Genomic DNA, 57671 nt, shown 5'->3' on the forward strand with positions numbered 1-57671 from the left:
AGAGCGGTCGGCGCGGTGCCATGCACAACTTGCAGCCGGTCTTGCCCTAACGTGTCGGCATTTCGGCGAATGCGGTCCGCGCGATCCTCGCGGGGCTCGATCGTGGTTGCGGTCAGGGTCGGGTCGCACATCAGCCACTCGATGCTGATCGAGCCGGTGCCGCCGCCGATATCCCAAAGATGCTCGCCGCGCTTGGGGGCCAACGCCGACAGGGTCAGCGCCCGCACGGGGCGTTTGGTGATCTGGCCATCATTCTCGAAGATATCATCCGGCTTACCCGAGGCCTTGGGCAGCGCCTGTCCTTCACCCGCAACTTCAAGCCCAACGCAGACTGGATGGTCGAACCCGCCCAGCAGGGCTTCGGTCAGCGACACGCTGCGCGACCGTTCGCGGGGGCCGCCAAGGGCTTCCATGACATGCAATTGCGTATCGGCAAACCCAGTTTCGTTCAGATATGTCGCAAGCTCGGCCACCGCAGCGCCGTTGCGCAGCAGCAGGATGGCGCGCAATCCTGGCGAAAGATGCGGGCGCAGACGGGTCAGCGGGGCGGCGTGCAGACCGAATGTCTGCGTACTTTCCAACGGCCAGCCCAGACGCGCGGCGGCGAGCGAGAACGTGGACTGACCCGGATGGGCTGTCCATTCTCCGGCGTCGAAGTTGCGCGCGATTACCGAGCCCGCGCCGAACCAGAACGGATCGCCCGAGGCCAGAACAACCGTTGGGCGTCCGCGAAACCCGGTCAGGATCGGCAGGCCGTCGGAAAAGGGCACAGGCCAATCTACGCGCTCCGCGCCTGTGTTGGGGATCAGAGACAGATGGCGTGGCGGGCCCATGATGATTTCGGCACGTTCCAGCACTTGACGACTTGCGGGTGACAGGCCATCCAGTCCATCTTCGCCCAAGCCCAAAACGCTTAGCCACGGAGCTTCATGCATGACCAACCTCCTGATCCTTGGTGGCACGACCGAGGCCAATGCACTGGCCAAATCTTTGGCCGATCAGGGCATCCCGGCGACCTATTCCTATGCCGGACGAGTGGACAATCCAAGACCGCAGCCCCTGCCGGTGCGTGTTGGAGGGTTCGGCGGCGTTGAAGGCCTGGCCCGTTACCTGACGGACCACGCGATCACTCATGTAGTCGATGCCACCCATCCCTTTGCCGCGCAAATGAGCACAAACGCCATTTCCGCGTGTCGCGAGGCCGGGGTGACCATGGCCGCTTTGACGCGCCCGGCATGGCGCGCGCAGGACGGAGATCGCTGGCAGCACGTTTCTGATATAGGCGCGGCGGTTACCGCCTTGAGCGGTCCTAAACGGCGCGTTTTTCTGGCTGTTGGACGCCTGCACCTTGAAGATTTCGCGGCTCAGCCCCAACATCATTTTTTGCTGAGGCTGGTGGATAAACCGGATGCACTGCCGCTGCCCGATTGCGAGGCGATCGTGTCGCGCGGACCTTTCACCGAAGCAGGGGACCGGGCGCTGATGCAGCAGCACGGCATTGAACTGGTTGTGTCCAAGAACTCTGGCGGTACCGGTGCACGCGCCAAGCTGGATGCCGCGCGCGCGATGGGCGTACCGGTGCTGATGATCGACAGACCGACCCTTCCGCAAAGGACCGAATTGTCGAACGTGACGCAGGTTCTGGACTGGTTGGCTCATTCCGGAGTGAACCTCGGGGTATAGACGATCGGCGCACTGTCACGGTTGATGACGCGCGTCAGGGATGACCCGACAATGACGACGGTTTGCATGTCAGCCATGTCAGGTGTCGCCTCGGCCAGTGTCGAAATCCGGATCGCCTCATCCGCGCGCGATACGGCGCGCGCGAACAGGATAAGGCGCTCGGGCTCGCATTCTTCGCGCAGGATTTCCAGTGTTTTTACAAAGCCTTCCGGGCGCGACTTTGATCGCGGGTTATAAAACGCCATCGCGAAATCCGCCCGCGCCGCAAGTCGAAGACGTTTTTCAACCAGCGACCAGGGTTTCAGATTATCGCTGAGGTTGATGGCGCAAAAATCATGACCCAGAGGCGCCCCGGCCCGCGCGGATGCGGCTAGCATCGCGGTTATGCCGGGAAGGACGTCTATGGGAATGTTACGCCACTCGGCGGGACCAATCTCTAGGGCTTCGAACACAGCTGCCGCCATTGCGAACACACCGGGATCGCCCGAGGATACCACGACCACCCGTTTCCCCTCAGCCGCCATCTGCAATGCGTGTTGGGATCGGTCGATCTCGACCCGATTGTCGCTGGCGTGCAGCGTCAGGCCGGGGCGTTCCGCCACGCGCGCGACATAGGGGATGTACCCGACTACGTCTGTGGCATCCGTCAACGCAGTTGAAACCTCGGGGGTTACGAGATCTTCGTTACCAGGCCCCAGGCCCGCAATCTTGACCCAACCACTCATGGCCGCCGTCCTTGACCATGCACGATGATGATCGAGAAATAGGGCGTCACCTTTTCGCATGCCTCGGACAGTTTCGTCACCACCTGGTTCGGCATCTGTGCAAACTCGACGATCCAGGCACGGTCATACAGACCAGCTGTTTTTAGCGCGCGCTTCACCTTGTCGATATTGCGTCCGATTTTCATGACAACCAAAGCGTCAGTCTGTGCCATGCGAATTGCCAGATCTTCTTCGGGCAGGGTGCCGACCAGTACCGTCAGCACATCATCGCCCCAGGTGATCGGATCACCCGTTGCCGTCCACGCGCCAGACATGCCTGTGATGGCTGGCACGACCTCTACATCAGCCTGATCGCGCAAGCGGCTGTAAAGATGCATGAAAGATCCATAGAAAAACGGATCGCCCTCGCACAAAACCACCACGTCCTCGCCCTGATCCGACAGAGCTTTCAGGTGCGCGGCGCAGTCTTTGTAAAAGGCCGAGAGCAATTCGTTATAGCGCGGATCATCCAGCGGAATTTCCGTAGTGACAGGGTATTCCATGGGAAACTCAACTGCGCTGTCCGGGATCATCCCATTGACGATCTTGCGTGCCTGACCGCTGCGACCAGGCTTGCGAAAAAACGCCACGTGGCGCGCATTGCGCAGCAGCCGGTCGGCCCGCACGCTCATCAGGTCCGGATCGCCCGGGCCGAGACCCACGCCGTATATCTTACCGGCGCTCATTCGGTGCGGCTCGCAATTGCGTTGATCGCGGCGACGGTGATGGCGCTGCCGCCCAGACGGCCTTTGATAATGCAAGAGGGTACAGGCTGCGCCTCCCACAATGCGTCCTTGGATTCGACGGCACCGACAAAGCCCACCGGGCACCCGATGATGGCGGCCGGGCGTGGGCAATCGGGGTCTTCCAGCATATTCAGCAGGTGGAACAGGGCAGTCGGCGCATTGCCGATAGCGACCAGAGCGCCTTCCAGATGTGGACGCCACAGCTCCAGCGCGGCGGCAGAGCGGGTATTGCTCATCTCAGCGGCCAGTGGGCGCACGCGTTCGTCGTGCAGGGTGCAGATCACCGGATTGTCGGTGGGCAGGCGGAACCGGGTCACGCCTTCGCTGACCATCCGGGCGTCGCACAGGATTGGTGCGCCATTCTCCAACGCAGCCCGTGCGGCTGGCACGAAACCGGGCGAAAAATGTACGAATTCTTCCAGACCAACCATTCCGGCGGCGTGGATCATGCGAACCGCAACCTGTTCTTCATCAGCGTCAAAACGCTCCAGATCGGCCTCGGACCGGATCGTGGCAAAGCTTTGCTTATAGATCGCTGCGCCGTCGGTTTCGTATTCATAGGGCATCAGGAGAGGTCCATAGTCATAAGTGTTTCGGGTGTCAGCCCGCGTTGGGACGGCTCATCCCCCGCGCGACCGTTTTTGACAAGATCAAATCGTCCATCGTTGCCAACCAGTGTGACATTTGCCGGACCCATGCGCGCGCAGCCTTTGGCGCAACCGGATACATGCAAACTTCCTGGGATCTGGGCGGCCAAGACGCGGGCAACGTCGCGGGTTTCCACTTGTGCTTGCGGGCAGAACGGCGCGCCGGGGCAGGCGTCGGTCGTCATCAGCGGGTCGGCGCCATCTATGACAAAGTCCGGTGTGGGTATCGCCGCCCCGTCTTCCAGCAGGATCAGTCGCCACGGAGTGACGCGCAGGGCAGTGGCTCCGCTGTTTGTAACAAGGTCTAAGAGCTGCCGCGCAGGCAATTGCCCGAACGCGGCCCCGAAAAGCACACCCAGATCGCACTCGCCGGGTTGCGGCGGTGCGCCGATGTCACCTGGCGCGCTGCCTTGCCATTCCGCAGGCAAATCCTGCGTCGTGACCACCCGCGCCATGCGGCGCGCTTCCGGCGTGAAACGCTTAGAAAACCATTCGGCCAGAGCGATAAGGCGGCCAATTGCGTTGGTTTCTGTGACCCGGCAGCCAGTCTTGGCCCCACCGGCGCGCAGGATGAGGCCATCGGGGCTTGTTTCAATTCGGATATCGGCCGAATCCGCTGCCAGTAGGCGCTTGGGGCCGGTGTCGATGGCGAAACCGAATTTAGCAGGCAGGGTTGGCAATTCCTCCAGCCGGTCGATCAGTTCCTGGGCCAGCCGTGCGGTTCGGTCACCTGATCGGTACAGGGGCGACACCAGGATATTGCGGCGCACTTCAATACCGGGCTCAGCATCCAAAAGGTTCAGCGCGGCCAGCTCGGCCAGCAACGCTTGATGATCGTCTTCTTTTACCCCGCGCAGTTGTAAATTGGCGCGGTTGGTCAGGTCGATCGTGCCATTGCCAAATCGCTCGGCCAACTCACAAAGACCATGTGTTTGTTCGGCGCTCAAACGGGCCAAACGCGGGCGCACCCGAACCACCAGACCATCGCCGGACATCATCGGCCGATGCGCGCCGGGGCACCAACCCTGAACGATCGGGGCGCTCATCCCAGCCCCTCCAGATCGGCCCGGATTGAGTTGCGGCGGGTGTTCCAAAGGCCCGCGTCCAACAACGCGCGGAACCTGTCCTGCATCGCCTGATACGCGCGCGGATTGGCTTCTTGCAAAAACGCGTCGACCTCGGCGTCGCCCAAAGTGGCGTCGTGATAGAGGTCGAACAGATGCGGCGCGACCGTGCCAGACAGATGCGCGAAAGACGCCATGTGATCGAGCGTCGCCGCAATCTCGGCAGCGCCCCGGAAACCATGCCTTTGCATACCTGCGATCCAGTTCGGGTTGGCGGCACGGGCATGAACCACACGGCTGATTTCTTCAGGCAGCGTTCGGGCGCGCGGGTTATCCGGGTTGGTGTTGTCCAGGTGGTATAGCTGCGCAGTGCCACCGGTGACTGTCTTGGCGGCGGCGAAACCAGCCTCGTGCGTGGCATAGTCGTTGGCCAACAGAAGGTCGGTTTCGGTCAGATCCTGCAGGTGCACGAAACTGTCGGCATTCGTGACCCGTTGGGTAATGCCGTCCATGTCCTGTGTGATGTGTTCGCCTTCCAAAGCGAATGAGCTGGCCTCAAGCCATGCCTCACCTGCCTGCGCGCGGGCCTCATCCGTATAGATTTCGGACAGCTGGGTCATGTTGACGCCATAGCTGCCCGGGGCCGGGCCAAAGACGCGCGCTGCCGGGGCCTGTCCGGCATATGGGTTCCAGTCTGGCGCTTCGTCGCGTTCCGACAACGCGCGAACAGCTTGACCATAAAGTGCCGATAGTGTTGGGAACACATCGCGGAACAGGCCTGAGACGCGCAAGGTCACGTCCAGACGCGGGCGGCTTAGGTCGGTGATGGGCAGCACTTCGATGCCCGACACCCGCTCCGACCCTTTGTCCCAAACGGGTTTGACGCCTAGCAGGTGCAGCGCCATAGCGAATTCTTCGCCCGCCGTGCGCATTGTGGCTGAACCCCAGAGATCAACGATCAGGCCCTTGGGATAATCGCCCTCTTCTTGCAGGTGTCGCCGCACCAATTCTTCGGCCAGCTTGACGCCTTGGGTATAGGCCGCGCGAGTGGGCACTGAACGTGGATCGGTGGTGTAGAGGTTCCGCCCGGTTGGCAGCACGTCTGACCGTCCGCGATAGGGGGACCCGGACGGGCCTGCGTCGATCCGTTTGCCAGCCAGCGCGTCGATCAATGCCTGGCGTTCGGCATCGGCCGAAGGGGACGTGTCAAAATTGGCGGCGGCTTCGGGAACACGTCCAAAAATATGTAGTCCATCGCCGAACTGGCTTTCCTTGATGTCACACACAAAACGGTCGATGCGAGTGATCGCCTCGGCGATACAGGTTGCCTGATCGAGACCGAGATCGCTCTCTAACCCGATGGCTTGCGCCTCATCCCGGATATCTTCTTGCAGGCGGTCGCGACGTTTGGGGTCCAAGCCATCAGCGTTCGAGAATTCGTCCAGCAGCGATTCCAGCCGAACCATCCGATCCGGGGTACCGCTTTCCTTCATTGGCGGTGGGATATGGCCGAGCGTGACCGCCCCGATCCGGCGCTTGGCCTGCGCGGCCTCGCCAGGGTCGTTGACGATGAAGGGGTAGATGACAGGTAGATCGCCGATCAGTACCTCGGGCCAGCATTCGTTGGACAGCGCCACAGATTTGCCTGGCAGCCATTCCAGCGTACCGTGCGCGCCGATATGGATCAGCGCATCCGCACTAAGACCTTTGCGCAGCCAAAGGTAGAAGGCCACGTAGCTGTGGCGCGGGGTACGCGACAGGTCATGATAATCGTCATCACGTAACTCGGGCGTTCCGCGTTCAGGTTGCAACGCGACCAGCGCCTTGCCGCGGCGCAGGGCGGTGAAGTGGAACGCGCCATCTGCAAAGGCCGGATCATCTTCGGGCTTGCCCCAGACGGTTTCGAGGTCTGCGCGCAGTTGTTCTGGCAAGTCCGCCAGCGCAGTCAGATATTCGCCAAGCGACCACGCAATCCGCGCATCTAGCAGCGTAGCAGAAATCGGCTCTGCAGGCGCAGTGTCATACCCTTCGCCCTGCACGTCGGCCAGCATCGCCTCGGCTGATGCCAGTGCGTCGAGGCCTACCGCATGGGCCATCTGCCAATCTTTGCCGGGATAGGTGGACAGCACCAAGGCGGGCACCTGATCCCCTTTGGGCTTGTCGTTCAGGTTCAGCCAGCCGGTGACCCTGTCGATGATAGCCTCGATCCGTTCCGGCTCGGCCCGGTGGGCAAAACGTGAATACTCCAGATGCGGGTCACGCTTGCCCGGTTCCTTGAACGAGGCGATACCAGCCGAAATCCGCCCGTCCACTTCGGGCAGGACGACATGCATAGCCAGATCGGCGGGCGAAAGACCGCGTTCCGCCTCGGCCCAGGCTTTGCGGCGTGAGGTGGCGAGCGCAACCTGAAACACCGGCACATTGGCGGCATCCAGTGGCGAGGTGCCGGATGCGCCTTTGCCCGAGAACGAGGTTGCGTTGATGATGGCCGCCGGGTTCAGCGCCACGACATTTTCGCGCAGCCAATCGGCGGCCAGCGGGGCTTTCAGCGAGGGAGCGAACAGACCGACGGCCTCAAACCCGCGTGCGCGCAGGCTGCGGATCAGGGTTGCGACCGGGGCGGTGTCCGCCGAGGTAAGGTAAGCCCGGTAGAACGTTACCAAGATACGCTTTGCGTCGGTGGTGAACGCTTTATCTGCCGGGACTACGCCGCGATCCGGGCACCATGCACCGCACTCGGGCAGGGTCTTGGCCCCCATCACCGGTCCGGCATAGAGACCCGCCGCAAGCGCCATTTGAGCCAAGGCCGCTTGCGCCGCAACCTCACCGCCGGTGTCGCACAGATGCGCAAGCCGCCGCAGGGTCGAGACGGGCAAGGTGGAGTAGTCATCCAGACGCGTGTCCTCGCGCCCGTCGGCGGGTAGGACGGCCAGCGCGATGCCCTTGGCCTGTGCCAGCGCCAGAACTTGCTGCAATCCGTAGGACCAGTAAGGGACACCGCCGATCAGGCGGATCAGAATGCCCTTGGCGCCCTCGAGCGTTTGCTCGACATATGTGTCGACCGACAGCGGGTGTTTCAACGCTGTCAGATTGGCCAGCCGCATCGTCGGCATCCGCCCTTCGGCACCACCACCGCGATGCCATCCTGCCGCGAAAGCGCCAAGGTCGCTGTCCGAAAAGGACAGCACCACCAGATCCGCCGGGCTCTGGCCCAGATCGGTTGGGGTTTCGGTCTCTTCTAACCCGTGGCTTTCGCGGAAGACGACGTGCATGGCTTACTCGGCGGCCTCGGTCACACCCACGAGGATATCGCGGATGGCGGCCTCTTTGATGTCGTCATGCTCGGCAATGACCACCAGACGCGAGCGGCGCTCTTCGCCGGGCTCCCACGGGCGGTCGTACTGATGACGCACGCGGGCACCAACGGCCTGCACCAGCAGACGCATGGGTTTGCCCTGAACGGCGGCATAGCCTTTGACTCGCAGGATGTTCAGCTCATTGGCCAGACGTTCGATATTGGCCACCAGTGCAGTGGGGTCGGTCTGTTCGGGCAGGTCGACGATGATGCTTTCGAAATCGTCATGTTCGTGATCGTCATGGCCGTCATGGTGGCTGGGACGGGCGTCCATGTCATCCTCGGCCGCGGCTTCCAGCCCAAGTACGACGCGCACGTCCACGGCACCTTCGGCGACTTCGACAACGGGCAGGGGACGCGGGGTCTCGGCCGCGATGATCTCTTTGGCTTTGGCCACACCTTCGGGACCGGCCAGATCGGGTTTTGTCAGCAGGATGATGTCGGCGCACGAGATCTGGTCCTCAAACACCTCGGACAGAGGCGTTTCGTGGTCGATCGAGTCATCGGCCAGGCGCTGGGCGTCCACGGCTTCGACGTTAGGGGCGAAACGACCTGCAGCGACGGCCTCGGCATCGGCCAAAGCGATCACGCCATCGACGGTGATTTTCGAGCGGATATCGGGCCAGTCGAAGGCTTTTAGCAGCGGTTTGGGCAGGGCGAGGCCGGATGTTTCGATCAGGATGTGATCGGGGCGCGGCTCCAGCGCCATCAGTGCCTCGATGGTTGGGATGAAATCATCGGCCACGGTGCAGCAGATGCAGCCATTGGCAAGTTCCATGATGTTTTCTGCCGGGCAATCCGGAATGGCGCAGGATTTCAGGATATCGCCATCCACACCCACATCGCCAAACTCGTTGACGATAACGGCCAGGCGCTTGCCCTGCGGGTTCTGCATCAGGTGTTTGACAAGCGTGGTTTTGCCCGAGCCCAGAAAGCCGGTGATCACAGTGACGGGGAGTTTTTCAAGGTTGCTCATTTCAGGGCTCCAATCGGGGGAATGCGGGCCGCACAGTTTTTGCGGAAATGTTCGGGGCGTTCGCGCCATTTCACCAGACCGTCTTCAGCGGCCAGATACTTGGTGACGCCTTCAACGATGGTCTCGACATGGTCGGTCTCGTCGAGGTTTTCATAAACGAAGGTCCATCGGGACGGGCCGCCTCGCAAAACGATCGAGCATCCCTGATCACAGTTCGACAGACACTCTACCGGTTTCAAGTCGACGCCGTCAGGCAAGCCAGCCTGTTCAAGTGCTTTATGCAGCAAAGTGCCGGGTCGCTGGGCGTCATCTTCGATAGGTAACCCACGGCGGCATGTCGTGCAGACCAGCAACTCGACTGGTGCGGTCTCGGTCACGTCTCTCATCCCCCTCATCCTTTATACGGGGGACGGGGTTTCATGCGGGCCACGCGTCTGCACATGGACCCGACACCGGAACACCCCGCCCGGTTTCAACTTCGGGTGCTGGCAGGTCTCCCGGCTTGCGGATGTCAGAGCGTTTGCCCTGTCGGATGTCCCGCCTTCCCGGCCTATTGGGCCAGTGGCTTTGGGCACCCTCTCCGGTCACGGTCGCGGGGGCGGCTGTACTTGGCGATGACATCGCTGGCACATTCCCTTTTCATCCATCCGAGGATGGACACCAACGCATGCGACATGCGGCACGGGCAGGGGGCTTGTCAAGCACGACTGGGGTTTGAAAACCCGCTACGTCAGAAAAGCGACTTGCCGAAGTCAGTCAGCGGCATCCGATGCGATCCGATCACGCAGCGAGGCGCAATTCAGCCCGGCCGTCGCAGATGATTCAGCACTTCTCGGTTTGGCAATCAAGTAGTGCGGTTGTGTAAATGGAATCGCTGGACCCGCAATCGCAACATGCATCTGATACTGACCTTTAGGCGTCCGAAATTGCGAAAGCAGCGCAGAAAGCTAAATGCTTGAAATTAAATGGAGGCGAGTACCACTTGAATACCGCTGTGGCGATCCGTTTCATTTCGTATTAATTTCAAAGGCCTGGTCGATTTTGCTTGTTCCATTCCGTCGCATGAAATAGCCATGTGTTGCATCCGTTTGGGCGGGTAGGAATGGGGTAGGAATCTAGGGGTCGAGTTCGATTCCCGGTTCGAACAGAGGTCGCAAGTATTGCCAAAACGTGCCAGAGAGCTCGGATCTCTCGAAGTGAAACGGCTGACACGGCCCGGCGTACACGCAGTGGGCGGCGTGGCCGGGCTTGCATTGCAGGTAACCGGCACCGGCGCGCGATCCTGGGTCTTTCGCTACAGGCATAACGGTCGGCGACGGGAGGCCGGCCTTGGCCCTTACCCGGACGTGCCGCTGGCCAAAGCCCGTGAATACGCTCGCGAAGCGAGGGATATGCTCCGGCATGGCGCAGACCCAATTGCCGAGCGACAGGCCGCACAGCGCAGGCTTCTTACATTCGCAGAGGCGGTTGAACTGTATGACCAGGAGAAGGCGGTCGAATTTCGCAGCGGCCTGCACCGACAACAGTGGCGCGCCTCGCTCGATCGGCACGCAGTTCCCCTGCTCGGCGAAATAGCCGTGGCCGATATTACTCTTCAGGATGTGCTGGCGACACTCCGGCCAATCTGGATGACAAAAACAGAAACAGCTTCAAAGGTACGTCAGCGGATTGAGCGCGTTCTGGACTACACCACCGTCGCGGGACACAGAAGCGGCGAGAATCCGGCCCGTTGGCGCGGAAATCTTGACATGGTTTTACCCGCGCCGACGAAGCTGACCGGCGGTCAGCACTACTCCGCGCTGCAGCTTGATGATGCACCGCGATTGTATGCGGCCTTGCGCGCCCGTGAAGGAACCAGCGCAAGGGCGCTTGAGTTTCAGGCTTTAACTACATCCCGCACAGGAGCGGTTCGTTTTGCCACCTGGGACGAGTTCGATCTCGAGCGCGGTCTTTGGATTATTCAACCTGGGCGCCAGTCTTCGAAAATACCACCGTCCGGGCGGCCGCACAGGGTTCCGCTCACCGATAGTCTTATTTCCCTGCTTGACGAGCTGCCGCGCGAGCAGGGCAATCCGCTGGTGTTCTGGGCCCCGCGAGGAGGCGCATATTCAGATGCTGCCCTGGCAGCTGTCATGCGAAAAATCCACGCGGCAGATCTGAAATCGGGAAACCGGGGATACTTCGACGCTCAAAGCGACAAACCTGCAGTACCGCATGGACTGCGTTCGACCTTTCGAACATGGGTCGCCGAGCGGACCCGGTTCGATGGTGACATGGCCGAAATTGCGCTGGCCCACAAAGTCGGAAGCAAGGTTCAGCAGGCCTATGATCGATCCGACCAGGTCGAAAAACGCCGGGAAATGATGGGCGCGTGGGGATCGTTTCTTTGCTCGAAGGATTTAGCGCGCAAAAAGGTCAGACCGAGGAAGTGACGTGCCTGAAGTTGAACAACAGCTCGTGGAAGCCTTTAAGGCTCATTTGGATGTTGAGGGTGCGAACCTCGAAAAAATGGTGAACAACTTCCTGAACTTCCTGCGCTGGAAACCCTTTACGTTATATGACCGAAAAAAAGATCTGGAAGCGCTCGACCGTTTTATTCTCGGTTTGTCTCATCTCGACAAAAGAGTTTACGACAGTTTGAGTATCTCAGCGCGAAAAAGGCTGGATTCACGCCTTGGCCTCGGAGCTGACTACAGTGACGAGGGGATTCTGGATTTCATGCATAGGAGTGAAGAGCGACATGTTCGCCTCTTTATGGACCTTTTGGCGCATGCTTCAGAGCTGCGGACACTTGTTGCTGCAGCGCGAAAAGACATTGAGGTTTCTGAGCGAACGCGCCGAACGCTCAGCGTGATCAATGTGGACAGACTTCATATAGTGGCTCTGGCAGCGCCTCTTTGGGCGGCGCGAAACAGACAGGACTTGCCGGCCAAAGGCATCAAGGAAACTCGCGCGCTGGCAAGGTTCCTTGCAGTGCTTTTTGGTATTCTGGGGATCGATACGTCTCCGACGAAGGCATATGACTCGTGGCTGGAGCTGGACCACACTTCCCCCCTTCATCAGAATTGACACGGCGAACGGGTGCCGACTGCAAAACCGCTGCGTGCCAATTTGGATCCATCAATTCGATGGAGTTCAATCATGTATCTTTCAGATCGCCAGGTGGCGAAAAGATATGGCGTTTCAAGAGGAACGCCGTGGCGGTGGGCCAAATCCGATCCAAGTTTTCCCAGGCCCGTGGAACTAACGCCCGGCTGTACCCGCTGGCGGCTCGACGCGCTTGAACGCTGGGAGACTGCAAAGACGGAGGGACACGTCAATGCAAGGGGATAAGCGAAATCGAATTCTGGAGGCCGCGGAGAAAGCCCGGCGAGTCGAATGGGATCCAAGCACAGGAAACGTGGCTACTGGTCGTGCCACGCCGCCGGCTTCCAGCAGTTTGACATCAGGAACACCTCAGCAATCCGGCGGAGGCCTCAAGTTCCGTCATGCGGACATTCCGGTCGTCCGCAATGACAAGGGATTGCCTGTCTGGTGCCCCGCCACGGCGATTGCAATGTTGGAAAACCATTCGGACTGGCAGGGCTGCCTGCGCCACGATGCCTTTCTCCAATGCGATATGCTGTACCGCCCTGTGCCCGGGACCGACGAAATCCAAGATGTCGAAATCCGTGAAATCAGGGACACCGATATTGTTCAGGCTCAGGTTTGGTTCAACCGAAATGGTTTTCCGGATGCGGCGCGCAACACTGTCGCGGATGCCATTCAGGCGGCTGCCGGTGCAAATACTGTTGATCCGCTAAGAGACTGGCTGGCGAGTTTAGAATGGGATCGCCGTCCCAGGCTTTCATCGTGGCTAATGAACTATCTCGGCGCGGAGGAGAGCACGTACAATTTGGCAGTTGGACGGTGCTGGATGATTTCGGCGGTGGCTCGCGTGTTCTCTCCAGGCTGCAAGGCAGATGGCTGCATCGTGCTGGAGGGCGATCAGGGCAGCGGAAAAAGCTCAGTTCTGCGTGAGCTGGCAGGACCAAAGTTCTTTGGAGATTCTCTGCCTGACATTTCATCCAAGGACTCAAAGCAGTTCCTGCGTGGAAAGTGGATAATTGAGCTGGCCGAACTGGCAACACTGAACCGGGCCAGTTTCGAGGCAATCAAAGCGTTTATCTCGAGACAGATAGAGCAATACCGCCCGTCATACGGCCGTAAGGATATTGTTGAACCTCGCCGATGTGTTTTTGCCGGCACAACCAATCGAGATGACTATTTGCGAGATTCAACGGGGAACCGTCGGTTTTGGCCCGTGCGAACCGGGTCAATAGATGTCGAGGGCGTTCGAAGAGATCGTGACCAGCTTTGGGCGGAAGCGGTAAACGCATACCAATCCGGCGAAGCATGGTGGCTGTCGGCGGAGATTTCCAAACTGGCCTCTCTGGAGCAGTCCGAGCGCGGCGAGGATGATCCCTGGGTGGTAGAAGTTTCCCGGTACTGCGAAGGACGGGAATTTGTGGCCTGCAAACCCATTCTGGCGGAAGCGCTCGGGTTTCGCAGTGAGAATATGGGGCAGCGCGAAACAAAAAGGGTGGCGGGTATACTGAGGTCTCTTGGGTACCAGCGAGACGGCCAGTTCACTTCCGGACCGGATAAAGGCGCCACCAGATTTGTTCGGGTTGCTTAAACCTGGGAGCGATTGAGCAGTAGACGAAGCCAGGTTCTTTCACCGAGAGGACCTGGCAGTAGACGAGGTAGAGGAGGTAGACCAATATAGTGTTGGTATTCCGCGGCCGGCTAAGTGAATGAAATAAAACTGTTTTCAAAAGTTGGGTAAGAGCGGATCATGTCCGACTTGCTCTCTGAGCAAGTTCACGCGAATACATCTACTTCATCTACTGCTTAGCTTCTTGGCGAGCGCACCTTGGAGGGGGTGGTTTCAAAGTCTCCAGCCGGATACCCGCAGACCCGTCTCTATCCGCATTCGCAAATTTTTTTTCCGCGACCGGGCAGTTTTTTGCTGGCAGATATGTTCCGCAAATGCTGCGGGCAAACGTCAGCCGGAGTTAGAGAAGTTGTTTCGGCGTGCCCGAGAAATTGACTCCAATTCAATGGCTTAATCCGCTGACTTCACGGCTGACATCTTGGAAACTTCCGGTTCCATGGAAAACCGCTCTTCAGCCTTTCGATCAGATCATTTTTCCCGGCAAGGCAGGTATTGAACAGTTGCTACAAATCCACAACCTGTGATCGCCGGTCGTCCTTCAGCCAGTTGCAGAGCCTGTTGAGCGTGATGGCCCTTTGTTCGCTGTGCCGCTTTCGAGGTTCAAGTGAGCATTCCCAGACAGTTGCGACGCTGAAACCGTTTGAAAGGGCACGTTCTAAATTTTTTTGATCTCTTTCCCGGTTGCCGCTTAGCTTTTTTGCCCATTTACTGTCTGCATCATCTTTTACCCTTGCAGCGTTTTTGCAGCCGGGATGCTGGTGCCAAAAGCAACCATGTACGTACACCACAGCCTTGCGACTGACAAAGACAAGATCCGGCGATCCCATGGCGCGGCTTCCATGCAGCCGATACCGAAAGCCACGTGCAAAAAGTTCTTTTCGAACGATCATCTCGGGAACGGTGTTTTTGCTGCGAATCCGCGACATGTTTCTGGAACGGTCGGCGGAACTTTTGATGTCAGCCATCGATCTTATCCCTGGTCATTTCCAACCATCCTGGTAAGAAGTGTAATTCCAATCGTCAGGATAAAAAACAGGCATGGCGCGAGCTTACAAAGTAGTTGATCTCTTCGCAGGGCCTGGCGGTCTGGCCGAAGGATTTTCATCGGTCCTGGCAAAAGGAAAGCGCGTGTTCGACGTGGCGCTTTCTGTCGAAATGGAGGAAGCCGCGCACAAGACCTTGAGCCTGCGCTCGTTCACTCGCCAGTTCCCGCCTGGCACGTTGCCTGACGAATATTACCAGTTCGTGGCTGGAACGATATCTCAGGACGAACTTTTTGAAAAATACCCTGGAAAGTGGAGGAAGGCTAAGAAGGAAGCTCTGCACGCAACCCTCGGAACGCCGGAGGCCGCAAGCCTTATAAATCCTGCTATAGACAGGATCAAAAAGTCGGCCAGAGGGCGAACTGTTCTGATTGGCGGTCCTCCCTGTCAGGCATACTCACTGGTTGGCAGAGCTCGAAACGCGGGTAATTCAGAATACAATGCAGAAGACGACGGCAGACATTACCTTTACCGGGAATACATTGATATCCTGGATCGCCTTCGCCCGGCTGCATTTGTTATGGAAAATGTTAAGGGCATTCTGTCTTCCAAGGTTTCTGGCACAGGTATCTTCAAGCGCATTCTTGATGACTTGCAGAGCGTTGGCAGTGAGGAAGGCGGTTATCGGTTGCTGGCTTTGGTCCCAAACAGAAGCGGCAAAACCGCTTCAACTCTTGGTCCGAACCCGCATGATTTTATTGTTCGGGCTGAGCAGCACGCGATCCCGCAGGCACGGCATCGTGTCTTTGTCGTAGGTTTGAGGGCCGACATTGCAGACAGGCTGGACGATACAGACTACGAATCTGTGCTGAACTTTGAATGTCCGACTTCTGTCAGCACGGTGCTCAAGGGACTGCCGGAAGTTAGAAGTGGTTTGAGCCGAAAAGACTCTGCAGAGGACTGGCAGAAGACGGTTCTCGAGGCTGCAGAGTTCCTTTCTTCATTGCAGCTTCAGATTGGATCCGCGGCTGAAAGAAAAAAGTGGAAAAAGACAGTCGGAACCGTAGCAAAGTTTCACCAAAGAAAGAACAATCCGCTGTCGAGGAAGAGCGGAGAATACGAGCTGGCAATCGAGAGCGGGGATATGCCTGGTTCGCTCATGGAATTCCTGACTGATCCCAGGATGCCTCTGCTTTCGCAGCACGAGACACGAGGCCACATGAAGAGTGATCTCGCGCGTTACCTGTTCTGCTCAGTATTCTCGGACGTGTTTGGGCGGGCTCCCAAAGCTCCGGATTTCCCCGATGAACTGGCTCCGAACCATCGCAGCTGGAAGACTGGTAAATTCGCCGATCGGTTTCGGGTTCAAAACTGGGACGAACCGTCAAAGACAATAACAAGTCACATAGCCAAGGACGGGCACTATTACATCCATCCGGATCCAAAACAGTGCAGGAGCCTTACTGTGCGAGAGGCTGCACGATTGCAAACTTTTCCTGACAATTACCTGTTCCTCGGCAACAGAACTCAGCAGTACGTTCAGGTTGGAAATGCGGTTCCGCCATTTTTGGCCAAGCAAATTGCCGAGGCTCTGGTGGCACTGTTGCCATGAGGCAACGGCTTCAGTTCTCCGAGGCACTTGGTGCAAAGGTTTGAACCCAAAATTCGTGTCAATTTACTCCAGGCGCAAGAGAATATCACATTCAGGTTTTCCTTTGTATGCTTAAGTGTTTTATCTCTCGGTGCCGCTCTCGGCTGAAAAATCAATTTCTTTCAACTTCATTCTTCCCCTGAAAGAAAGATTGGTGGCCTCGGCAATTTCAATCAGAAGGGGATTGAATCTCAACTCGAGACATTGTCACTTGTGCCCGCCAGAATATAGGCAAGAGCAAAAGGATAAATGAAATTGGACGCGCAGGTTGAGACACTCGTCAAAAAGATCCTTGATGTACTACCCAGAGTGAATGATCTGGATGCAGCGGTAAAGTCTGTCACAGACGATCTCGAAGTGCTTCTCCCGGGGTATACGCTGGATCATGCCGAAGAATTGAGGCTGGCCCGTCTCGAAGTCGAAAAACAGTTTGAGGACATTGAAATCCTTCACCAGCGGTCGGCGATTCGTAAACGACCAGACTGGTACTTTGGTCCCAGACCAACAGATCTTCACTGGCCGGTCCTAAAGCAATTCCTGATAAGCAAAGGCTGGGATAAAGACGATGTCGACGGCATCGATCACGCCTCGAACGAAGTTGTGTCGCTACTGGACAATCCGCAGCAAGACCAATTCGATTGCCGTGGGCTCGTCGTTGGTCATGTGCAGTCCGGAAAAACTGCGAACATGACTGCAGTCATCGCGAAGGCGATTGACGCAGGATACAACACAATCATTGTTCTGGCGGGGCTGACAAACAAGTTGCGTTACCAGACCCAAATGAGGATGTACGGCGATCTCGTTAAACGGCGACCGCTGAACTGGCAAGTTCTCACGGCAAACAGCGAGGGGCTGGATTTTCGAGCACCCGCGCAGGGCGGATTCCTCTCACATACAGACAAATCTCAGCTGGCTGTTGTGAAGAAAAACGTTTCGCCGCTGGGGCAGCTGGAGATTGCAATCAATGAAACTTTGCCGGCGCATTTGCGGCGACTGAAGGTGCTCGTAATTGACGACGAATGCGATCAGGCCAGCGTTAATGCGGCCAGCCGCGAACTTGACATGACGGCGATTAATCAACGTATTCGAGGGCTGCTTACGAAGTTTCCTGCAGTCACTTACGTTGGATATACTGCCACCCCTTTTGCAAATGTACTCATCGATCCTTACCGGGTCGATGAACACAAAGGAGAGCGGCTTGATGACCTTTATCCGAGAGATTTCATTACTGCTCTGCCCTCGTCGGACAACTATTTCGGCACAGCGAAGCTGTTCGGCGTGCCGCCGGACGATGCTGATAATGAAACCCCGGAGGAACTAGGGCTAGATATGATCCGAGATGTGCCGGAGGAAGATCAGACGGCGCTTCAACCCGGCAGTGCGAAGGACAGGGAAGCTTTTTATCCCGCAATGACTCCAAGCCTGAAAAAGGCAATACTTTATTTTCTGGCGTGTTGCGCGGCCCGAAGGGCTCGCGGCGATACTGAAAAACACATGACCATGCTGGTGCATACTTCGGCATTTGTAGTGGCGCATCAACGAGTGGCCAACATTATCTCGGGCTGGGTGGAACAATGTGCGGAAGATATTCCAGACAGAAACTCAGAAATTGGAAAAGAGCTTGCAGCGGTCTGGGAAGAGGAGAATGGACGATTGCCTGCGGACATTACCGCGGCAGAGAGCATCTCCGTAACCGAAATTTTTGAATATTTGCCCGAGGTCCTTGAGGCAATCGAGTTTCCTGTAGAAAACGGGGCCAGCGACGACAGGATTAACTACGAGCAAAATGCAAAGACCTACATCGTTGTCGGTGGCTCGATCCTTGCCAGAGGCTTAACGCTGGAGGGATTAATGGTCAGCTACTTTCTGAGAACGGCCAATCAGTACGACACTCTCCTGCAAATGGGGCGCTGGTTCGGGTATCGCCCCAACTATGAGGACTTGCCGCGAATCTGGATGCCGGAAGACCTCAAGTTGCGCTTCCGTAACCTCGCCAGGGTCGAGATGGAAATCAGAAGCGATATCAATCGCTACAGTGCGCAGGACATGACGCCTATGGATATCGCTGTACGGATCCGGGCAATTCCTGGTATGGCAATAACCGGAGCCACCAAGACACGCTCGGCCAAGACTTGTGCCATTAGCTTCTGGGGCACTCACAGACAGACTTTCCGTTTCGAGCACAGGAGTATTTCAGTTCTCAAGCAGAACTGGCGGGCGGGGGCAGACCTTCTCGGCGCTGCATCCAGTCTCGGCCTAGAAAACAAGGATTGGCGACATCGTCTGTGGGAAGGCGTGCCAAGAAATCTGATCCTAAGTTTCTTTGAAAAATACCTTCCGCACAGTGATCACAGTGAACTGAAGGCCGACGTTTTACTGCCATTCCTGCGGCAGTCTGATGACCGACTAAAAAGCTGGAATGTAGGTATAGTGGAGTCGCAGATTGGTACGCCGTCAGAAGTCGGGCTGGGTCCGATCGGACAAGTAAAAACCGTGAATCGTGCGAAACTGGAAAACAGCGGATACTCGGCGGATATCAAGGCCCTTATGTCGAAAGCTGACATCAGGTTCGACTGCCCGGCCGACCTTGATGGGTCAGGTAGCTGGGATGATGTGAAAGACAGACGACTGGAAACCATTGGCCAGGTCCCGCTGCTGCTACTTTATGCGATTGACCGCAACTCTGAGCCGAAAAGAAAAAGTGACGTCCGTGAGCCCCTGAATGCACTGCACGACGTCCTTGGTTATGGGATCGTTTTCCCGGGATCGACCGCCGAGGGTGCAAGTTTCGTATCGGTGGAGCTCCAAACGATTTCCGCGGATGAGATTGAAGAAATAGAGGCAGAGGAGAAAGCACAGGTGGAGGCAGCTGGTGTCGAGTAAAGAAGATGAGCAAGCCGTTGACAAGGCATGGGCCATTCTGCGCGCGGGGTCCTCTGACTCGTCAGGCCTGGAAATAGCGACATTACCGGCCGGGGTATCGACGGCAGATGGTCCTGTGCGATTTGCTCTCGGCGGCAAAGGAGAAGCGCGTTTGCTACTCCCGCTGTCAGACAAGGAGTCAGGCAAGGAAGTAGTCGGAGCAGAAGCTCTGCAAATTTTGGTTTCCGTATACACTCAGGGGGGAAAGCAACAGCGCTTCCTTGATCTCACCTGCCGGGCTCATGAGCTGGAACGCGTGTTTACGGAATTGGGCAATGAAATCCTGTCCCGTGTTGCTGCTGGTGTGGGCTGCGAAGAAGCTGCCAAATCGACCATTGAAGAGTTCAGATCGCTGCTTGTAAGGCCGAACTCAACGCAGTCGTCTATCAGTCAAGTCGCAGGTCTGGTGGGGGAGTTGATTTTTTTGAACCGGTTGCTGGATCGAGAGTCATCAGCGTGGAAAAGCTGGCGCGGTCCGGCGGGCGACCGTCATGATTTCGCATCTGAATCGCACTCTCTTGAAGTGAAGACGTCCCTGAGCAAAGGGCGAACGACGATAAGTATCAATGGCTTCAACCAGCTTGAGAGACCGGCGGGAGGCAGTCTTCATCTGCTTCACTTTGAGCTGGAAGCGGTCATGGCGGGAATGCTTTCAGTCGAGGCACTCGGCAGTGCCGCACTTGGAAAGGCAAATGAGCCCGAAAAACTGCAGCAGCGCCTTTCAGCCCTTGGCTGCGAAGAAGTTCGGGATCCCGCATGGAACCACACTGCTTTCAGACTGGAGGCCGAAAACCTGTTCTGCATCGAAGAGGGTTTTCCGCGACTGGTGCCGTCAATGCTCGCAGCGGGTTCGCCACCAGCAGGAGTTTCCAGCGTCTCGTATTCCATTGATCTTTCAACCGCAGAGGAATTTCGAGTGGACCCGGCCGAAACGGCTAAGATCGAGGAGCTTTTCCTGTAATGCCTGTAACGCTAAGCCTGTACTCGGAACCTTACGGAAGCACAGGGAACATTGGGGAGAACTTCCTTCGATTGCTTGGTACGCCTTCTACAGATCCCCTACAGACGGTGATCCGTGAGGCGATTCAAAATATCGCGGACGCCGCTAAGCTAGGCCAGGGTCCCGGGGTTCGCATCAGACTGCGCCGTCTTAATGACGACCAGCGCAACTGCATGCGAAACAATGTACTGTACCACCTTCCTGACGAACTGAACTCTCGCAAGAAGTTCAATGACTTTCTCGAAAAGGAAGAGCAGGTTGTTCTAGAGATCTGTGACTTCGGAACCACGGGGCTTGGCGGACCAACAAGGGCGGACAGGATCCCACTGGGCGTGGAACAGAACGATTTTATTAACTTTCTGAGAAATATAGGCGCACCTCGCGATACCGATCACGGCGGCGGTACATACGGATTTGGCAAGGCGTCGCTTTATGCAGTAAGTCAGTGCCAAACTATCCTTGTAGATACACTAGTTGCGGAAGAGCACGGAGGTGAACGGCGAGTGATCGGATGCCACGTCGGCTCAAGACACGAGGTCGCCGAAGACGGTTACAAGAAGCAATTCACCGGCCGCCACTGGTGGGGCGTGGCCGACCCAGACGACGGCATTGCTGATCCTGCGCTGGGTTCTGATGCCAAAGTCTTGGCAGAAGCACTTGGCTTTCCGCCTCGTATGCCCGGGGAGTCCGGTACTTCCATCATGATGCTTGATTTCAATCCTGAGGGAGAAGACCTCTTTGCCGTCGGCCAAAGGATTGTCGAGGGTCTTCTCTATAGCTTTTGGCCTCGGATGATGAAGGACACGCCAGTCGGCATGCAGTTTTCCTGCAGCGTGGAAGTCGACGGTGTGGAGTTGGATATCCCGGACCCGGAGTTGTTTCCACCGCTTCATTTGTTTTGCCGCGCGATGCGCAAGGCGAGAGCGCGGTCTGGCGTCGGGGTTGAGAGGATTTTTTCTGAACGCCCTTCGAGAGATCTCGGGTGGCTTGCGATTGAGAAGGGGCTCAGGAGCGAAAGAAGGCCAATTGTGATTGAAGACAGCCTTTTCCGAAGGACCTCAAGGCATATAGCTCTAATGAGGCCCGTTCAGCTTGTGGTGAAGTATCTCGAAGGCATAGCATTGCCTGACGAGAATCTTGAATGGGCCGGTGTGTTTCTCGCTTCGGAGGAAAACGAAGTAGAACGCGCTTTCGCACTTTCGGAACCACCGGCACACGATGACTGGATACCAGGTAATTTGGAGAAGGGTCATGCCAAAACGTTCGTGAATGTCGCCCTTCGAAAGCTCGATGCTCGTGCAGCGGAAATTGGGCTGCCTTCCGCATCTGGCCGCAATCAGGAAAGCGACGCGCCACCTCTTGCAAAAGTGTCCGGTATGCTGGGCGCCGCTCTTGAGGGGGTTGACGGAGAAGGCGCTGGACGACCGAGAACTAACAATGGTGGAGGAGGTGCATCTAGGCCGCTTCGAGCGCGTGCAGCAAGGCCAGTATTTTTGAGGTTGGAAGAGCGGGACGGCATGAAAGTTGCAGTATTCTCCACTTCTGTGCAGCAGGATTTTGACTGCAGCGGAAGAAATCTAAAAGCGTCGGCTGCAGTGGCAATCGATGGCGCGGCGGTGCACCGGTTGGACCAGACTATCCTTAACCCGGAAGTAATTGAGATGAGGGCCGAAGATGGAAGCTGCGCCGAACTTGGCGATACGCTGATGATCGATGGCGCGAGCGGCACCTATGAAATTGTCGTGCGCATACCGGATGAGTGCGCAGTAACGGTAGATGCCGAAATCCAGGGTGGTGATGGCATATGAAGTCTCGTGTCGCATTTCCGTTTCTCACCTTGAGCGATCATGCAGTCGATGCGGGGCGATGGATGCTGCGGCTCAACGATAATGAGCAAGCTCCGGCTGGTGATTACCTTCCAGACTGGGACTACGCCTCCCGCATATATCTGCAGCGAACGGTTTCCGTGAATAAGGATTTGGCAGCCGCAGAACTTGCGATCCAGAAGAGCCATCTAGCCCTTTCGCTTTGTGTAAGGGCGGGTACCGGTGTCGGCCGCCTGCCCAGATCAGTTATTTCTCAGCAAGAGCATCCATTTGGCGATGACACAGATACCATCGTTCTCGACCTTGAAATTCTTGGCCATGAGCTCTCGTCCGTGCTCGATCTGAGGACCGAGATCGTGATTGAAAATGTTCCCACGGATCTAGGCACCCTCTCGCCGTCAAAACCGTACGAACGAGTCTGGCATGAAACGCTCCGTGTTCGTCTCGAAGGTGAGGAGCCCAGGTTTCCAATTGAAGTGGCTGATTTCGGAAACTTGCTTTCTGGAAGCATTGCCGTATCCGCGCCTTGGTATGTCCACTGGTCGCCGGGAGACTGGTCACGAGATTTTCACGGTTCAATGCGTCTTTACCTGAACAAGAACCACTCAGGTTTCATCGATAGGGTGACCGAAGGTGATCCGGAAACGCTAAGGGCCATCATGGCTGATGTCATGAGCCAGGTATGCGAAAGATTTCTTGCTCTTGATGATTGCGTAACCCTTGCGCAAGGGTTCGAGGAAGGATCGCTGGGGTCCCAGGCGGCCAGCTGGATAAGGGCGGCGTGGCCGGAATGCGATCTTGGCTTTGTTCAATCTCAAATGAAATCTCGTCCCGGCACCTTCCGGGCAGCAATACATGCGCTTGCAGAGCAGCGGGGTGACGAAGAATGAGCTTTTTGCTGCCACGACTGCCAGGACCTTCCGCCGAGAGTATGCTTGATGCGTTGTTCGAGGGCGATGATCTGAATTGGCCAGGTTTTGATCCGACAAGCCTTCCAGACGAGGCACGTTTTGCGTCTACAGGTGGTTCAGCTGTCGATCCACTGCAGCTTCGGGAATTTCGAAGTGGCATTGTTCTAGTAGCAGAGGAGTTTGGGTTTGGAACACGCGATGCGAGAGCCTCACAGGCGAAATTTGATGCAGCCCTCGGAGCTTGGCTGGTCAAGCATCCTCTCCTGAAAACAGGCGAGGCGTTGCGAGATGATGTGTGGAGTTTTGTAGGCGTCGTCGTGGCGCCCGACATAGTTCATTGGCGCTTCGGCAATTCGAGGCAGCGCTATCTCGGTGGGATACGCAATACTTTTCAACGCCTATGGATGCGGGCTCGTGTACTCGACAGGGGTGAGACAACCCAAGACCGCTGGGGACTTCTGGACAGTCTCACCGAGGATGCGCTGGTTCAAATAACGGAGAGACCCAGCATTGGTGCGGATGCGATCCTCTCTAGAGAACTTGCTGAAGCTTGGGTCAGGGCGAGCGACCGGCTTGGCAGAAGTCAAATGGAAGACGTCATGCGTTCAGCCATCCTTCGTCTAAGAATTCGGAATGAGATTCGAAGTCTCTCAATGCTTCCTAAGCAAGAGCTAGAGATATTGCTCGACGAGTTTTTTGATCATGCTGCTCAGGATCTGAAGTTAACTAAGAAATCATCGTACGTTGTTCAAAGTTCAGGAAAGAAGTTTGAAGCTTCAGAAGAGGTGTTGGTTGAAGAGCAGGCTTCTAACGTCGCAGTTAAGCCGAAAAGAAGATGGTCTTCTTGGCTTTCCAGGTAAGGGTTGAAGGCTATGAAAATTCCGGTGAGTTTGCAGAAAACTCTCGTCAACAACAATATGCCCTTGGGCGTATCATGTGGGCTACGGGTAGGTCGCTAGATCAGGAAAGACCGCGAATACATGTCGGACTACACCTAGATTTGACGATTGGTCGCCAGTCTACTTAACACTTTTGTCTCTAAAAAAAATTGGAAACTACAATGGCTGAAGGTCACGACGTTTTTCGCGAGATCGGTTATCTAGAACAAGCACTATCGCAAAGCGGGAAGCCTCTTGGTTTTATGATAAGTGCTGGATGCCCTTTGTCTATTAGAGTGAACTTTAGAGAGGAGACTGGTGACAAAGGAGAAAAGTATACGGCTAGCGATCCATTGATTCAGGATATTGCTGGTTTGACTCGGAGGATTGGCGATGAGCTACGCTCAAATAAAGCGGAAGAGCCATCCGTTTGGGACAGAGTTGTTTCCACGTTCGTGGAAGATGACATCCCAAATCCGAATATCGAGGTCATTTTGTCGACAGTCCGCGGCCTTAGAAATGTAGCTGGAAAGGGTAAAGTGAGAGGTCTTTCCAAATCAGAGCTCGAAGAACTCGAGCTAAACATTTGCGAAATAATTTCAAAGGAGGTTGACCACGAACTCCCACACTCGGACACACCTTACCACAACTTGGCCATTTGGGTGAGGTCAATCAATCGAGAATCCCCTGTTCATCTTTTTACCACAAACTATGATCTCTTGTCGGAGCAAGCACTGGAGGAAGAGGGAGCTCCTTACTTCGACGGCTTCATCGGATCCAGAAAGGCGTTCTTTGATTTAGCCGCAGTAGAAGACGAAAAATTGATCCCACCTAGGTGGACACGACTATGGAAGATGCATGGGTCGATCAATTGGAGGTTAGGTGACCACGGAACAGTTACTCGGGGCCTACAGGCTGAATCGAACAAAAACTACCTAATCTACCCTTCACACCTTAAGTACGATGAGAGTAGGAAGATGCCTTTCTTGGCAATGATGGACCGCTTCAAGGACTTCATCTTGCAGCCCTCTTCTATACTATTTATGTCCGGATACTCTTTCGGCGACGAGCATATCAACAACCTGCTCCTTGAAGGTTTGCGAAGCAACCCGACTGCAATGGTATATGGATTGCTGCACGGCAATATGCTGGACGAGGACGGAAACCCTGACCCAAAGTACGAAAAAGCTCGAGCACTTGCTCTGAAGACACCAAATTTGGCGCTCTTTTCTTCAGACGTAGGCATTATCAGTCGCCGGGAGAAACGCTGGATCGCTTACGAAGACAATAGGGGTAGCCTTCCAGTCGGGATGGTTCTGATCCCCGACACCGAAGAAGAAGCTCAATTCTGTGAATGTAAGATCGGCGATTTTTTAGTGTTTTCTGATATGCTTAAAAACATTTCTGGACCGAGAGATAGTGATGTTGAATAACGCGGAAACTTCACTCGGCACAGTTCAGGACGTAAGCGGCGTTTCGGTCAGCGTCACGATGAACTCGAAGAGGCTCTCTGGACTGACATTTGTTCATGGGCATGCTCATCGAATAGGGCAGTTGGGTAGTTTTGTAAAAATACCAATAGGTTACGTAGATTTGTTTGGCATCGTATCGCAAGTTGGAGCTAGCGCTATTCCGGATGCCTTAAAAGACGAAAATGAAACTTCACATCGATGGCTAACTGTCCAGCTCATCGGTGAAGGCTCGAGGAAGGGAAAATTCCAGCGAGGAATATCGCAATACCCAACTATTGATGACGAAGTTCATCTGGTTACAGAGGCCGACTTGGCCAAAATCTACGGAAACAAAGGTGCGCAAAATCATCTAGTCAAAATCGGTCACATAGCCGGCTCGGAGTCGATAGAAGCTTTAGTTGACATAAACAAACTTGTGACGAGACACTCTGCCATTGTCGGGACTACTGGATCAGGAAAATCTACCACAGTGGCCGGAATTCTGGGCGCGTTGTCCGACCAAGGTAACTATCCGTCTTCGCGCATCGTGGTTGTTGATATCCACGGCGAGTACGGCAGGGCGCTTCAAAAAAAAGCAAACGTTTTTAAGATAAATCCTGACGAGCGTTACTCCTGGGAAGAAGGCCTGTTCTTGCCTTATTGGGCCATGAGTTTTGACGAGTTTCTGGCTGTGACTTTTGGCAATCTGCCCACCAATGCTAGAAATGTAGTCTTGGAGAAAGTAATTGAATATAAAGCAGCAACTCTAGAAAAAAACCCTGTGCCCGGCGTCACAAAAGAGACCGTCGGAGCCGACTCTCCCGTCCCCTTTAGCCTACATCAGCTGTGGTACGACCTTTATTGCCGTGAATTTGGCACCTACTACTCGGATAATGGCAAACTTCCGGAAGCGGCGAACTGGGCATTTGAGCTAAAAGCTGACGGATCCGAAGAACGCGGTATCCCTGCGAAAGGCATTCCGCCGAAATTCAAGAAACACAAGAACGTAAAAGATGACGCTGAGAAAATCACCAAGTTACCTAACCAACTGAATATACACGGGCCATTAGAGAACCTTGGAGCTCGACTAAGGATATCTAGGTTTGATTTCCTCCTTAACCCGGGCAAATGGAAGCCAGACAATGATGGTAAAGTAGAAGCCGATCTTCCGGCTCTACTGCAGAGTTGGATTGGCAGCGGTAAACCGATCTCAGTGCTTGATCTTTCGGGAGTTCCAACTTCCATACTAAATGATGTCGTTGGTATTTTTCTTCGAGTGCTCTACGATGCGATGTTTTGGGCTCGAAACCTCTCCCAAGGAGCGAGGGAACGCCCTTTGCTTGTCGTAATGGAAGAGGCTCACCTCTATCTGAATGACGATATTCAAGGATTAGCTTCTTCAATCGTAAAGCGTATCGTTAAAGAGGGGCGAAAATACGGGATCGGAGCAATGATTGTCAGTCAGCGACCGTCTGAGATTAACTCAACAATCCTGTCACAGTGTGGAACCTTTTTTGCTCTAAGGCTCAGCAACTCAACCGATCGCTCCCACATAACTGGCGCGCTTTCAGATAATTTAGAAGGCTTGACCAATATGTTACCGGTCCTGCGAACCGGTGAGGCTATCGTGCTCGGTGAATCAGTTAGCCTTCCCATGAGAACTATGATCGAGGCTCCGCCTGATGGATCTAGGCCGGACAGCCAAGACCCATTGGTCTGTGACGTGTTGCCACCTGATGCATCCATAAACCCTGGCGGGTGGGGAATACAGGACAAGACCGACCTAAAAAAAGCTTTTGAGGATGTAAGCCAAGTTTGGCGTAGGCAAAACCCAGTTCTACCGGCACCAACGAAGAAGCCGGCACCAACGAAGAAGGAAGAATAGAATGGCTTGGGAAACTTTTGACAACTTTCAGTCTTCGAATGTTGCTTTGCTAAAGTACGATGCCGATACTTGGACGCTTGAAGTGACCTTTCACGGAGGCAGCACGTACCATTATTTTGATGTCCCAGAACATATCTGGGACGGGATCAAAAACGCTGAATCACAAGGTGTTTTCTTAAATGCTGAAATCAAAGGACACTATCGTTACTCGAAGGTGTGAATATGTCTATTGTTAAGCTAAATCAACAATCTAAGAGGCTGGAGTTCGGGAGCTTCGAAATTGAGAACCAAGTTGTTTTTGGGTTTTTCGACAAACTACCATCCTCCGAGAGAGACGAAGCGCTGTTTAAGGCATTAAATATTGGCGTACTTGCACTTATGGAAGACCGGCTGTCGTCGTTTCTGGCAAAAACGTCTAATCACCTTGGGACTGAGTTGGAAAGCCTCAAGATGATTTTCGACATGAAACAGGAGGTTTTTCTTCGTTCTGCAGCTAAAGGCCTCATAGCTGAGGAAGAGATTGCTGAGTTTCTAACAGGCTTTTTTAAGGAACAGAGACTTGCAGATACGGTCTCGCTTACTGGGGCTTCATCTGGAAAGTTGGGTAAAAACAAGACAGGCGACATAGTTTGTGAGGTTGATGGCAACGACGACAAAAGGATCGTTATTGAGTCAAAGTTCGACAAGAGCCTCTCGCTCGGCGACATCAGCTCAAAAGATGTATTTGCAAGTGGTGCTGATACAGCTTGGAGTCAGTTGATCGAAGCTCAAGCCAACCGCGACGGAAAGACCGCGATTATCGTTTTCGACGTTGCCTCAGTGAGCAACTCGGTATCTAAGGCCGTACAGAACGTCCGGTATGTTCCCCAAATTGGTTTCTGTGTGATTGTTGATAGCGGGAAAGGGGATTACACCAACTTGATTATCGCTTACATGCTTGCTCGAGACCTAGTCAAAAACGCTACCAGTGTCGCACTGGACAAGGACTTCTTGTCTTTGTTCGTCAATCGAATGATTAGGGATATCGGCGAAGTCAGACAAATTGAGAAACTCGTACGGAGCAACATCCAGAACAATAAAAAAATTCTGGAGCAACTAGAGAAAAGCATGCTTGCGATGGAGTTTACTCAAGAGTATCTGACGAAGTTTTTGTCAGATGGAACGTTGAGCAAAGAAGACTTGCTGGAATTCTATTCGGGTGACCTAGTGCGCGCGAAGTTTAAGGAAATTGATGTTTTAGGATAAACGTCCGGGTTCTGAAAGAACGCTAGTCCGCATTAGATCTCGCGCGAAGAAGCCGCGCACTGGATTGACAAATAATGACCGTTTTCAAGCACGAGATGCAACACTTAGAACCGTCAATCGACGGTAGCTAAGTGTAAAAACCGATCGAATTCTGAATGATCGTTGCAGCTGGCTTTAGCGGAAGAGAGCCAGTTGAGGCAGAGGAATGGTTTCCATGAAATGTACTGCGGATCTAGTAACTCTACAGATCCCTACTTGATTTGCGTTTCAGTTGCGCACTAGCAGGTGTGTACTCCAAACTCACTTACCCAACCTAATTAGAATAAATTGATCTAACACGCGACCAGGTTGTCGGTTAAGCCATTGTTCAAAAAGAGAATACTATTTGACTACTTCTCTTTCATTTTGGGTGGATAGGTGGATGCGCACGTAGAATTTTTTGTAAAATAAATAATAAAAACAATAAGTTGGAAAATTTTTTTGGAGGCGAGTACCGGAATCGAACCGGTGTACACGGATTTGCAATCCGCTGCGTCACCACTCCGCCAACTCGCCTTTTCAAGTAAAATCAAATACTTGCCGTGGTGTGACCGGCGTTTTAGCAGCTTTCTACAGGAGCGTCCAGAGGGGGGAGCGCAAATTTCAGGGCCGGGTGCCAACTTAGTCTTTGGTTGCGACGTTGTATCTTGTGAATATTGGAAAGTTTCCGTGTCTGGGCCGTTGCTGGTTTTTCAAGGATGTGGCAGAACTCAATCACCCAAGGGAGCAAGATGAGCGATCCAATGACAGATTTCGCAGCCCGCCGCCGGACGATGGTCGATACGCAGATACGTCCTTCTGATGTCACGAAGTTTCCCATCATAGACGCGATGCTGACCGTCAAGCGCGAGAATTTCGTGCCGGATGCACAGCGCGAGGCGGCTTATGTCGAGGGATTGATCGAACTGGGTGACGGGCGCTGCATGTTGGAGCCGCGGACCCTGGCTAAGATGCTGGACATATTGAACATCTCCAACGACGAGTCGGTTTTGGATATTGCTCCGGCCTTGGGGTATTCGACCGCTGTTGCCGCGCGCATGGCACAGCTGGTTGTTGCCGTAGAGGAAGATGAAAATCTGGCGGCCGAATCTCAGTCTATCCTGATGGAGGCGGAGGCAGACAATGCGATTGTCCATGTCGGCCCTCTTGAACAAGGTGCCCCCGAACATGGGCCCTATGACGTGATTATGGTCCAGGGTGGTGTGGAACAGGTTCCGGATGCGTTGATCGCGCAACTTAAGGACCATGGGCGAATTGCGTGCCTTTTTGTCCAAGGTGCACTGGGGATCGTCCGTATCGGCCATAAATCTGGGGGTCGGGTGACTTGGCGGGACGCGTTTAATGCCAATGCACCGATTTTGCAGGCATTTTCCACGGACCGTGTATTTTCGCTATAGTTTTATGGCGGATTGTTCTGCCGCCTTGATTAGTTGAACACAAACGCGCAAACTGTCGGCAGAGCAGCGTAATTTTGATTTGAGAGGATTTCGTTATGAGTTCTATGGCGGGAGGAAAGCTGGTCAAGGCGCTGGCGCTGACTGCGGGGGTCGCACTTAGCTTTGTACCGGGACGGGCCGTTTGGGCCGACAATATTACTGACGCATTCATTGGCGCGTACAATACCAGCGGGTTGCTGGAACAGAACCGCGCATTGTTGCGTGCGGCGGACGAAGACGTGGCAATTGCATTGTCAGCGCTTCGACCGATCATCAACTGGACGGTCGCGATTAGCAGCAACTATAACCGTCGCAATATCAGCGATGTGGTGACAAGAACCGACCCGAACAACTTCTTTACGGGGCTGACCCTCAGCCAACTGCTCTACGATGGTGGGGCCGCTGTTCTGGGCAAGCAATCGGCGCAAGAAACGGTGCTGTCGACCAGGCAGACCCTTGTTGATATCGAACAGCAGGTTTTGTTCCGTGGTGCCAATGCGTATCTCGAAGTGCTGCTGCAGGAAGAAACCGTACAGATTCGCCTGAACAACGTTGATGTATCGGCCGAGGAACTGCGCGCATCGCAGGACCGGTTTGATGTTGGCGAAGTCACGCGTACGGACGTTGCGCTGTCACAAGCCCAGCTTGCAAGCTCGCAAGCTGATCTGGCCGTTGCACGCGGTAACCTCGACACGGCGCGGGCGGAATACGTGAATGCCGTTGGCAAATCGCCCGGGCGCACAGCTGGTCAACCGAGCCTGCCAAATCTGCCAAGCTCGGAACCGCAGGCCGTCAGCCTGGCGCAGCGAAACCACCCCGCCATTCTTTCGGCACAGCATCAGGTGCGTGCCTTCGACCTGATCGTTGCGCAACAGCGCGCCAACCTGGGTCCGAATGTCAGCCTGAACGCCGACGCCGGTATCACTGAGACCTATGACAACGATGACAATATCGAAGACGGCAGTGTTTCGCTGAACTTCAGTCAGCCGATTTACGCTGGTGGCCGTTTGGCCGCAAGCGTGCGCCGCGCCATGGCTACACGGGATGCATCGCGCGCCAACCTGTTGAATGTGCAGAAAGATATCACTCAGGGTGTGACAGATGCCTACGCCCGTTTCCAAGCCGCGTCAGCAAGTTTGCGGGCGTCGACCGAACGGGTGCGCGCATCGCAGGTGGCATTTGATGGTATCCGCGAAGAAGCTACTTTGGGTGCCCGGACCACGCTGGATGTTCTGAACGCACAGCAGGATTTGCTGGACGCGCAACTGGCCGAGGTTGCATCGCGGATCGAGCGATCGCGGGCCGCATACCAGTTAGTGCAGGCACAGGGCCTGTTGACCGCCGAACGTTTGGGACTGGCCGTGCAGATCTATGATCCGACGCTGTACTATAACCTGGTCAAGAAAGCGCCGGCTCAGGTCAGCAGACAAAGCAAGGACCTGGATCGCGTTCTCAAAGCGTTGCGTCGCGACTAAGGGCCAATACTATCTGTTGTGACGACCGGTTTGTTTGGCTACACTCAATCCTGAGGATAGAGCGGTAGAGAACAATGACGGAAAAAGTCGTGAACGGCAGAGTAGAGGACGTGCTGTCCTCGATCAAACGGCTAGTCGGTGAAAGAGGTGAGCAAACCTCGGAGTCGGCGCCTTCAATCGCCCGCAAGCCCGGGCGATTGGTACTTACCGATGCATTGCGAGTCGGCGGAACGTCCAGCATTCAGGACGGCCCGGAGAATGAAGCAGAGGTCAAAGCAGGCTACACGGCCGACGAGTCGGTCAAGCCGATGCTTCTGCGCGCGTGCGACATCGTTAATCGTGAAGACCCCGCCAACAAAGAACAGGCCGCGCCAGAGCCGCCCAAAAACCCGACCAACAGTCTGAGCGCAAAGATCGAAGCCCTAGAAGCGGCGATTGCACGCACTGAGGACCAGTGGGAGCCGGATGGCGACAGCGAAGACGAGTACTCCGGTACTCCGGCGAAGGCCCTTGAATTCAGCGCGCGCAAAGAATTTACGGATACCGAGGGAAAGAAAGCCGAACCCACTCAGGTAAAGGCCAAAGAAGCTGTCGCGACGACCAAGGCAACTTTCGTTCGCGACCCCGAGGTGATCACCGCACCACCTGTTCACCCAGTCGAAGCAGCAGCGGAAGATTCAGCGATAGCTGGTATTAGCGAAGACGCATTGCGCAAAATGATCGCTGAGGTTGTCCGTGAAGAATTGCAGGGTGTTTTGGGCGAACGTATCACCCGCAACGTCCGTAAGATGGTCCGGCGCGAAATCTACAAGGCCCTGGCCGAGCAGGACCTCGAGTAACACTCAGACGCTTTTGGGCGTTTCTGCAAGCGCCAGCAGGCGGTCGAGATCCATATTCTGTTCAAGGTGGTCGGCCAGCGCGTTCAACGTATCATCGACCCCGTCTTCATAGGCCAGGTCCGAGGTCACGCCCAATCGCGACAGGTAAGTCGCGCGGAATGCGTCCGAGCTGAAGATACCGTGCAGGTAACTGCCGCGGATACGACCAGAGGCGTTTGCAGCACCTTCTGGCCGCCCCTCGACCTCTAGCCAAGCGCGGGCGCAATCAGGGCCTTCGGTACGGCCCATGTGGATTTCGTAGCCCGACACCGGTTCTCCTCCGCCAAGGGCGCGGGCCGATGTGAGCGTTACCTGTTTCTTCCCTGCCATCACGGTCTCAACATCCAGCAGGCCCAATGCTTCAACAGTCCCCGGTTGTCCGTCGACGCCATCCGGATCAGCGATTGTCTTGCCCAGCATTTGATAGCCGCCGCACAGGCCCAGAACATGGCCGCCCCGGCGGACATGGGCATATAGGTCGATATCCCAGCCCTGAGCCCGGAAATAAGCCAGATCGCCAATGGTGGATTTGCTGCCGGGCAGCAGTACCAAATCGGCATCACCGGGCAGGGGGCGTCCTGCTGGCACGATCTCGACCGAGACACCGGGTTCGGCAGACAAAGGGTCGAGGTCGTCAAAATTTGCCATGCGTTCTAACTGCGGAACAACCACCTTGCAGGCCCCGCCAGAGTGGGACCGGATATCCATCATATCCTCGGCTGGCAGTTTCCACGCATCATGGAACCAGGGAACGACGCCCAGACAGGGCCATCCGGTACGTGCAGCGATTTCATCGCGACCTTCATCGAAAAGGGATACGTCGCCCTTGAACCGATTGACAGCAAAACCCCGGATCATATCAAGATCACCTGCATCCAATACCGCCTGGGTGCCTACGATCTGGGCAATGACACCCCCGCGGTGAATGTCACCCACCAGAATAACGGGTACGCCTGCAGCGCGCGCAAATCCCATATTGGCGATGTCACCCTTGCGCAGGTTGGTTTCGGCTGGGCTGCCCGCGCCTTCGATCAGGACAAGATCCGCGTCGCTGCACAAGCGGTCAAAGCTTTCAAGCGCTGCGCCCAGCAGTTTGGATTTATCCTTGCGGTAATCGCCTGCTTTCATCGTGCCGGCACGTTGGCCCTGCACGATGATCTGAGCGCCAGTGTCGGTTTCCGGTTTCAGCAGAATCGGGTTCATGTCCGTATGCGTCGCACGCCGCGCCGCCAGCGCTTGCAGGGCCTGCGCGCGCCCGATCTCTCCGCCATTTTCGGTGACGGCGGCATTGTTCGACATGTTCTGCGGTTTGAACGGTGCAACGCGCAGCCCGCGCCGGGTGAAAGCCCGCGCCAGACCGGCCACTAGAACCGATTTCCCGACATTGCTGCCGGTGCCCTGAATCATGATGGACCGAACCATGGCCTGTCTCCTATGTTGACGCGCAGATGACCTGATTTGCGGGCAAAGGAAAAGCCAAAGTTGAACACGCCAGCGCATCTTTTGATCGGAGTTGCCGCCTTTGCCCGCCCAGCCCACGGACGTATCTTGTGGGCCGCTCTGTTGGGTTCGCTATTGCCGGATCTGTCGCTTTACGTGATGGCGGGCACATCCCTTTACGCGCTTGGGATTCCCCCAAGCGTGGTCTTCAACCAACTTTATTTTTCCGACGGTTGGCAGACCGTGTTTGCTATCGACAATTCCTTTGTCCTTTGGGGGGGGGCCTTGCTTGTCGGGGTATGGATGCGCTGGAAGGTCTGGACCGTTGGGGCGTCCGCCGGGTTGCTGCATCTTTCGATGGATTTTCTGCTGCATGCCGGGGATGGGCGGCCGCAGTTCTGGCCATTCAGCAATTGGGTGTTTCACAGCCCCATCAGCTATTGGGACAGCACGCATCACGCTTTGTGGGTGGCACCAATTTCGGCCGTGCTTTGTGTCGCGTGTTACGCCGTTTTGTGGCGTCGCGGCATGCCCATCTGGGCGAAAGCGTTCTTTGCCGTGCTGCTGATGGCCGAACTGTGGGTCGCGCGGCAGTGGCTGTTGTTCTTTTGAATGATGGCATAAGAAAAGCGCGCTCCCAGCTAGGGAGCGCGCTTTTTCATGCGAAAGTCACCTTGGATCAGGCGGCTTCTGCTTGTTGGGCCGCGTTGCGACGTTCGCTTTCTTCACGCGACAGCGCAACCGAGGTGCGCACACCACGTCCAACGAACTCCATCAGTCCGCCAACAACGCGCTCATTCGGGTCGATACCCGCGCAGGACAGGACCTCGCGACCATCACGAGAGCGCGCCCACCGGGCAATTTGTTCCGGACCATTGCCATATTTTTTGTCATCGGCAATAGCGTCATCCAGCGCAGCCAGTACGACAGCCGCGAAAAGTTTGCGTGCACGATTGCCTTGCTCGTTGTTAAAGGCAGTGCCGTCAACGAAATCTCTCATCTCGTCTTCCTTGTTGTTCTTGCTCTTGCATTTTCGGCGTGACGGTTCTTATGACCGATTAAGTGCGATTCGGATACACTTAAAATGCATAGTTGCGTTGCGTCATTTGCATAGCTTGCTGCAGGTGCAGCACTAAGTCTCGTCATCTTGTCAGGTGTGTTCCCGCCAGATATAGGAGCGGGAACTGACGCATCAACCGTTTGTGAAGGATTTAAGTCATGCCCAAGATAAATGGGAACGAAATTCGCCCCGGAAATGTGCTTGAGCATAACGGCGGGCTGTGGGCCGCAGTCAAAGTTGACCACGTAAAGCCCGGTAAAGGCGGTGCTTTTGCACAGGTCGAACTGCGCAATCTGCGTAATGGCTCGAAGTTGAACGAGCGTTTCCGCTCGGCTGACAAAGTGGAACGCGTGCGTCTTGAGCAGAAAGATCAGCAGTTTCTGTACGAATCTGACGGCATGCTGGTTTTCATGGATTCCGAGACATATGAGCAGATCGAATTGCCTGCGGAACTGCTGGGCGAACGCCGCCCGTTTCTGCAGGACGGCATGACAATTGTCGTCGAATTTTATGAGAGCGAGGCTCTGAACGCCACGGTGCCTCAGAAAGTGACCTGCAAGATCGTTGAGACCGAGCCTGTGGTCAAAGGTCAGACCGCCGCGAATTCGTTCAAGCCGGCCATTCTGGACAACGGTGTCAAAGTCATGGTGCCGCCATTTGTCGGTCAGGATGAGATGATCGTGGTGAACACCGAAACCATGGATTATTCCGAACGCGCCTAACCACGCGTTTGCCAGAGTAATGAACAACCGCGTGGACCCGTGCCGCGCGGTTTTTTTGTCAGCTGCCCCGTCTGATTTGACGATACCGTTCGGGGTTGGGGCCAAACAGTTCAAGCATCAGTTCATACTTGATGCGATTGGCGCTGACCTGCCGGTAAAAGGCGATCAGGAATGCCGTTGGGCCCTGAATGCGGCTAAGGCCGCTTGTGGCGGCGACCACAGTGCCGACATCCGTTTTTCCGTTCATAACCAAATAACCACCCAACATCAGGACGCCGACGGTTCCGGCTCCGTTTATGACGCTCAGTAGAAACTTGGCCGAAAGCTTCCAGATGAACATCCTGCGCCGTGTTTCGTAGATCTCGTCGAACTGCGCCTCAACCTCGCGCGCGATTTCGTTGATCCGCTCGACATTCAGCTTATCGTTGGCTCCGCGTAATATCCGGACACGTTCGGCGACAAACACGTTCACCTTGCGTTGGGATACCAGCACGATGATGATCTGCGGCACGATCATCGAAAAGGCGATCATGCCCAGCCCTGGTTGCGTTGACGAGATATAGCCGATCACACTGATCAACGTGCCGATCTGAACGACCGGGTCCGAGAAAGCGCCGCCCGCGAATTTCCCCAGCTCTTCTGCCTCGGCTGAAATCGCCGTGGTCATCGTGCCCTTGCGCATCGTTTCGCCCGAGACATTGATGTCTGAGGCGCGCAGCAGCAGCCTTTGGCGGATCATGCGGATCAGGTCTTCGCCCAACGTTCCCGCGCGATAGCTCAAAAGCCACTTTAGGGCGAGGCTGAGCAGGATGACCGACATCATTCCGGCACCCAGGTAGATCAGTCTGTCCGTGCTTACATCGGCTGAGGTCAGGTGGTTGATGATGTCGCGCTGAAACTCGAGCGGAACTGCAGCCAGACCCGCAATTGCGATGGACAGAACGATGAGGATGATCTGCCGTCCGGCGCTGGCGCGCCAGATTGCCCTGTATAGCTGGAACATACGTGCATCCGGATTGCTGATTTCAAACCAGTGTGACAGCGCACTTGGCTATGTTCAAACCACACCAATTCAGTCGGTTGCTCAGCCGTGCCGGTTCGGCAACACGTTAAGGGTCCAACTGTATGGTGGCGTCACCGGCCTGCATGTCGTTACCCACGCGGTCCAATCGCAAATAGGCGATCCCGCGGCCATTGGATTGGGTGAACAATGTACCCGCCGGTTTTCCGCCGGAAGTAATCGCAGTTCCAACTGCTGCAGACCCAGTGACGCTAACGCTGCGAAGACCCTTGCGCAGTTCAGTCTTGTGTTTCATCCGCGCGGTGACTTCTTGCCCCACATAACAGCCTTTCTTGAAGTCCAAGCCGTTCAGCGCCTCGAACCCGGCCTCAAGGATATAGCTGTCGGGGGTCAGTTCGATGCCGGTTTCCGGAATGCAGTGTCGCACGCGGATTGCATCCCAATCTGTACCGTCGTCGCTTTCCGCACCCGCTGTATAGGCCCGCCACCCCATGTCCGGGTGCCTTGGGTCGGGCAGGGCACCTTCGGGCGCAGGGCCAGTGCCGCGCTGCAGGTTTAGGCCGCTGTCTTCGATGCTGACATCTGCGCGCAGCTTGTACATGCCCAACCGTTTGGCAAATCCATCGGCAAGGCCTTCGGCAACATCCAGCAAAACCGCGTCACCCTCGCGCTTCAGGAAGAAGTCCGCCAGGTATTTACCTTGGGGGGTCAGCAGGGCGGCGTAGACCAGCCCATTGTCCAACCCGGCAATATCGTTGGTGATCAACCCTTGAAGAAAGCTGTCGGTGTCCGAGCCGCTCAGGCGCAATATACGGCGGTTGGGCATCTGGGTTGTCCTCGTCTTTTCCTCGGACCTCGTGATATAGGGGTTTCCGCTGCCATGACCAGAGGGTTTCCGCCGTGCCTGCGCCGATTAGCATCGTTATCCCGACCCTGAATTCGGACGCGGCCCTTCCCGCGACCCTTGCGGCCTTGATTGAAGGCCTGCATGCGGGGCTGATCCGCGAATTGATCGTCTCGGACGGAGGGTCGGCCGATCAGACTTTAAAGATTGCGGATGAGGCCGGGGCTGAGATCGTGACCGGGCCGCCTTCGCGCGGGGGGCAATTGGCCCGAGGATGCGCCGCAGCCAAAGGGGAATGGCTGCTTGTTTTGCATGCCGACACGGTTTTGCAAGCGGGGTGGAGCAAGGTTGTAGGCGACCACCTTGGCACCGGAACCCCGGCGGCGTTTCGTCTGGCGTTTCGGGCATCAGGCTTTGCGCCGGAATGGGTGGCGGGTTGGGCCAATCTGCGCAGTCGCCTGTTTGGCCTGCCATATGGCGATCAGGGCCTGTTGGTCCCGAATGAGATGTATCGAAACGCGGGGGGCTTTCCCGATCAACCTTTGATGGAGGACGTCGCTTTGGTCCGCAGCTTGCGCGGCATCACTTTGCTGCCCAGCCGGGCAGTTACGAGCGCGGATCGCTATGAGCGTGCGGGCTGGTTGCGTCGGGGAGGGCGGAACCTGTGGACTCTGACGCGGTATTTTCTGGGAGCAGATCCTGCGAAGCTGGCGCAGGGCTATCGGCGCTGAGCGACGCGCGCAGCTCGACCACGGATTTGCCCAGCCGGAACGGCGCCGCGAAACTGACCAGACATAACGCGATAATCTGCAGCACAAGTATATGCGCATTGTCTTGCAGGTATTCCCATTCGTCCTTCAACTTGCCGACCTGTTCCACCAGATCATCATAGCTTTGCGCCAGGATTAGGTAATCTCCGGCAATCGCAGGGACTTTGCGGCGCATGTTGTTGATCGCGGCCTGAGTCATGTCGTCCAACGTGGTAAAGACAAGGAATTGATCGATGTTGAACGCATCAGCCTTGTCGGCCATTGCGCGCATTTCGTCCTGTTCGTCTTTTGCCTGACTGCCAAACAGAAAATGCAGCCCCTGCAGTGGCGCGACCTCATTTGTGACTGCGATGAACAATGGCAGGTCGGCATTGCTGGCGGTTGAGGCCGACAGGAATTCGACCTTTTCGCACAGCACCGCAGTATCCGGATCAAAAGCCGGGTCGCAGAACCGCAGCCGGAACCGCGCGGCATCACGGTCAAAGGCCAGCCCGGCGGCATAAGCGACGTCTATCTGGCGGTCCAGTCGCGAGCTATCCGAAGTGTAAAGCCCGGCCAAAACCGCGACCAGCGCGCCAACGCCACCCAGCACAACCCAGACGAGGTCCGCGAGTTTCCAGGCGCGATGCCCGGCGGGTTTACGGAAAAGAAAGGCGGTGCCAATCAATCCAATCAGAAAGAACAGGATCAAAAGCGGCAGTTGGTTTTGGGTCACGAAACTCATGCCTTCAAAGTGACGGCCTGCCATGCGGCTGGCAACACTCCTCACGCTCAGTTGTTCCGTTTGGGTGGTAAAATGCCGTTATGAGCCCGAGCTTTGACCGAACTTCCGGAACAGTTTGGTGCGGTCAAAAGCTTGTTCCAACTCATCCGTGCGCTCTTTAACCGAATCCCATAGCCGTTCTTGTACTTCGGCGATGACGCATTCCATCAGAACCAGAATGGCCGCCATTGAATCCCACGCAGACGGCACGGCAATGCGCGCAGCAAAAGTATGTTTGGCCAACCGGTGAATAGGCGAGCGCCATTGATCCGTGAACAGGACGATTTCGGCCTCACGTTCATGGCACAACTGGCCGATCAGTAGTGACGCGTTTTCATAGCGGCGGACATCCAGCGTCACCAGCACATCATCTTTGCGTATGTCCAGCAAGTCATGCGTCCACGATGCCGCAACGGGCAGCAGTCGGACATCCGGGCGGATCATCTGCAGGTGCAGGTACAGATATTGTGCCAGCGTACCAGTGATGCGGCCGCCGGTAATGAAAATGCGCCTGTTGGGGTCACATAACAGATTGCAAAAGCTGTCGAATTCACCGGGATCGACCTCATCAATCGTGCGTTTCTGATTGGCGAGAGTCTGTTGGGAATACCGGTTCAGGATGTGTTCTTCGGGCAGGTCGTTCTGCCAAAGGTCACGCTTGGCGACCGGGCCCGAGATCATCTCTTTCACCTCACCCCGCAGGGCGGCCTGAAACTGCGGATAGCCGTCAAAGCCGGTTTTCTGCAGCATCCGTGCGACGGTCGTGGTCGAAACCGAGGCCGTGCTGGCCAGCTCGGTGATGCTGCCAAGGCCAGCCATGGGGTAGTCGTCCAGCAATACACTGACCAGTTGCCGCTCGGATGGGGTCATCTTGTTTTTGTGGGCCAGCAGCCTGTCCGTCACCCGCACGCGGCGTTCCTCCTGCATCTTTTCGATCTTAGTGTGAATAATTTTTCAGCAAGATCAAGAGTGGTGAAATTTATACAGGAAAAATATTGACAGGTTAAGGTCTCTTGTGGAAATTTTTCCACACGCATCTTAATTGGAATCGCAAGGCGGTATTTTGGACTTCGGAACAGTCGTTCACACGGACACAGTAGATGGTCCCCTTTCGGTAATGCTGGTCTGCGAACACGCGTCCAGCCGCATTCCCGCGTTTTTGGGTGATATGGGATTGCCCGTGGACGCGCTGCAAAGCCACATCGCGTGGGATCCGGGGGCATTGGCTGTGGCCAAGCTAATGGCGGCACGCCTGTCGGCACCGCTGGTGTATGGCGGGGTGTCCCGGCTGGTCTATGACTGCAATCGCCCTCCTGAAGCCGCAGGGGCCATGCCGGCGCGCAGCGAGGACTATCAAATCCCAGCTAATGTCGATCTGTCCGAGGAAGAGCGCAAAAGCAGGATTGAGAGCATCTACCGGCCCTTCAGCAGGGCGCTGTCTGAACTGATCTCTCAAAACGGGGACACGCTTGAACTCATGGTGACAATCCACAGCTTTACGCCAGTCTACCATGGTCAGACGCGTGAGGTGGAACTAGGCATATTACACGGGGTGGACGACCGGTTCGCTCGGGCAATGATGACGACAACACCCGCCGACCAACCCTATGAGACTAGTTTGAATGAGCCGTATTCGGCGGCGGACGGGGTCGCCCATACCCTTGACGCGCAAGCGCTGCCGAACGGGCTGTTGAACGTCATGATCGAGATCCGCAACGACTTGATACAAACGTCCGAGCAGCAAGAGGCGATGGCCGAACGTCTGGCGTCATGGATCGCGCGGACCCTTGCAGAGTTTCAGAAAGGGGGCGCGGCGTGATCAAGGCGATGGCGTCATATGTCCGGATCGTCGATGCGGTCAACTACCGGATCGGACGGGTCATGATGTGGGGCCTGTTCGTGATGATGGGCATCCTGCTGTGGTCCTCGATCTCAAAAACGTTTTTCGTGCCATCGCATTGGACGCTGGAAATGGCGCAGTTTGCGATGGTGACCTATTACATTATGGGCGGACCGTATTCGATCCAGTTGGGATCAAACGTCCGCATGGACCTGTTTTATCACAACTGGAGCCCGCACCGGAAAGCCTGGTTCGATGCCTTCACCGTTCTGCTGCTGATCTTCTATCTGGGAGTTCTGTTTTATGGCGGGCTTGGGTCGACGGCCTACAGCCTTGGCTATTGGGGCGATGAACCGGTCTCCTACTTTTTCGGACTGTTGACGGGCAGTGAGGAAATTGGCCGACTTGAACGCTCATCGACGGCGTGGCGACCGTATATCTGGCCAGTAAAAACCATCATGGTGTTCGGCTTCTTCCTGATGCTGCTGCAGGCGATATCGGAATTCTTCAAAGACATAGCCCGGATCAACGGGCAGGAAATCGGGGTCGTGCGGGCATGAGCCAGGAATATATCGCCATCTTCATGTTCGCATTGATGATGCTGATGCTGTTCACAGGTCAGCGGGTCTTTGGCGCGATTGGCGCGGTGGCTACCATTGCCGCGCTGGCGCTTTGGGGCACAGGCGGGCAGGACATTACGTTCTCGGCCGCGATGAAGCTGATGAAATGGTATCCGCTGCTGACGCTGCCGATGTTTATCTTCATGGGGTATGTGCTCAGCGAAAGCCGGCTGGCGGATGACTTGTATAAGATGTTCCACGTCTGGATGGGCCCCATCAATGGCGGTCTGGCTATCGGCACCATCGGGTTGATGGTGCTGGTCTCGGCCATGAACGGCCTGAGCGTTGCGGGTATGGCCATCGGCGCAACTATTGCGCTGCCGGAGCTGCTTCGGCGCGGCTACGACAAGACGATGGTGACCGGAGTCATTCAGGCGGGTTCTAGTCTTGGCATTTTGGTGCCACCTTCGGTGGTTCTGGTCCTCTATGCGATGATCGCGCGCCAGCCTGTTGGGCAACTGTGGCTGGCGGGGATTATCCCGGGTCTGCTAATGGCCGCGATGTTCATTCTGTACATCTGGATCCGCTGCCGCATTCAGCCCGAGCTGGGACCCGCAATGGAAGACGCGCATGAGGTGCCGTGGGCCGAGAAAATCCGGCTGCTGGGGGCAGGGGCGCTGCCGCTGATCATCTTCGCGGCGATGATGGTACCGTTTGTGAATGGTTGGACCTCGCTGGTCGAAAGCTCGGCGATCGGAGCGCTGACCGCGCTGGCTGTGTCCGTCATCAAGCGCCGCATGACCTGGAAGATTTTCGAAGACTGCACCAAGCAGACGTTGGCCATTTCCTGCATGTTCATGTGGATCATTCTGGCCGCGCTGGGCTTTGGGGCCGTATTTGACGGTCTCGGCGCGGTGAAAGCCATCGACAACCTATTCACAGATCAACTGGGCTTGTCGCCCTGGATGATCCTGATCCTGATGCAGCTAAGCTTCATCGTCATGGGCACGTTCCTGGATGACACGGCAATGCTGGTCATCGTGGCACCGCTGTATGTCCCGCTGGTCGGCGAGTTGGGCTTTGATCTGATCTGGTACGGGGTGCTTTATACGATCACGACGCAGATCGCCTATATGACGCCGCCCTTCGGGTACAACCTGTTCCTGATGCGGGCGATGGCCCCGCCCGAGATCACCCTGCGGGACATCTATGGTTCGATCTTTCCTTTTGTCGCGGTGATGGTGCTGGCGCTGACAATTATCATGATTTTCCCGGAAATCGCTCTTTGGTTGCCCGGGTATGTCTATGGAAATTAACAAGAATGCTCGGTGAACGGGCACAGAAACTTTAACGGAGAGGAATTGACATGACGACAAGACGTAAGTTTCTGAAAACCGCTGGGGTTGGCGTTGCTGCCGCACCACTGGCGACGCCTGCCTTGGCGCAGAACACGATCACATGGCGGATGCAGACTTATGCAGGTCCTGCGCTGGCTGAGCATGTGATTGATCCCGCGATCAAGATGTTTAACCAGATCGCCGGTGACCGGATGCAGATCGAGCTGTTCTATGCTGATCAGTTGGTTCCCACGGGAGAGCTGTTCCGGGCGATGCAGAAAGGCACCATCGACGCGGTTCAGTCGGACGACGACTCGATGGCATCGCCCACCGAAGTCACTGTTTTCGGTGGCTATTTCCCGTTCGCCTCGCGGTATTCACTGGACGTGCCTGTGCTGTTCAACCAGTGGGGTCTGAACGAGATCTGGGATGAGGAGTACTCAAAAGTCGGCGTCAAACACATCAGCGCTGGCGCATGGGACCCGTGCCACTTTGCGACCAAGGACCCGATCAACTCGCTGGCGGATATGAAGGGCAAACGCATCTTCACATTCCCAACGGCGGGTCGCTTCCTGTCGCAGTTTGGCGTCGTGCCGGTTACCCTGCCATGGGAAGACATCGAGGTCGCGGTTCAGACCGGTGAACTGGATGGTATCGCTTGGTCGGGCATCACCGAAGACTACACTGTTGGCTGGGCCGATGTGACCAACTATTTCCTGACCAACAACGTGTCGGGCGCCTGGGCGGGTCACTTCTTTGCCAACATGGACCGCTGGAACGAACTGCCCGAAGACCTGCAGACCCTGTTCAAGGTTTGCTGTGATCAGTCACATTACTACCGTCAGTGGTGGTATTGGGGTGGTGAGGCCAACCTGCGCGTCAACGGCACGAAGATGCAATTGACCTCTATCCCGGACGAAGAATGGGTGACCGTTGAGGAAGCTGCCGTGAAGTTCTGGGACGAAGTTGCAGCCGAGTCCGAGACCAAAGCGAAAGTTGTCGACATCTTCAAGCGTTACAACGCCGAGATGCTAAAGGCTGGTCGGCCCTATCGTTACACCTAAGAAACCCTTCTTCCCGACGCGTGGGGCACCCCGTGCGTCGGGATTGGACATCAATAAGCGACACCATTTATGCTCTCGTCTGTTCCAAGAATAGAAAAACAAAACCGGAAGCACATTTGTGCGCACCGGTCAGACGAGGTTTGAACATATGGCTATCGCGAGCTTTTTGATTGAGATTTTTGCCGCAACCATGTTGCTGCTATTTGCCGTACGCTTGGTTCGTACCGGTATCGAACGGCGTTTTGGTGCGCTGTTCCAGTCGATCCTGACGCGCCACTCCAACAGCTTTGTTGCAGGTGGGGCAGGCATGGTTCTGGCCACCATCCTGCAAAGTTCGGCCGCGGTTACGGTCTTGCTGACAGGTTTCGCTGCGGCGGGAATGGTGACGTTTGGGATGGCGCTGGCAGGTGTGCTGGGTGCCGATCTGGGCGCCGCGCTGGTCATTCAGGTTCTGTCCTATGACCTGGGCTGGCTTCAACCCGCATTGCTGGCGTTGGGCGGCTGGCTGTATCTGAAATCCGAACGGTCGAATGTCCGGCTTATGGGGCGGATCGTTCTGGGCGTCGCCTTCATCCTGATTTCGCTTCAGTTCTTGCGCGAAGCAGTTGAGCCGATCCGCGAAAGCGCGTTTTTGCCCGCAATCGCGGGGTATCTTGAGACCGATTATTTCAGCGCCTTTATTGTCGGCGCAGTGCTAGCCTTCGTCATGCACAGCTCGGTCGCGACGATCCTGATGTGCGTGGCCTTGGTTCAGATCGGTGCAATTCCCTTTGCCGCCGGGTTGTCCCTGGTGCTGGGAGCAAATCTGGGTTCGGCCTTTATTCCAATGTGGCTGACGCGTGATATGACCGTCTCGGCCCGGCGTATCCCTCTGGCCAACCTTTTATTGCGGGGAAGCGCGGCGCTGGTAATGTTGATCGTCGTGAATGTTGGCGGGTTGCACGAGGCGCTATTGGTGACGAGCCCGGCGCAGTCTCTGATTTTTGCACATATCGGGTTCAATCTGGCAGTATTCCTGCTGGCCACAGGCTTCGTGAACAGGATGGAACAGCCGATGGCCGTTCTAATGGCGGAACCCAAAGCCGAGGCCAACGCTCTGGATCAGTTTTCGGATGCGCTGACACCGCTGGGGGACCCCAGCGGCGAAAGGGCCAGCGTTGCGATGTCCTCGGTGCGTCACGAACTGTTGCAGATGATCACGCAGGTCGAGCGTATGTTCCGCCCCGTTTTGGATATCTACGAACAGGATGACAGCGACGCGATTTCCGCGCTTTGGCAGCAGGATGAGCGGGTCAATACGCAACTGACCGAGATCCGCCGTTTCGTCGCGCGCATGCCGCGGCAGAATATGAGCAAAGGGCAGATCAAAGCCGCACGAGGGTTGGTCGAATATGCCATCCGTCTTGAAGCTGCGGGCGATGTCGTCTCGAACCGGATGACCCGGACGGCGCAGATCAAACACACCGAACGTTCGGAGTTCTCAGCGCAGGGCTGGAAAGAGCTGAAAGATTTGCATGCGGCCATTCTGGAAAGCTTCTCGCTGGCGCGTCACGTGCTGTTGGTGGACGACATGGATTGTGCCCGACGGCTGGTGTTGGACAAGGCCGAAGTAAAGCGGATGTCGCGCAATAGCCGCAAGGCGCACCTCAAACGGTTGGAGCGGGGTCAGACTGAGAGTTTCCAGTCCTCCGATCTGCATCTGGAAACGCTGCGGTCCATGCGTGATCTGCATGGGCATATCGCCGCCATCGCCTATCCGATCCTCTACAAAAGCGGTCAGGTTCTGGAAACGCGCCTGGTGATGGAAATGGAAAAAGAAGCCAACGATGACTGATGGCGGGTAAGTGAAACCGGGGTCTCTGTAAGTGACAAAGGATACCAATGATGGGCAATGAAGCGATTTTGGCTGATCTGAAAGCCAAATTCGAGGCGGGCGAGGTCGACACGGTGCTGGTCTGCATGGTGGACATGCAGGGCCGCCTGATGGGTAAGCGGTTCCACGCAGGCCATTTCGTGGCGGGCGCATGGGAAGAGACACATTGCTGCAACTACCTGCTGGCCACAGATCTGGAGATGGCGACACCCGACGGCTATGCCTCGACCAGTTGGGAGCGGGGTTATGGCGATTATGTCATGAAGCCGGATCTCAGCACTTTGCGCCCGGTGCCGTGGCTGGAAGGCACCACAATGGTGATGTGCGATGTGCTGGATCACCACACGCATGAAGAGGTTCCACACGCGCCTCGGTCTATTTTGAAGAAGCAGGTCAACCGGCTGAAGGCCATGGGCTATGACGCGATGTGCGCCACCGAGCTGGAGTTTTTCCTCTTTGAGAAGAGCTTTGACCAGATCCGCAAGGAAGGCTTCCGCGATCTGGAGCCGATCTCGGGCTATAATGAAGATTATCACATCCTTCAGACCACCAAGGAAGAGCATGTGATGCGCCCGATCCGCAACCATCTGTGGAACGCGGGGATTCCGGTTGAGAACTCGAAAGGCGAGGCCGAGACCGGGCAGGAAGAGCTGAACATCAAATATGCACCGGCGATGGACACGGCCGAATACCACTCGATCGCCAAGAACGCGGTGAAAGAGATCGCCTGGCAACACGGTCACGCGGCGACATTCCTGCCGAAGTGGCACCATGACAAGGTGGGCAGCTCGTCCCACGTGCACCAGTCGCTTTGGGCAGATGGCAAGCCAGCGTTTTATGATGCGTATGACTCGTTGGGTATGTCGGCGCTGATGAAAAACTATATGGCGGGCCTACTGAAATATGCCGCTGATTATACCTATTTCATGGCCCCCTACATCAACAGCTACAAGCGGTTCATGAAGGGCACCTTTGCGCCGACACGGATTATCTGGTCGGTGGATAACCGTACGGCTGGCTTCCGTCTCTGCGGCGATGGGACGAAGGCCGTACGGGTTGAGTGTCGTATTCCGGGCTCAGATATGAACCCGTATCTGGCGATGGCTGGCATGTTGGCCGCCGGGATTGCCGGTGTTGAAGAAGGCCTGGAACTGCAATCGCCCACCACCGGTGATGTCTATCAGGGAGACACCGGCATGATCCCCGGCAATCTGCGCGCGGCGCGGGATGCGTTGCACGGGTCATCGATGCTGCGGGCTGCTATGGGCGATGAGGTGGTCGATCACTATACCCGTGCGGCGGAGGTCGAGATCGAGGAATTCGAGCGGGTTGTGACGGATTGGGAAATTGCCCGAGGGTTTGAGCGGGCTTGAGATTGGGTCCGGCTGGGGGCTTTGCCCGCCGCCATTGGCGCTCGAACCAATGGCGCACCAATGGCAGCCCCCGGGATATTTGTGGCTAGATGAAGCAGGGATCCTGTTTCTTTCGGAATTGGAGTGGATATGGGGCAGATGTTGAAATGTGTCTCGCCGATCGATGGATCGGTTTTTGCTGAACGTGAGGTGTTGTCACGGGATGCAGCGTTTGAAGCGGCAGTGCGATCGCGGGTGGCACAGGCAGAATGGGCGGCGCGGCCGTTGCAGGAACGTATCGATCTTGTCATGGCCGGAGTGGCTGCGGTTGGGGCGATGAATGACGAGATTGTGCCCGAGCTGGCGCGTATGATGGGGCGTCCGGTACGTTATGGCGGTGAGTTCGGCGGCTTTAACGAGCGTGCGAGCCATATGGCTCAGATTGCCGAGGCGTCTCTGGCTGATATCGCAGTGGGCGAAGATGAAACCTTCAAACGCTATATCAAGCGCATTCCGCATGGCGTGGTCTTTGTGGTGGCGCCCTGGAACTATCCCTACATGACCGCAATCAACACTGTGGCCCCGGCGCTGATCGCGGGGAACACAGTGATCCTGAAACATGCCACGCAAACGCTGCTGGCGGGCGAGCGCATGGCGCAAGCGTTTCATTCCGTGGGTGTGCCCGAAGATGTGTTTCAGAATGTCTTCCTGAGCCATGACGTGACCAATGACCTGATCGCAGGCAATGCGTTCGACTTGGTGAACTTCACCGGGTCAGTAGGTGGTGGCCAAGCGATGGAGCGCGCGGCTGCTGGGACATTCACCGGTGTTGGCACCGAGCTGGGTGGCAAGGACCCGGGCTATGTCATGGATGACGCTGATCTGGATGCAGCGGTCGAAACGCTGATCGACGGGGCCATGTTCAACTCGGGCCAGTGCTGTTGTGGGATCGAGCGGATTTATGTTCACGAAAGCCTTTATGACGACTTCGTCGCCAAGGCAGTCGATGTAGTGAAAGGCTATAAGCTGGGCAATCCTCTGGACAGCGATACAACGATTGGTCCGATGGCCAATGTGCGCTTTGCCAAAGAGGTGCGCGCGCAGATCGCCGAGGCTGTTGCGGCCGGGGCGGTGGCTCATATCGGCACGTTCCCCGAAGATGATGGCGGGGCCTATCTGACACCGCAGATCCTGACCAACGTCACCCATGACATGCGGGTGATGCGGGACGAGAGTTTCGGCCCTGTGGTCGGCATCATGAAAGTGTCCTCGGACGACGAAGCCATCGCCTTGATGAATGACAGTGAATTTGGTCTGACCGCCAGCCTGTGGACCCGCAATGTAGATCGGGCCGCACGCGTGGGCGATGCAATCGAAACCGGAACCGTGTTCATGAACCGCGCCGATTATCTGGATCCGGGTCTTTGTTGGACTGGCTGCAAGAATACCGGCCGCGGCGGCGGTTTGTCCGTCATTGGCTATCACAACCTGACACGTCCTAAATCCTACCACCTGAAAAAGGTCACAGGCTAAGGGCAACGGCCTGCCCGGTTCAGACCCCCTCGGCCGGGCAGGTCTCAAATCACAAAGGAAACCTGACATGTCACTTGTTGGAAACTGGTCCTATCCGACCACTATCAAATTCGGCGCAGGCCGCATCAAAGAACTGCCTGAGGCATGTGCTGCCGCTGGTATGAAAAGGCCGTTGTTGGTCACCGACAAAGGGTTGGCCGATCTACCGATCGCCGCGGCGACGCTGGATATCATGGAGGCCGCAGGGCTGGGGCGCGGGCTGTTCAGCGATGTGGATCCCAACCCGAACGAAAAAAACCTTGAGGCAGGGGTCGCGGCCTACAATGCGGGCGGCCATGATGGCGTGATCGCTTTTGGCGGCGGTTCCGGGTTGGATCTGGGCAAGATGGTTGCCTTTATGGCAGGGCAGACGCGCCCGGTTTGGGATTTCGAGGATATCGGCGATTGGTGGACACGCGCGGATTCGGATGTCATTGCGCCGATTATCGCTGTGCCGACCACAGCCGGGACCGGGTCCGAGGTCGGGCGCGCCAGTGTCATTACGAATTCCGAAACCCACGCGAAAAAGATCATATTCCATCCCAAGGTGCTGCCGACCGTGGTGATCTGCGACCCAGAGTTGACGGTTGGTATGCCCAAATTCATCACAGCGGGCACCGGTCTTGATGCATTTGCGCATTGTGTCGAGGCGTTTTCCAGCCCGCACTACCATCCGATGAGCCACGGTATTGCGCTGGAAGGTATGCGGCTGGTCAAGGAGTACCTGCCACGTGCCTATGCAGATGGCGCGGATATCGAGGCCCGCGCGCAGATGATGAGCGCGGCAGCCATGGGGGCGACCGCCTTTCAGAAAGGCCTGGGCGCGATCCACGCCATGAGCCACCCGATTGGCGCGGTTTTCAACACTCACCACGGCACCACCAACGCGGTTTGCATGCCCACAGTGCTGGAATTCAATGCCCCAGCTATCGCTGATCGGTTTCAGTCGGCGGCAGCCTATCTGGGAATTGATGGCGGCTTTGATGGCGTCCGCGGTTTTGTCCAGTCGTTCAACGACTCGCTGGGTATCCCAACCAGGCTGTCCGAACTGGGTGTGACCGAAGCTGCGATCCCGGAACTGGTGCAAGGCGCGATCATCGATCCGTCTTGTGGGGGTAACCCAATCGAATTGACTGAGGACAATCTGACCGCTCTGTTCAAGGCTGCATTGTGATCGGTCTTGCTCTGTGCAAGTAACGAAACCGGCCCGTATCTTGGGCCGGTTCTCTCTGCGCGAAAGGTTCGGACGTGACTCTGTTTGTCATCGCCATCATTTTGACGGCTGCGTTGCTTCATGCGGTGTGGAACGCCATCGTCAAAACAGCCGCCGACCGAACGACCACTTTGGGTCTTGTCGCATTTGGGCATGTCATCCCTGCAACGGCCATGGTCCTGCTGCTGCCGCTGCCCAGCGTTGAAAGCTTTCCATACATCCTGATCTCGACCGTTGTGCATTTTGGGTACTACTACATGCTGGGCAAAGCCTATCAGCATGGGGATCTGAGCGTCGTCTACCCGATCGCCCGTGGTATCGTGCCTGCGTTGGTCTCGCTCTGGGCGATGATACTGGTGGGCGAGGTGCTGCCACTGCAGGCTTGGGGCGGGATTGCGCTGATCGCGCTTGGTATTCAGCTCAGCAGTTGGAGTGCCTTGCGGTCCGGCGTCGGGCGCTGGGCGCTGTGGTTTGCGCTGGGTACGGGGTTTTGCATCTCGATCTATTCGGTGGTGGACGGCATCGGGGTGCGGCTGTCGGGCAATACGCTTAGCTACTGGGCCTGGGGCGCTTTCCTGCACCTGTTCATCGCCGGGTTTGTTGGCATCAAAAAGCGGGACACACTGGCCAGCCTTCCTGCAAAGGTCTGGATGATCGGAATCCTAGGCGGGCTGGTGTCGATGACGGCCTATGGTCTGGTGCTTTACGCCAAGAATTTCGCACCACTGGGTGCGGTTTCAGCACTGCGCGAGACTTCGGTGATCTTCGCAGCGCTGATCGGGTTCATCTTCCTGCATGAAGGCAACTGGATGCGTCGCCTAGGTGCGGCCCTACTGATGGCCGTTGGCGTTGCCCTGATCGGTATGTCCGTCTGACCCCGGCGGCCTTGTCGCGCGCGCCTGTCGTCTCGCATAGTGGGGGCAAGTGACGAGAGGGTGTTTTGATGACCAAAGAGATTGTTCTGATCCACGGGTCCTTTGCCGGACCTTGGTGCATGGCGGACTACGCGGGTTTCTTCCGCGCGCGCGGCTGGACGGTGCACATCCCTGCGCTGCGCTTTCATGGTGGGGACCCCAAGGCCGAACCTGACCCCGGACTTACGGATACCAGTGTTGCGGATTATGCCAATGATATTGCCGAGCTCGTGCAGGGATTGGACAGCAAGCCGGTCATCCTCGGCCATGCCATCGCGGGCGTTGTGGCGCAGCAAGTGGCCGCGCGCGGATTGGCCAGTGCTATTGTCCTGATCAACCCGAACGCGCCGTGGGGCACCTTGCCCGAAACCGACGATGAACGCGCCATCCCGCGCGCGCTGATGGAGGGCGGGGCGTTCTGGAAGCAACCCATGCGGGTCGAGTTCGACCTGATGGCCCCTTTTGCATTGAACAAGATGCCCGAGGCGCAGCAGCATGAGGTGTACGACCAGCTGGGGGCCGAAAGCGGCCGGGTGATGTTCGAGATGTTCTTTTGGATGTTCGACGACCACCACGCAATGAAGGTCGATATCGACAAGGTCGATTGCCCGGTGTTGATCGTGTCCGGGACCGAGGATCGCGCCGTCAACCCAAACACCTGCCGTGCGCTGGCCAAGCTGTACGGAGACCGCGCGACTTTCATGCCCGTGAAAAACCACGCGCATTTTTTGTTCATGGAGCCCGGCTGGGAACAACCCGCCGGCCAGATTGCAGACTGGCTGGAGGGGAAGGTGGGCTAGAAGACCCGACCTTTCAGTTCAGCGATTGACCTGAATACCGCTCTCTGGTTTCCACTTCATGGCACCGTCGCCGCCTTTGATACAACGCAGAAGGTGTTCTTCGCGCGCACTGGACGTTTCGGTCACGGTGTTGTTGCCAGAGATCACAACATAGGCGTCCACCGAATAAGCGAGGCCGTTGTAATAGCAGAACCGTAACTCTGCCCCGACCGGAATAGGCGATGCGCCGATCAGCGACTGCTGCGCGCTTGCCTGACTGGCCAGCAAGGCAAAAGCCAGCCCGAGGGTTAGTGCTTTCATATTGTCCTCCCGTTCGAAATATATGTTCGTTCAAATTGGGTCTTGGACGCTCGGATCCTCAGAATTTGTTCTTTGATGACAATTGCGCGCAAGTGTGAACGGGATCAACGGGTTAGGCAAGGGGTGTGTTTGTGGGCGATTTGCGGAGACGCTCCGCGCTGTCCACCCAATGCTTAATCCAAGGCATCGAGCACGCACCCCTCTCGCCTGAATCGGCGGGAGTTATCTGCACTCGCCCTCGGCGCGGGCGCGAGTTTTCCTGTTGAGGTGAACGCCTATTTACAACGGAGCAGTAGGTGGACCGGGCAACGCTCTTATGGGGATGACTTGGTCCTGGGTTGAATCGACTTTCTGGCCAATTCTTGCGTCACAGAAATAGATTCTTACGGGGTCGCTTGTTAGTACTTGAAGATCCCTAGGTAGATTACAGTGCTTTCTGGCCAGCCCCAATTCTGGGAACCATGTAAATAGATCCAGCCAGCTCGGTGCAGAGGCCCTGAGCAATTGCTCCGTCCCGCGAGATGGAGATGCTGTGCAGTCTACATAGCCAATTCCGTCGATTTCATAAACTTGCCAACAACTCAGCGCGCGATTCTCCAACAGCAAACGCACTTCTTCAGGTTGAGTGATCTCGATACCCCAGAAACGAAATGACGCGGTCTTGGGACCGGGACGTTTGTCAGAAAACTCAAACGCCAACTTGCCATCATCAGAAATGCTCGGAATGCCGTGGAAGTGTACCTTGTCGTAAGTAATACGTTGGGTTTTCAGCGAAGAATGCTCAACTGACGTTTCAGCATGAGCATTGGGTAAGGTCATCAATAATGAAGCAAAAACCGCGAATAGCGAAATCTTTACCGACATTAATAAGTCCAAAAACAAGTCTGGAGTTTTAACTCAAACATCCAACTCCTCCACAAACCGCGCGTTTTCCTGAATGTACTGGAACCGCAGCTCGGGTTTTTTGCCCATCAGGCGCTCGACCAGGTCGCCGGTTTCGCCGGGTTCGTCCTCGTCGATGGTGACCCGGATCAATTTCCGGGATGCGGGGTCCATCGTGGTTTCTTTCAGGTCTTTGGCGTCCATCTCACCCAGACCCTTGAAGCGTGAGACGTCGATCTTGCCCTTGCCGCCCAGACCTTTCTCAAGCCACTCATCCCGCTCGGCCTCGTCCAAACAGTAGACGCGTTTTGCGCCTTGGGTCAGGCGATATAGGGGCGGGCAGGCCAGGTACAGGTGGCCCGTGTCGATCATCGGGCGCATCTGAGTGAAGAAGAACGTCATCAACAGCGCCGCGATATGCGCCCCGTCCACATCCGCGTCGGTCATGATGATGATCTTGTCATAGCGCAGATCGTCGACGTTGAACTTGGTGCCAAGACCGACACCAAGCGCTTGCGTCAGATCGTTGATCTCGGCATTGGTGCCCAGCTTGGAACTGGCCGCGCCCAGCACGTTCAGGATCTTGCCACGCAGGGGCAGCAGGGCCTGCGTTTTGCGATTTCGACCCATTTTTGCAGAACCGCCCGCAGAATCTCCTTCGACGATGAATAATTCTGTTCCCTCGCGTGTTGAACTAGAACAGTCCACCAACTTGCCGGGAAGACGAAGTTTTTTAGTGGCGGACTTACGTTGTGTTTCTTTCTCGGCGCGTCGGCGCAGACGTTCTTCGGACCTCAGAATGAGGAAATCGAGAATAGCACCGGCGGATTTCGTGTCCGCGGCCAGCCAGTTATCGAAATGGTCGCGGACCGAATTCTCTACCAGCCGCTGCGCCTCGACCGTGGCAAGGCGGTCTTTGGTCTGGCCGACGAATTCCGGTTCACTGATAAAGCAGGACACCAGCGCACAGCCACCGGTGATCAGGTCGTCGCGGGTGATCTGCGCGGCCTTCTTGTTGTTGATCAGCTCTCCGTACGCCTTGATGCCCTTAAGGACTGCAGCCCAGAAACCTGCCACATGGGTGCCGCCTTCAGGGGTGGGGACGGTGTTACAGTAGGACTGGATGAACCCGTCGCGCGAGGGCGTCCAGTTGATCGCCCATTCGACCTTGCCGGCGGCGCCGAATTTTTCCCGAAAGTCGACAGTGCCGGCAAAAGGTTGTTCGGCATAGGTGGACGAGCCGTTCATCGTTTCCTTCAGGTAGTCCGACAGCCCGCCGGGAAAGTGGAAGCTGGCCTCGGTTGGCGTTTCGCCGTCGTCGATATGGGATTTCCAGCGAATTTCGACGCCCGAGAACAGGTAAGCCTTGGAGCGGATGGATTTGAACAACCGCGCCGGTTTGAACTTGTGGTGGCCGAAGATCTCTTCGTCCGCGTGGAAGGTCACGGTGGTGCCGCGCCGATTTGGGGCTGCGCCAACCTTTTCGACAGGACCCAGCGGAACACCACGCGAAAAGCGTTGTTCATAAAGTTGCTTATCCCGCGCCACTTGTACAACCATGGAATCTGACAACGCATTAACAACCGATGCACCCACACCGTGCAGACCGCCCGAGGTCTGATAGGCCTTGCCCGAGAACTTACCACCCGCGTGTAGGGTGCAGAGGATCACCTCAAGCGCCGATTTGTCTGGAAACTTGGGGTGCGGATCGATCGGAATACCGCGCCCGTTATCGCGCACTGTCAGGGCGTAATCGGCGTGCAGCTCAACCTCGATCCGATTGGCGTGGCCCGCAACCGCTTCGTCCATCGAGTTGTCGAGGATTTCGGCGACCATATGGTGCAGCGCGCGTTCGTCCGTGCCGCCAATATACATGCCGGGGCGTTTGCGGACCGGTTCCAGACCTTCAAGCACCTCGATCGAGGAGGCGTCATAGGTATTGGTCGCTTCTGGCGTCAACAGATCGTCGGGCATGGGTGCTGCTCTTGTTTTTGGGTTTGGTCCCATTATGGCAGGGGATGTGGTCCGGGGGAAGGGGCGCGCGAAGTGTTGTGTGCGGTTTGTCGGCTATGATGCGCCCCGATTGGGATCTGAAGTTGAAACGCTACATGTTTGACCGGGCTGGACCCACGGTCACAACGCCAGCCAGATAGCGCCATTCCGATAGCCACCCTGCACAAGCTCTTTGGCCTGTAGCACATCCGGATAATCGTCAACCCAATCGCGAAAACGGTCGTTTGTGACAATGGTAGCCCCTAGGTCACGAGCGACCTGTAGAACAAGTGGGTCGGCTGGCGTTCCCTTGGGGGCGACCATAACGCGGTCAACGGGCAACCCAAGCAGTGAGGCAAGAGTTTTGTCCTTCATGTAGCGATCTGAGATTTTGTAGCCGACATTTGCATCGAACACGACGCCGGGCGTCAGGCCGGAGGCGGTTAAAGCGTCGACAACTTCTCGTACGGTGGCAATGTCCGGAATGCCCTCTCGCCAGTGCAAAATATTTGATCCATCAACCACGGCCCAGTTCTCCGGCGCTTTCGATCTGCGCAACCATTTTCCAAGCAGCAATATCGCGCTTGCAACGGTGCAAAGCCCTGCGACCATTGCCCAATCAGAAAAAGCAGGGCGGGACAGTGCCGCGAACAGGCCGCAGATTGACAGGACAAACAAGAACAGAGGAAGGCGCATCGCTGGAAAATCAATATTGTGAAACGGGGTGTCGCCAGTTCTTTATCAGTTGGCGGTGGACAATGCCCAGAGCGTTCTCATTGCAGTCACGTGAAATGTTCCAGGAAAACGTGCCCGTCAAGGCCTCGCATTGTTTCTGCATTCTGTTTAGGTTTGGCTGCAAAAGCAAATGGATACGGGAGGCAAAGAGATGAGTTGGATCAGAACCATCCCTTTTGATGAAGCAACAGGAAAACTCAGGAAACTATATGACCGTGTTACTGGCCCCGGCAACAATGTTGACAACATCATGATGGTGCATTCCTTGCGGCCACATTCGATGGAAGGTCACATGGCCATGTACAAGAACGTGCTTCACCATTCCGCCAACACGATCCCGAAGTGGTTTCTTGAGGTGTTGGGCGTGTGGGTCAGCGCGCTGAACAAATGCAGCTATTGTGTTGAGCACCACTACAGCGGTCTGCAGCGTTTGTTGGGCGATCCGGAGCGTAGCCAGGCAATTCGCGCGGCGATTGAGGCTGGCACGCCAGAGGAGGCCCCTTTGGATGCGGCCCAGATCGAGGCCATGCGCTACGCGCGCAAACTGACCGAGGCCCCGTCGGAGTTGAAACAGCAAGACGTGGAAGCCCTGCGCACGGCCGGATGGGACGATGGCGAGATCCTCGAAATCAATCAGGTCTGCGCGTATTTCTCTTATGCGAACCGGACCGTTTTGGGGCTGGGGTGTTCCACAGATGGTGACATATTGGGCCTGTCACCCAACAACTCGGATGACCCGGCGGATTGGGGGCACAGGTAACCGGATTTAGCGCGCCATCCAGCCCATGATTGCCTGTGCCACAGCTTCGGGCTGTTGGTGATGCAGCCAGTGATCAGCGTTCGGAATGTCGATGCGCGTCAGGTCGGGCGCGTAGTCTTCCAGCCGCTCAGTCGACTCTGGCAGCAACGCCTTGTCTTCACGCCCCCACAGCAACAGGTGGGGGCAGCGAACCATCAACCGGTCCTTTGGCAGCTTTGGCAGATCCGTGCGTGGTGCGCCGGGTTTCGCAACCACCAGCGGTGACGCGCGGTACCAGTTCAGCATAGTCTCCAGCCGCCCGGGCCGGGCCCATTCTGTACGATAGACCTGCATTTGCTGGTCTGTCAGCCAGTCTGTTCCCATCCCGAAACGAAAAAACTGTTCAAGCTTGGCAAAATTGTCCGCCGACAAACGCTCTGCCGCGTCTGGTGCGCGCAGTGCATTGATGTATTGCGAAGCCTCGGATTGCGCCCCTCCTGCGGCCATGGCCCGTTGGAAGGGCACTGGGTGCACGCCGTTGGCGATGATCAACCGGTCCACTAGATCCGGGCGGAACATGGCCAAACCATAGGCCACAGACGCTCCCCAATCGTGGCCAAGAACACAAACCGGACGGGCGAGCCCCTCGATCAGCGTCACCATGTCCGAGACCAGTCGCGACAGGGCATAATGGCCGACGCCCTCTGGCGCCCAGCTTTGCCCGTAACCGCGTTGATCGGGGGCGATGCAATAGAAGTGGGAAGACAGATGCGGGGCCAGGTCCTGCCACGCGCCGCTATATTCGGGAAACCCGTGAAGCATCAATAAAGGCGGAAGGTTGGGGGCCCCCCAGCTGCGCAGAAGGAACCTCTGACCGTTAAGATCAATGAACTTGTTTTTCATAGCCGAAGCCCTGTGTTGTACCTGAAGCACACGCCCAGAAAGATGTAAAAGTTTGACACCAATCAAAGCGTGTTTTTCACCCGACTGCTAGGCGTTTTCCCGGACAGTGAGACAAGGAGAACCTGGATGGAAGTAGTGACGCAGATCGATAATGTGCAAGACCCTGCCAACCTGTCGGCGATAGCCAAAACCTCACCGACCGAGCCAAGCCCCGAGAAAATTCGTCAGGCCTTTGAAAGCGGCAAATATCCTTATGATCGCAAGATGGCGCGCAAAGCTTATGAGGCGGAGAAGGCGCAACTGCAGGCAGAATTGCTAAAAGTACAACATTGGGCACAGGAAACCGGCCAGCGGTTTGTCCTGCTGTTCGAGGGCAGGGATGCCGCAGGCAAAGGTGGAACGATCAAACGCTTTATGGAGCACCTGAACCCACGCCAAGCGCG

General features: G+C 56.3%; 51 protein-coding genes, 1 tRNA gene, 1 pseudogene and 1 riboswitch (2 of these 54 running past the window's edge). Of the genes and pseudogenes, 32 read left to right on the top strand and 21 right to left on the bottom strand.

Features of this window, described 5'->3' with window-relative positions; all coding sequences use genetic code 11:
* Window positions 1–935, bottom strand: partial view of a precorrin-6y C5,15-methyltransferase (decarboxylating) subunit CbiE gene (gene cbiE / locus AC2FIS_RS18880; protein WP_496774910.1) — the 5' portion only. It extends 265 nt beyond the left edge of the window; the window shows 935 of its 1200 coding nt (coding positions 1–935); it begins with the start codon at window positions 933–935; its stop codon lies off the left edge, out of view.
* Between cbiE and AC2FIS_RS18885 the strand changes: the two genes are divergently transcribed.
* Complete coding sequence (locus tag AC2FIS_RS18885; RefSeq protein WP_496774911.1) at window positions 934–1683, top strand: cobalt-precorrin-6A reductase; 750 nt, start codon at window positions 934–936, stop codon at window positions 1681–1683. The two genes, cbiE and AC2FIS_RS18885, sit on opposite strands and share 2 nt — an antisense overlap.
* Here the strand turns inward: AC2FIS_RS18885 and cobJ are convergent.
* From cobJ to AC2FIS_RS18920, 7 genes are read right to left on the bottom strand one after another with little or no spacing between them, the layout of a single operon-like run.
* On the bottom strand, window positions 1656–2408 hold the full coding sequence (gene cobJ, locus AC2FIS_RS18890) for a precorrin-3B C(17)-methyltransferase (protein ID WP_496774912.1): 753 nt from the start codon (window positions 2406–2408) through the stop codon (window positions 1656–1658). The genes AC2FIS_RS18885 and cobJ overlap by 28 nt on opposite strands.
* Entirely contained in the window at window positions 2405–3133 is a 729-nt protein-coding gene (locus tag AC2FIS_RS18895) for a precorrin-2 C(20)-methyltransferase (RefSeq protein ID WP_496774913.1), read from the bottom strand. The genes cobJ and AC2FIS_RS18895 overlap by 4 nt, the downstream gene beginning before the upstream one ends.
* Window positions 3130–3759 carry a precorrin-8X methylmutase gene (locus AC2FIS_RS18900; RefSeq protein WP_496774914.1) on the bottom strand — a complete coding sequence of 210 codons (630 nt, stop codon included), beginning with the start codon at window positions 3757–3759 and terminating at the stop codon, window positions 3130–3132. The genes AC2FIS_RS18895 and AC2FIS_RS18900 overlap by 4 nt, the downstream gene beginning before the upstream one ends.
* Complete coding sequence (gene cobG / locus AC2FIS_RS18905; protein ID WP_496774915.1) at window positions 3759–4886, bottom strand: precorrin-3B synthase; 1128 nt, start codon at window positions 4884–4886, stop codon at window positions 3759–3761. Before cobG ends, AC2FIS_RS18900 begins: the two co-directional genes overlap by 1 nt.
* Window positions 4883–8176, bottom strand: a complete 3294-nt coding sequence (cobN, locus tag AC2FIS_RS18910; RefSeq protein WP_496774916.1) for a cobaltochelatase subunit CobN — start codon at window positions 8174–8176, stop codon at window positions 4883–4885. Before cobN ends, cobG begins: the two co-directional genes overlap by 4 nt.
* Window positions 8177–8179: 3 nt before the next feature.
* Entirely contained in the window at window positions 8180–9235 is a 1056-nt protein-coding gene (gene cobW / locus AC2FIS_RS18915) for a cobalamin biosynthesis protein CobW (protein WP_496705025.1), read from the bottom strand.
* Window positions 9232–9621: a DUF1636 family protein gene (locus AC2FIS_RS18920; protein ID WP_058274172.1), complete on the bottom strand. Its 390-nt coding sequence runs from the start codon at window positions 9619–9621 to the stop codon at window positions 9232–9234. Before AC2FIS_RS18920 ends, cobW begins: the two co-directional genes overlap by 4 nt.
* A gap of 84 nt (window positions 9622–9705) precedes the next feature.
* A riboswitch (cobalamin riboswitch) is annotated at window positions 9706–9915 on the bottom strand.
* Window positions 9916–10464: 549 nt separating this feature from the next.
* Between AC2FIS_RS18920 and AC2FIS_RS18925 the strand changes: the two genes are divergently transcribed.
* The 3 genes from AC2FIS_RS18925 (at window position 10465) to AC2FIS_RS18935 (ending at window position 13913) form a co-directional block, all read left to right on the top strand.
* Window positions 10465–11667, top strand: coding sequence for a tyrosine-type recombinase/integrase (locus AC2FIS_RS18925; protein ID WP_496774917.1), 1203 nt, complete (start codon window positions 10465–10467; stop codon window positions 11665–11667).
* Window position 11668: 1 nt separating this feature from the next.
* Entirely contained in the window at window positions 11669–12304 is a 636-nt protein-coding gene (locus tag AC2FIS_RS18930; RefSeq protein WP_496774918.1) for a hypothetical protein, read from the top strand.
* Window positions 12305–12554: 250 nt separating this feature from the next.
* Entirely contained in the window at window positions 12555–13913 is a 1359-nt protein-coding gene (locus AC2FIS_RS18935) for a virulence-associated E family protein (RefSeq protein WP_496774919.1), read from the top strand.
* Between the two features lie 542 nt (window positions 13914–14455).
* On the opposite strand, the gene AC2FIS_RS18940 is transcribed toward AC2FIS_RS18935, so the two are convergent.
* Window positions 14456–14917, bottom strand: coding sequence for a very short patch repair endonuclease (locus AC2FIS_RS18940; RefSeq protein WP_480540663.1), 462 nt, complete (start codon window positions 14915–14917; stop codon window positions 14456–14458).
* Window positions 14918–14990: 73 nt separating this feature from the next.
* On the opposite strand from AC2FIS_RS18940, the gene AC2FIS_RS18945 reads away from it, so the two are divergent.
* The 10 genes from AC2FIS_RS18945 (at window position 14991) to AC2FIS_RS18990 (ending at window position 28704) form a co-directional block, all read left to right on the top strand.
* On the top strand, window positions 14991–16547 hold the full coding sequence (locus AC2FIS_RS18945) for a DNA cytosine methyltransferase (RefSeq protein ID WP_496774920.1): 1557 nt from the start codon (window positions 14991–14993) through the stop codon (window positions 16545–16547).
* Between the two features lie 288 nt (window positions 16548–16835).
* Window positions 16836–19469, top strand: a complete 2634-nt coding sequence (locus tag AC2FIS_RS18950; protein ID WP_496774921.1) for a Z1 domain-containing protein — start codon at window positions 16836–16838, stop codon at window positions 19467–19469.
* On the top strand, window positions 19459–20469 hold the full coding sequence (locus AC2FIS_RS18955) for a PD-(D/E)XK motif protein (protein WP_496774922.1): 1011 nt from the start codon (window positions 19459–19461) through the stop codon (window positions 20467–20469). The genes AC2FIS_RS18950 and AC2FIS_RS18955 overlap by 11 nt, the downstream gene beginning before the upstream one ends.
* Before the next feature lie 107 nt (window positions 20470–20576).
* Window positions 20577–22316, top strand: a complete 1740-nt coding sequence (locus AC2FIS_RS18960) for a hypothetical protein (RefSeq protein WP_496774923.1) — start codon at window positions 20577–20579, stop codon at window positions 22314–22316.
* Entirely contained in the window at window positions 22313–23224 is a 912-nt protein-coding gene (locus tag AC2FIS_RS18965; protein WP_496774924.1) for a hypothetical protein, read from the top strand. The genes AC2FIS_RS18960 and AC2FIS_RS18965 overlap by 4 nt, the downstream gene beginning before the upstream one ends.
* A complete protein-coding gene (locus AC2FIS_RS18970; RefSeq protein WP_496774925.1) occupies window positions 23221–24105 on the top strand; it encodes a DUF6339 family protein in 885 nt (294 codons plus the stop codon). Before AC2FIS_RS18965 ends, AC2FIS_RS18970 begins: the two co-directional genes overlap by 4 nt.
* Window positions 24106–24305: 200 nt before the next feature.
* On the top strand, window positions 24306–25556 hold the full coding sequence (locus tag AC2FIS_RS18975; RefSeq protein ID WP_496774926.1) for an SIR2 family NAD-dependent protein deacylase: 1251 nt from the start codon (window positions 24306–24308) through the stop codon (window positions 25554–25556).
* On the top strand, window positions 25546–27459 hold the full coding sequence (locus tag AC2FIS_RS18980; protein WP_496774927.1) for an ATP-binding protein: 1914 nt from the start codon (window positions 25546–25548) through the stop codon (window positions 27457–27459). Before AC2FIS_RS18975 ends, AC2FIS_RS18980 begins: the two co-directional genes overlap by 11 nt.
* Before the next feature lies 1 nt (window position 27460).
* Complete coding sequence (locus tag AC2FIS_RS18985; RefSeq protein ID WP_496774928.1) at window positions 27461–27679, top strand: KTSC domain-containing protein; 219 nt, start codon at window positions 27461–27463, stop codon at window positions 27677–27679.
* A 2-nt stretch (window positions 27680–27681) separates the two neighbouring features.
* Window positions 27682–28704 (top strand): hypothetical protein, encoded by a 1023-nt coding sequence (locus tag AC2FIS_RS18990; RefSeq protein ID WP_496774929.1) that lies wholly within the window; start codon window positions 27682–27684, stop codon window positions 28702–28704.
* Between the two features lie 481 nt (window positions 28705–29185).
* Here AC2FIS_RS18990 and AC2FIS_RS18995 read toward each other — a convergent pair.
* Window positions 29186–29259 (bottom strand) — tRNA-Cys (locus AC2FIS_RS18995).
* Window positions 29260–29486: 227 nt separating this feature from the next.
* Here AC2FIS_RS18995 and AC2FIS_RS19000 point away from each other — a divergent pair.
* The 3 genes from AC2FIS_RS19000 to AC2FIS_RS19010 all read left to right on the top strand — a co-directional run bounded on the left by AC2FIS_RS19000 (window position 29487) and on the right by AC2FIS_RS19010 (window position 32493).
* Complete coding sequence (locus tag AC2FIS_RS19000; protein WP_496774930.1) at window positions 29487–30140, top strand: protein-L-isoaspartate O-methyltransferase family protein; 654 nt, start codon at window positions 29487–29489, stop codon at window positions 30138–30140.
* Between the two features lie 95 nt (window positions 30141–30235).
* Window positions 30236–31654, top strand: a complete 1419-nt coding sequence (locus tag AC2FIS_RS19005; protein WP_496774931.1) for a TolC family outer membrane protein — start codon at window positions 30236–30238, stop codon at window positions 31652–31654.
* An 89-nt stretch (window positions 31655–31743) separates the two neighbouring features.
* A complete protein-coding gene (locus tag AC2FIS_RS19010) occupies window positions 31744–32493 on the top strand; it encodes a hypothetical protein (RefSeq protein ID WP_496774932.1) in 750 nt (249 codons plus the stop codon).
* A gap of 3 nt (window positions 32494–32496) precedes the next feature.
* On the opposite strand, the gene AC2FIS_RS19015 is transcribed toward AC2FIS_RS19010, so the two are convergent.
* On the bottom strand, window positions 32497–33954 hold the full coding sequence (locus tag AC2FIS_RS19015; protein ID WP_496774933.1) for a cobyric acid synthase: 1458 nt from the start codon (window positions 33952–33954) through the stop codon (window positions 32497–32499).
* A 60-nt stretch (window positions 33955–34014) separates the two neighbouring features.
* Between AC2FIS_RS19015 and AC2FIS_RS19020 the strand changes: the two genes are divergently transcribed.
* The gene (locus tag AC2FIS_RS19020) at window positions 34015–34584 is read left to right on the top strand and encodes a cobalamin biosynthesis protein CobQ (protein ID WP_496774934.1); all 570 of its coding nucleotides are present in this window, start codon (window positions 34015–34017) and stop codon (window positions 34582–34584) included.
* A 67-nt stretch (window positions 34585–34651) separates the two neighbouring features.
* On the opposite strand, the gene AC2FIS_RS19025 is transcribed toward AC2FIS_RS19020, so the two are convergent.
* Window positions 34652–34972, bottom strand: a complete 321-nt coding sequence (locus tag AC2FIS_RS19025) for a DUF6280 family protein (RefSeq protein WP_008757056.1) — start codon at window positions 34970–34972, stop codon at window positions 34652–34654.
* A gap of 218 nt (window positions 34973–35190) precedes the next feature.
* On the opposite strand from AC2FIS_RS19025, the gene efp reads away from it, so the two are divergent.
* Complete coding sequence (gene efp / locus AC2FIS_RS19030; protein WP_058274164.1) at window positions 35191–35754, top strand: elongation factor P; 564 nt, start codon at window positions 35191–35193, stop codon at window positions 35752–35754.
* A 58-nt stretch (window positions 35755–35812) separates the two neighbouring features.
* Here the strand turns inward: efp and AC2FIS_RS19035 are convergent, their stop codons facing one another.
* A complete protein-coding gene (locus AC2FIS_RS19035) occupies window positions 35813–36757 on the bottom strand; it encodes an ABC transporter transmembrane domain-containing protein (RefSeq protein WP_496774935.1) in 945 nt (314 codons plus the stop codon).
* 106 nt (window positions 36758–36863) lie between these two features.
* Entirely contained in the window at window positions 36864–37601 is a 738-nt protein-coding gene (gene ygfZ / locus AC2FIS_RS19040) for a CAF17-like 4Fe-4S cluster assembly/insertion protein YgfZ (protein ID WP_496774936.1), read from the bottom strand.
* Between the two features lie 74 nt (window positions 37602–37675).
* Here ygfZ and AC2FIS_RS19045 point away from each other — a divergent pair, with 74 nt between their 5' ends.
* Window positions 37676–38350 carry a TIGR04283 family arsenosugar biosynthesis glycosyltransferase gene (locus AC2FIS_RS19045; protein WP_496774937.1) on the top strand — a complete coding sequence of 225 codons (675 nt, stop codon included), beginning with the start codon at window positions 37676–37678 and terminating at the stop codon, window positions 38348–38350.
* A gap of 7 nt (window positions 38351–38357) precedes the next feature.
* Here AC2FIS_RS19045 and AC2FIS_RS19050 read toward each other — a convergent pair.
* A pseudogene (locus AC2FIS_RS19050) lies at window positions 38358–39113 on the bottom strand (hypothetical protein); the annotation flags it as partial.
* Between the two features lie 78 nt (window positions 39114–39191).
* Window positions 39192–40079, bottom strand: coding sequence for a MurR/RpiR family transcriptional regulator (locus tag AC2FIS_RS19055; protein WP_496774938.1), 888 nt, complete (start codon window positions 40077–40079; stop codon window positions 39192–39194).
* Window positions 40080–40269: 190 nt separating this feature from the next.
* On the opposite strand from AC2FIS_RS19055, the gene AC2FIS_RS19060 reads away from it, so the two are divergent.
* The 10 genes from AC2FIS_RS19060 to AC2FIS_RS19105 all read left to right on the top strand — a co-directional run bounded on the left by AC2FIS_RS19060 (window position 40270) and on the right by AC2FIS_RS19105 (window position 51677).
* Entirely contained in the window at window positions 40270–40971 is a 702-nt protein-coding gene (locus AC2FIS_RS19060) for an N-formylglutamate amidohydrolase (RefSeq protein ID WP_496774939.1), read from the top strand.
* On the top strand, window positions 40968–41552 hold the full coding sequence (locus AC2FIS_RS19065) for a TRAP transporter small permease subunit (protein WP_282119896.1): 585 nt from the start codon (window positions 40968–40970) through the stop codon (window positions 41550–41552). Before AC2FIS_RS19060 ends, AC2FIS_RS19065 begins: the two co-directional genes overlap by 4 nt.
* Window positions 41549–42868, top strand: a complete 1320-nt coding sequence (locus AC2FIS_RS19070) for a TRAP transporter large permease (RefSeq protein ID WP_113790362.1) — start codon at window positions 41549–41551, stop codon at window positions 42866–42868. Before AC2FIS_RS19065 ends, AC2FIS_RS19070 begins: the two co-directional genes overlap by 4 nt.
* A gap of 50 nt (window positions 42869–42918) precedes the next feature.
* The gene (locus tag AC2FIS_RS19075; protein ID WP_058274157.1) at window positions 42919–43953 is read left to right on the top strand and encodes a TRAP transporter substrate-binding protein; all 1035 of its coding nucleotides are present in this window, start codon (window positions 42919–42921) and stop codon (window positions 43951–43953) included.
* Window positions 43954–44101: 148 nt separating this feature from the next.
* Window positions 44102–45787 (top strand): Na/Pi cotransporter family protein, encoded by a 1686-nt coding sequence (locus AC2FIS_RS19080; RefSeq protein ID WP_282169227.1) that lies wholly within the window; start codon window positions 44102–44104, stop codon window positions 45785–45787.
* A gap of 50 nt (window positions 45788–45837) precedes the next feature.
* Entirely contained in the window at window positions 45838–47199 is a 1362-nt protein-coding gene (locus AC2FIS_RS19085) for a glutamine synthetase family protein (protein ID WP_496774940.1), read from the top strand.
* Window positions 47200–47328: 129 nt separating this feature from the next.
* Window positions 47329–48711, top strand: coding sequence for an aldehyde dehydrogenase family protein (locus AC2FIS_RS19090; protein WP_496774941.1), 1383 nt, complete (start codon window positions 47329–47331; stop codon window positions 48709–48711).
* Window positions 48712–48778: 67 nt separating this feature from the next.
* Window positions 48779–49924, top strand: a complete 1146-nt coding sequence (locus tag AC2FIS_RS19095; protein ID WP_496774942.1) for an iron-containing alcohol dehydrogenase — start codon at window positions 48779–48781, stop codon at window positions 49922–49924.
* Between the two features lie 74 nt (window positions 49925–49998).
* On the top strand, window positions 49999–50838 hold the full coding sequence (locus AC2FIS_RS19100) for an EamA family transporter (RefSeq protein WP_496774943.1): 840 nt from the start codon (window positions 49999–50001) through the stop codon (window positions 50836–50838).
* 68 nt (window positions 50839–50906) lie between these two features.
* Window positions 50907–51677 (top strand): alpha/beta hydrolase, encoded by a 771-nt coding sequence (locus AC2FIS_RS19105; RefSeq protein WP_496774944.1) that lies wholly within the window; start codon window positions 50907–50909, stop codon window positions 51675–51677.
* Between the two features lie 18 nt (window positions 51678–51695).
* Here AC2FIS_RS19105 and AC2FIS_RS19110 read toward each other — a convergent pair whose 3' ends face one another.
* The 4 genes from AC2FIS_RS19110 to AC2FIS_RS19125 form a co-directional block, all read right to left on the bottom strand.
* On the bottom strand, window positions 51696–51977 hold the full coding sequence (locus AC2FIS_RS19110) for a hypothetical protein (RefSeq protein ID WP_496774945.1): 282 nt from the start codon (window positions 51975–51977) through the stop codon (window positions 51696–51698).
* A gap of 279 nt (window positions 51978–52256) precedes the next feature.
* Entirely contained in the window at window positions 52257–52841 is a 585-nt protein-coding gene (locus tag AC2FIS_RS19115) for a hypothetical protein (RefSeq protein ID WP_496774946.1), read from the bottom strand.
* A gap of 33 nt (window positions 52842–52874) precedes the next feature.
* Window positions 52875–54833 carry a DNA topoisomerase IV subunit B gene (gene parE / locus AC2FIS_RS19120; RefSeq protein ID WP_496774947.1) on the bottom strand — a complete coding sequence of 653 codons (1959 nt, stop codon included), beginning with the start codon at window positions 54831–54833 and terminating at the stop codon, window positions 52875–52877.
* A 159-nt stretch (window positions 54834–54992) separates the two neighbouring features.
* The gene (locus AC2FIS_RS19125; protein WP_496774948.1) at window positions 54993–55547 is read right to left on the bottom strand and encodes an NYN domain-containing protein; all 555 of its coding nucleotides are present in this window, start codon (window positions 55545–55547) and stop codon (window positions 54993–54995) included.
* Window positions 55548–55737: 190 nt separating this feature from the next.
* Here AC2FIS_RS19125 and AC2FIS_RS19130 point away from each other — a divergent pair, with 190 nt between their 5' ends.
* Window positions 55738–56346: a carboxymuconolactone decarboxylase family protein gene (locus AC2FIS_RS19130; protein ID WP_496774949.1), complete on the top strand. Its 609-nt coding sequence runs from the start codon at window positions 55738–55740 to the stop codon at window positions 56344–56346.
* Between the two features lie 6 nt (window positions 56347–56352).
* Here the strand turns inward: AC2FIS_RS19130 and AC2FIS_RS19135 are convergent, their stop codons facing one another.
* Complete coding sequence (locus AC2FIS_RS19135; protein WP_496774950.1) at window positions 56353–57228, bottom strand: alpha/beta fold hydrolase; 876 nt, start codon at window positions 57226–57228, stop codon at window positions 56353–56355.
* Between the two features lie 126 nt (window positions 57229–57354).
* On the opposite strand from AC2FIS_RS19135, the gene ppk2 reads away from it, so the two are divergent.
* Window positions 57355–57671, top strand: the start of a protein-coding gene (gene ppk2, locus AC2FIS_RS19140; protein WP_496774951.1) for a polyphosphate kinase 2. It continues 607 nt past the right edge of the window; 317 of the gene's 924 nt are visible here — the first part of the coding sequence; the start codon lies at window positions 57355–57357; its stop codon lies beyond the right edge, outside the window.

The sequence above is a fragment of the Ruegeria sp. CDSB113 genome, assembly GCF_059611045.1.

Coding starts and splice junctions, on each gene's coding strand:
- AC2FIS_RS19125 (WP_496774948.1), bottom strand. CDS start 55,547: ATGCGCCTTCCTCTGTTCTTGTTTGTCCTGTCAATCTGCGGCCTGTTC.
- AC2FIS_RS18885 (WP_496774911.1), top strand. CDS start 934: ATGACCAACCTCCTGATCCTTGGTGGCACGACCGAGGCCAATGCACTG.
- parE (WP_496774947.1), bottom strand. CDS start 54,833: ATGCCCGACGATCTGTTGACGCCAGAAGCGACCAATACCTATGACGCC.
- AC2FIS_RS18985 (WP_496774928.1), top strand. CDS start 27,461: ATGGCTTGGGAAACTTTTGACAACTTTCAGTCTTCGAATGTTGCTTTG.
- AC2FIS_RS19015 (WP_496774933.1), bottom strand. CDS start 33,954: ATGGTTCGGTCCATCATGATTCAGGGCACCGGCAGCAATGTCGGGAAA.
- AC2FIS_RS19005 (WP_496774931.1), top strand. CDS start 30,236: ATGAGTTCTATGGCGGGAGGAAAGCTGGTCAAGGCGCTGGCGCTGACT.
- AC2FIS_RS19130 (WP_496774949.1), top strand. CDS start 55,738: ATGAGTTGGATCAGAACCATCCCTTTTGATGAAGCAACAGGAAAACTC.
- AC2FIS_RS19055 (WP_496774938.1), bottom strand. CDS start 40,079: ATGCAGGAGGAACGCCGCGTGCGGGTGACGGACAGGCTGCTGGCCCAC.
- AC2FIS_RS19025 (WP_008757056.1), bottom strand. CDS start 34,972: ATGAGAGATTTCGTTGACGGCACTGCCTTTAACAACGAGCAAGGCAAT.
- AC2FIS_RS18980 (WP_496774927.1), top strand. CDS start 25,546: ATGTTGAATAACGCGGAAACTTCACTCGGCACAGTTCAGGACGTAAGC.
- AC2FIS_RS18975 (WP_496774926.1), top strand. CDS start 24,306: ATGGCTGAAGGTCACGACGTTTTTCGCGAGATCGGTTATCTAGAACAA.
- AC2FIS_RS18895 (WP_496774913.1), bottom strand. CDS start 3,133: ATGAGCGCCGGTAAGATATACGGCGTGGGTCTCGGCCCGGGCGATCCG.
- AC2FIS_RS19060 (WP_496774939.1), top strand. CDS start 40,270: ATGCTGGTCTGCGAACACGCGTCCAGCCGCATTCCCGCGTTTTTGGGT.
- ygfZ (WP_496774936.1), bottom strand. CDS start 37,601: ATGCCCAACCGCCGTATATTGCGCCTGAGCGGCTCGGACACCGACAGC.
- cobJ (WP_496774912.1), bottom strand. CDS start 2,408: ATGAGTGGTTGGGTCAAGATTGCGGGCCTGGGGCCTGGTAACGAAGAT.
- AC2FIS_RS18945 (WP_496774920.1), top strand. CDS start 14,991: ATGGCGCGAGCTTACAAAGTAGTTGATCTCTTCGCAGGGCCTGGCGGT.
- AC2FIS_RS19090 (WP_496774941.1), top strand. CDS start 47,329: ATGGGGCAGATGTTGAAATGTGTCTCGCCGATCGATGGATCGGTTTTT.
- AC2FIS_RS18940 (WP_480540663.1), bottom strand. CDS start 14,917: ATGGCTGACATCAAAAGTTCCGCCGACCGTTCCAGAAACATGTCGCGG.
- AC2FIS_RS19115 (WP_496774946.1), bottom strand. CDS start 52,841: ATGTCGGTAAAGATTTCGCTATTCGCGGTTTTTGCTTCATTATTGATG.
- AC2FIS_RS19000 (WP_496774930.1), top strand. CDS start 29,487: ATGACAGATTTCGCAGCCCGCCGCCGGACGATGGTCGATACGCAGATA.
- AC2FIS_RS18990 (WP_496774929.1), top strand. CDS start 27,682: ATGTCTATTGTTAAGCTAAATCAACAATCTAAGAGGCTGGAGTTCGGG.
- AC2FIS_RS18950 (WP_496774921.1), top strand. CDS start 16,836: ATGAAATTGGACGCGCAGGTTGAGACACTCGTCAAAAAGATCCTTGAT.
- AC2FIS_RS18920 (WP_058274172.1), bottom strand. CDS start 9,621: ATGAGAGACGTGACCGAGACCGCACCAGTCGAGTTGCTGGTCTGCACG.
- efp (WP_058274164.1), top strand. CDS start 35,191: ATGCCCAAGATAAATGGGAACGAAATTCGCCCCGGAAATGTGCTTGAG.
- AC2FIS_RS19035 (WP_496774935.1), bottom strand. CDS start 36,757: ATGTTCCAGCTATACAGGGCAATCTGGCGCGCCAGCGCCGGACGGCAG.
- AC2FIS_RS19105 (WP_496774944.1), top strand. CDS start 50,907: ATGACCAAAGAGATTGTTCTGATCCACGGGTCCTTTGCCGGACCTTGG.
- AC2FIS_RS19085 (WP_496774940.1), top strand. CDS start 45,838: ATGGGCAATGAAGCGATTTTGGCTGATCTGAAAGCCAAATTCGAGGCG.
- AC2FIS_RS18970 (WP_496774925.1), top strand. CDS start 23,221: ATGAGCTTTTTGCTGCCACGACTGCCAGGACCTTCCGCCGAGAGTATG.
- cobN (WP_496774916.1), bottom strand. CDS start 8,176: ATGCACGTCGTCTTCCGCGAAAGCCACGGGTTAGAAGAGACCGAAACC.
- AC2FIS_RS18900 (WP_496774914.1), bottom strand. CDS start 3,759: ATGCCCTATGAATACGAAACCGACGGCGCAGCGATCTATAAGCAAAGC.
- cobW (WP_496705025.1), bottom strand. CDS start 9,235: ATGAGCAACCTTGAAAAACTCCCCGTCACTGTGATCACCGGCTTTCTG.
- AC2FIS_RS19110 (WP_496774945.1), bottom strand. CDS start 51,977: ATGAAAGCACTAACCCTCGGGCTGGCTTTTGCCTTGCTGGCCAGTCAG.
- AC2FIS_RS19080 (WP_282169227.1), top strand. CDS start 44,102: ATGGCTATCGCGAGCTTTTTGATTGAGATTTTTGCCGCAACCATGTTG.
- AC2FIS_RS18935 (WP_496774919.1), top strand. CDS start 12,555: ATGCAAGGGGATAAGCGAAATCGAATTCTGGAGGCCGCGGAGAAAGCC.
- cobG (WP_496774915.1), bottom strand. CDS start 4,886: ATGAGCGCCCCGATCGTTCAGGGTTGGTGCCCCGGCGCGCATCGGCCG.
- AC2FIS_RS18965 (WP_496774924.1), top strand. CDS start 22,313: ATGAAGTCTCGTGTCGCATTTCCGTTTCTCACCTTGAGCGATCATGCA.
- AC2FIS_RS19135 (WP_496774950.1), bottom strand. CDS start 57,228: ATGAAAAACAAGTTCATTGATCTTAACGGTCAGAGGTTCCTTCTGCGC.
- AC2FIS_RS19075 (WP_058274157.1), top strand. CDS start 42,919: ATGACGACAAGACGTAAGTTTCTGAAAACCGCTGGGGTTGGCGTTGCT.
- AC2FIS_RS19070 (WP_113790362.1), top strand. CDS start 41,549: ATGAGCCAGGAATATATCGCCATCTTCATGTTCGCATTGATGATGCTG.
- AC2FIS_RS19095 (WP_496774942.1), top strand. CDS start 48,779: ATGTCACTTGTTGGAAACTGGTCCTATCCGACCACTATCAAATTCGGC.